Origin of the sequence: Bradyrhizobium sp. Ec3.3, assembly GCF_000472925.1 — a bacterium.
Taxonomy (GTDB): Bacteria; Pseudomonadota; Alphaproteobacteria; order Rhizobiales; family Xanthobacteraceae; genus Bradyrhizobium.
In genome coordinates, this window is record NZ_AXAS01000011.1 from 1 (window position 1) to 57,671 (window position 57,671).

The following is a 57,671-nucleotide window of genomic DNA, read 5'->3' on the forward strand; positions in this document are numbered from 1 at the left end:
CTGACCAAGGATGCCTCCTTGTCTGTGAGTGGCACGGAAGCCGGCGCCGCGATCACCTACTCAATAGACGGCGGCAGCTTTAACGCGAGCTACGATCCGACGAGCCTGGCGGACGGCAACCACACCGTGGACGTCAGGTCGACCGACCAGGCCGGCAACACCGCCGACACCAGCATCAGCTTCACGCTCGACACCACGACGGCGGCGCCGACCGTGGTGCTGGCGCACGACACCGGCACATCGAATGCAGACAAAACGACCAATAATGCCGCTTTGACAGTTGGTGGTACGGAAACAGGAGCTGCGATCACCTATTCGGTGGACGGCGCGGCGTTCGCCTCGAGCTACGATCCGGCCAGCCTGGCGGATGGAAGCCACACCGTGGACGTCAAGTCGACCGACAAGGCGGGCAACACCGCCGACACCAGCCTTGCGTTCCTCATCGACACTACGGCGCCGACGGTGAACAGCGAGGCGATCACCAGCGCGACCGGGATCCAGAACAGTACCCTTAACGCGGGTGACGTGGTCAGCGTGACGGCAACGTTCAGCGAGACCGTGACAGTGACGGGAACGCCGCAGCTCCAGCTCAACATCGGCGGCAGCCTGGTGCAGGCGAACTATGCCTCCGGCAGCGGCAGCAACGCCCTGGTGTTCACCTACACGGTCCAGTCGGGCCAGACCGATACCAACGGCATCAGCCTCAATGCCAATGCCCTCAGCCTGAACAACGGCACCATCACGGATACGGCCGGCAATGCGGCGACGTTAACGGCGGCGTCGGTTGCGGACAACGCCAGCTACAAGGTCGATACCACGGCGCCGACGGTGAGCAGCGAGGCGATCACGAGCGCGACCGGGATCCAGAACAGCACCCTGAACGTGGGTGACGTGGTCAGCGTGACGGCGACGTTCAGCGAGACCGTGACGGTGACGGGAACGCCGCAGCTCCAGCTCAACGTCGGCGGCACCTTGGTCCAGGCGAACTATGCCTCCGGCAGCGGCAGTAATGCTCTGGTGTTCACCTACACGATCCAGTCGGGCCAGACCGACACCAACGGCATCAGCCTCAATGCCAATGCCCTCAGCCTGAACAACGGCACCATCACGGATACGGCCGGCAATGCGGCGACGTTGGCGGCCGCAGCGGTCGCGGACAACGCCAGCTACAAGGTCGACACCACCGCGCCGACGGTGAACGGCGAGGCGATCACCAGTGGGACAGGGATCCAGAACAACACCCTGAACGTCGGTGACATCGTCAGCGTAACCGCGACATTCAGCGAGACCGTGACGGTGACGGGAACACCGCAGCTCCAGCTCAACGTCGGCGGCACCTTGGCGCAGGCGAACTATGCCTCCGGCAGCGGCAGCAACGCCCTGGTGTTCACCTACGCAATCCAGTCGGGCCAGACCGACGCCAACGGTATCAGCCTCAACGCCAATGCCTTGAGCCTGAACAACGGTACGATCACGGATGCGGCCGGCAACGCGGCGACGTTGACGGCGGCGACGGTTGCCGACAATCCAAGCTACCTGGTTGATACGACCGCGCCGACTGTTACGCAGGTTCAGGTATCTGCGGGAAGGACAACCGGCGACCGGACTTCGATCGTAACAGTCACTTTTTCAGAGGCTGTGAACGATCTTACTCCAGCCGATGTCACCTTTGCCGGTTCTCAAATCAAACTCTATACGGGACCAAATCCGGCTTTGAGCGGCGGAAATTTTCAACAGATTTCCTCCACGGTCTGGGAATTCGAAACCGATCAAAATACCAGCGGGTCCAATACCCAAACAGGGACTCTGCAAATCTCTGGCTACCATGATTTAGCCGGCAACTCCGGCATCACGTTCAGCCAATCGAATGTGACGCTCGCACCTGCCGGGACAGCTGGCCAACTCATCGACTTGGCACTGGCCGGCATCGCGCCGCCTAATGCTGACCCCGTTACGATCACTGGAATTCCGACCGGGTGGTCGCTGAACAATGGGGTGATTGGGGAAAATGGAACGTGGACGGTTCAGGCAAGCCAACTGGCCTCCACTTCTATAATTTCGCCCGCCACATTCGCAGGGGCAACGCTTCTGCACATTACCGCGACATGGAGCAACCCTGATGGAAGCATGGGGTCTGCAATTATCAAGGACAATGTCGAGGCTTACGCGTCAGGCTCCCCCATTTTCGCCTGGTCCGGCGACGACACTCTGACCGGCTCGGGCGGGCACAACACGTTCGTGTTCTCGCAGGCGATCGGCCACGACGTCGTGCACAGCTTCGAGGTCTCATCGGACGTGATCGACCTGATCAGCTATGGCTGGCAGAGCTTTGGTGACGTTCAGGCTCACACCGCCGATGATGCCAGCGGTAACGCGGTGATCACGCTGGCCACCGGCCAGACGATCACGCTCGATGGCGTGCATGCCGCCGACCTGACCGCGGCGAACTTCGCATTCGACGCGACGCCGACGACGGAAAATCCGGGTCCGATGACCATCGGCGATGGCGCGATGCTGCCGTTGTCGGGCATCATCGACAACACCGGCGAGATCGACCTTGAGGGCTCGGGCGATGACACGCTGCTGCAGTTGATCCAGACCGGCGTCACGCTGAAGGGCGGCGGCCACGTCAACCTGTCCGACGATGACCACAACATCATCGCCGGCACGGCGCCGGACGTTACGCTCGACAATATCGACAACGTGATCTCCGGCGCAGGTCAGATCGGGCAGGGCAGCCTGACGCTGAGCAACGAAGGCAGCATCATCGCCACTGGCATCCATGCCCTGGTGCTTGATACCGGCTCGCACGTGATCGCCAATGCCGGCACGTTGGAGGCGACCGGCCCCGGCGGGCTGGTGCTCGAAAGCGCAGTGACAAACAACGGGCTGATCTGGGCCAATGGCGGCACAGTGACGGCCCTGGGCGCGGTGACCGGCACCGGCACTGCCTTGATCAGTGGTGCCGGCTCGATTGAGTTCGGTGCCGGCTCGACCGCGAACACCAGCTTTGACGCCAGCGCGACCGGCCATTTGATCCTAGACGACGCCTTCCACTTCACGGGCACGGTGAGCGGTCTCGATGGCAATGACGACATCGACATCAAGGGCATCAGTTTCGGCGCCGGTACGGCCGTGAGCTTCGCCGAAAACCAGGCGGGGACCGGCGGCACCCTGACCGTCTCGGATGGCGCTCACACCGCGAACATCGTCCTACTCGGTCAATACGATCCGGCCGGCTTTGCCGAGAAGGCCGACACAACGAATGGCACGGTGATCACCTATGATCCGCATCACATTGCCTGAGCGGGATGACCGGCTGACGGTTGGGAAACAGGCGAGGGGCACGCGAAGCTCGCCAGATCTGGGTCCAGATATTGGAGGCGTCCGATGATGCCGATGTTTATCGATCAGGAGAGGGACCCAAGCGATGCGCACGACTGTACCCCAATCCCGCTTACAGATCGGCTGAACTCCGGGGACCCCAACGTCGCCATCCGCGGCGGCTTCGATCCTTGGGGGGATGCCGGACTGCACGATAGCTTTACGTTCCCGCCGTCGTCGCCACCGCCTCATGTTGATGCGCACGACATGGACCAGGTTGCGGGGCGCCTGAGTACGGCGCTCCAGGTCGACTCCGGTCATGGCGGTGAGGCCATCGGCATTGGCCATGCGTCCATCGATCTGCTCGGCGTGTCTCTGTTCCCATCTGTTTGGTTGGACTTCCTTCATCATCACTGAGGTCGCGTAAAGTGAGTAGCGTCAGCAAAAGAGCGAGCCAATTTGGGCAGCGGCTTCGCGAGTCCAAAGGCCACTTCGTCACCGCCGCCATCTTTAGTTTGGCGATTAATCTGCTCTACCTGGCCGGCCCGCTTTATATGTTGCAGGTCTACGACCGTGTGATCTCGAGCGCCAGCGAGATCACCCTGCTGATGTTGACGATTGCGCTGTTGTTGGGATTCACCGCGCTCGCAGGTCTTGACGCGGTGCGCGCGCGCGTGCTGACGCGCACCAGCGTTGCCATCGACCAGAAGATCGCCCCCCGGGTGATGACCGCCATCATCGCCCATTCGGCACCGGCTGGCGGCGCGCGCAGCCAGCTTTTGCGCGATTTCGACAGCTTCCGTCAGTTCGTCACCGGGACGGGGATTCACGCCATCTTCGACCTGCCGTGGACGCCGATCTATATCGCCGTGATCTTTGGCTTACATCCCTCACTGGGCGCGTTCGCGCTGGCCTGCTCGCTCATTCTGGTCGCAACCGCCGTTCTCAATGAATGGATCGTCAAGCCGCCGCTTGCGGAGGCCAGTGAGGCCGCCAGCCGCAGCTACAGCTTTACCGAGATGAGCCTGCGCAACACCGAGGTGGTGCGCGCGATGGGGATGACCGCTGGTCTGCTGCAACGCTGGAGCCGGGACCGCAACCGCATGCTCGCGCGCCAGGTCACCGCCAGCGACCGCGCGGCCACGATGCAGAGCCTGATCCGGTTCTTGCGGCTGTCGATGCAATCGCTCATCCTCGGTCTTGGCGCTTATCTCGTGATCGAACGGCTGACGACCGCCGGGGCGATGTTCGCCGCCAGCCTCCTGCTGGGGCGCGCGTTGCAGCCTGTCGAACAGATCGTTGCATCATGGCGCAGCCTGGTGTCCGCGCGCGGTGCTTATTTGCGGGTGCGCGACTTGTTGTCGGTCCATGCCCCGCGCCAGGCTGGCCTGACGCTGCCGCGGCCGGAAGGGCGCGTTTCGGTTGAATCCTTGTCCTTCGCCGCCCCGGGCAGTTCACGGCCCATTCTGCGCGGCGTCTCGTTTCAAATCGAGCCGGGTGAGGTGCTGGGCATCATCGGTCCTTCCGGGGCAGGCAAATCCACGCTGGCGCGTCATCTCGTGGGTGTGCAGGCGCCTTCGGCAGGGGCTGTTCGTCTCGATGGCTCTGATGTCTCGACCTGGATCCACTCATCGCTCGGCCTGCATCTTGGCTATTTGCCGCAGGACATCGAGCTGTTCGCCGATACCGTCGCGGCCAATATCTGCCGCTTCAACGCCGGCAAGGCTCAGGACATCATCCTGGCGGCGCGCATGGCCGGGGTGCACGAGATGATTGTGCGGCTTGCCCGCGGTTATGACACCGACGTCGGCGAGGGCGGGGCGATCCTGTCCGGCGGGTATCGCCAGCGTATTGGCCTCGCCCGCGCCGTTTACGGCCATCCGAGCCTGGTCGTGCTCGATGAGCCAAGCTCCAATCTCGATGCGGAGGGCGACGCGGCGCTGGCCGACTGCATCATGGAGCTAAAGAAACGCGGCACAACGGTGATCATCATTTCGCATCGGCCGGTCACGATCGGCGTGGTCGATAAGGTGCTGGTGTTACGCGACGGCGTGGTTGACCTGTTCGGACCTCGCAGCGAGGTCCTGTCCCGTCTCACCAGGCCCGTGCCGGTTCATGCCGTCCCGGGAGCGGCCGGTTAGGAGTTGTAGATGGCGACGTCGGATATTGCGAGCCGATCGATGCGGCTGACCTCAGTTCCGGATGGCAGGCGTGGCGCGGTCACGGACACAGCGCCGAGTGACTCGATCCGTCACGTCGCTCTGGCGGGGTGGTTGATCATCGGGATTTTCTTCGGCGGCATCGGCAGCTGGGCGATGACCGCGCCACTCAACGGCGCCGTAGTCGCCAACGCGGTCATCAAGATCGATGGCAATCGCAAGAGCGTCCAGCATTTCGACGGCGGCATCGTCAAGGCCTTGCACGTCAGGGAGGGCGAGCGGGTGCTCGCCGGTGACCTCCTGATCGACCTGGACGACACCCAGGCTCGCGCCGAGTACGAGGTGCTGACCCAGCAGTACGTCGTGCTTCGTGCCACGGAGGTTCGACTTCTGACCGAGCTGGATCACGGTTCGGGACTCGTTATGCCATCCGACCTGAAGCCGCGCCGGGAGGATCCCTACTTCAGGAGCGTTTGGAACGGGCAGCTCAGTCAGTTCGACAGCCGCCTGGCTTCCCTGGAAGGGCAGAGAGGCGTGATCCGTGAAAAAATCAACCAGCTTGGATCGCAGATCATTGGCGGGAAGGCGCAGGTCAAATCGTTTACTGATCAGATCACGTCGATCCGCAGCGAAGCAAAAGATATCGCCCCGCTTGTCGAACGCGGTCTGATCGCGCGTCCACGAATTCTGCAGCTGGAGCGGACTGCGTTCGGGCTGGAAGGCCAGATAGCGGACACAAACGCCAATATCGCCAAGGCTCGCCAGGCGATTGCCGAGCAGGAGCAGCAGATAGCTCAGCTCGACAACGATCGGATGACCGAAGTCACCAAGGATTTGCGCGACACGCAAGCCAAACTGCTCGAGGTCATTCCGAAGGCGATGAGCGCCAAAGCGGTTTTGGGGCACATGGAAATCCGGGCGCCCTACACGGGACGGGTGGTAGGACTCAACGTGTTCTCGGTCGGCGGCGTGATTCAGCGCGGCGACAAGATCTTGGACATCGTTCCCGACGAAGATTCCCTCACCATCGAGGCGCAGGTCGCCGTAGACGACATCAGTGATGTGCATCCTGACACGCGCGCCGAGGTCCATCTTACCGCCTACAAGCAACGCATCGTGCCGATCATTCATGGCGATGTCATTCAGGTTTCGGCGGATCGCCTGACTGATCCGAAAACCAACAGCCCGTATTACACGGCTTTCGTCCGCATCGATCAGGCCGAGCTGGCGGCCATGCCCAACATCCGGCTCTATCCCGGGATGCCCGCAACGGTGATGATTCCAACCGTTGAGCGAACGGCGTTCGAATACATCGTTGGGCCGCTCGTGATGTCGTTCAACCAATCGTTCCGGCAGAAATGAGAGCGTGTTGGCGAACCACGCGACGAGTATGTGAGGATTGGACGCTCACGCGCTCACAACGGCTTTCCCTGCTTGACGCGAGCTCAGCTGCGGCTGAAGCGTGTTGACGAGCACTCTGCACTCGATCGTGCGCGGTAGATCTACGCTGCCTTGGCGGTCCTGACTGAGACAGCCTTTGCCGATTTCGCCGCCACAAGAGCGGCATGGTCCCGAATGGTCTGGCTGGCATAAAGCATGGCGAACGATGCAACCGCGTCGTCGAAGACTTCGCTCTTACCCATGTAGCCCGCGATGGCGGCTGGGTCGCCGGATCGCGCATGTGCACGTGACAGTGTCCGGCCGCAGAGTTGAGCGTAACTGGAAAGCGCGTCCTCCTCACTGATTTCGCTTATGCCGCCCAGTCTGCGATTCTTCAATGTTCGAAGATAGAACTGCCGCCCCGTGGTATCGTCCTGGGTATGGCCGAGAAAGATATCGCTGGCGGCTTGCATCATCCGTTGCCCTTCAACGACGCGACGCCCTTGATGCCCTTTATACCTCATCTTGCTGCCGAGCCGCTCCAGCACGGAGTGCTGCGCCTGCTTGAGTTGCAGGAAAAGCGGTTCGTTATCTCCGGTCAGAAAAAGTCCGACGCAGCAAAACGTGCCGACGGAGCCGACGCCGACCGCCTTGAAGACGAGGTCCTTCATCGTGAAGCGGTCGAGTAATCGCAATCGATCTTGCTCAACGCCTTCCCGGTATGCGGCGAACACTCTTTGAAAGCTCAGCCTGTGCCGGGCGTCGGCCTTGGGATTCAGGTGAAAGATCGTTGGTGGTTTATCCACGATCCGCATGTCATCCTCGCCGACAAGATGCGGGAAGTTGTCGTCCTTCGACAGACCTTCGCCGCGCGCCTTGGCGACAACGCCGGCCAGCCTGCGTCTCAAGCTGCCGTGGGCGATCCGATCGATCTCTTTTTCAAGGTCGATTCGACTGTGCCATATCTCCAGGGGAGACAGCTTGGCCAGCGCCGCCATATGCAACCGGTAGGCTGCGACGGTCGCTGCCGCATAGGCCCGGGCTTCCTTCTTAGGTGCCCCCGAACCCAATGCTGCAATCGCGACGCTGGCGGCGAGTCGCTTCACGTCGACGGTGAAATCCACGCCAGGTAGCGTTTCATCAAAATCGTTGACGTCGAAGAGAATGTTGTTTTCAGGGGTCACGAAGGCGCCGAAATTCATCAAATGGCTGTCGCCGCCGGCCTGCACCGGAATCCCGGCGGTCGGTTGACCGGCAAGGTCCGCTGCCATGACTGCGGCGGCTCCGCGCAGGAACGCAAACGGATCAGCGGACATGCGCGAATAGCGCTCCGGGACCAGCTCCGGCACTCGATCCTTGTCGCTTTCGGCAAGGATCGCGACGGCGTTGCGCGACAAATTCCCCTTTAACTCCGCGTGCGTTTCGCGCGGCGTTTCGAGGCGAAGCGCCTTACCCTGTTTGAACCGGTCGGAGCGCGAGCTAGTTGGCATCATATGCTTGCCTCCTTGGCTGACGGTGAACCAGTCAAAATCAAGACGCAGATAGTACAATTTGACGTAGGTTCCCGCCACAGTTGAATGGCCGAGCCGGCCTTTCCCGACGTCGTTCCGCCCCGGATTTTCTCCATCGCAATCGGCCCCAACGGGAATGCCGCGCGCGGACCCATATCTGGTTCTGAGGGCTAAACGGAACTCCGAAGACGCCCCTGCGATGTCGCTCCCTGCTGACGTGAACTACTTCGTTTGGTCCGCACGGGCGTAACGCACTTCACGGTGATCTGAGACTCGTGATGGAGCCTTAGCGCTATACTGGTGCCAGGCAGGGTATCCGTGTTTTGCGGTCAAAGAACGTGTCCGAAAAGCCGAAAAGGGGCATGTTTACCGGAACCGGCCCGTGGATTGCGCTGGCAATCGCCGCGGGGCTGTTGCTCAGCATTGGCGAACCCACCTCGGCACAATTTTTCAATTTCGGCGGGTTTCAGCAGCGGCCGCAGCCGCAACGCAGTGGCGGCTGGTTCGGTGGCGGCTGGTTTGGTAACGACGCGTATGATCCGTTCCAGCAGCGCGCGCCTCGTTGGGATAGACGGCAAACCGCACCGTCCGTGCGCGAGGATTTTTCCAGGGCACCGTCGCCGGCGAAGCGCGACACCGTACCGGAACGCAATGTGCTGGTGCTCGGCGACGCCATGGCCGACTGGCTCGCCTATGGGCTTGAGGACGCCTATTCCGAGCAGCCCGACATGGGCGTGATCCGCAAGCATAAGACGGTCTCAGGCCTCATCAAATACCAGCCCAAGGGGGAGTCGGCTGACTGGGCTTCGGCCGCCAAGAGCATTCTTGCCACCGAGAAGGCAGACGCAATCGTCGTTATGCTCGGCCTCAACGATCGCGTCGCGATCCGCGAGCCCGTCACCGAGAAGAAGGACGACAAGAAGGATGCGAAGAAAGACGCAAAGGACACACGCGCCAAGCGCGAGACCAAACTCGGCAAGGCTGGCGCGCCCGATGGCGCGCCCAAGGCGGACGACAAGCCGATCGATACCGAAGCGTCGCCGGACGACGCCGACAATGGCACGCCACCGGCTGCAGCGCCCGAGAAGAGCGTGCGTTCGGCGAACGGCGTCTATGAATTCCGCGACGCACATTGGATCGAGCTCTACAACAAGAAAATCGAGGAGCTGATCGGCGTCCTGAAGAGCAAGGGTGTGCCGGTGTTGTGGGTCGGGCTACCTGCGATCCGCGGGCAGAAAGGCACCGCGGACATGCTGTTCCTGGATTCGCTCTATCGCGAAGACTCGACCAAGGCCGGCATCACCTATGTCGACGTCTGGGACGGCTTTGTCGACGAGGCCGGCCTCTTCCTGCAGAAGGGCCCGGACTTCGAAGGCCAGATCCGCCAGCTCCGCACCTCTGACGGCGTCTATTTCACCAAGGCCGGCGCGCGCAAGCTCGCGCATTATGTCGAGCGCGAGATCACGCGTCTCCTGGCGGGGCCTTCGGTACCGATCGCGCTGCCGAGCGAGCCGGCAACGCCTGACATCAACGCCGTGCCCGGCCAGCCGGCGCCGCGGCCGCTGGCGGGACCGATCGTGCCACTGGTCGCCGCCTCCATTGCATCAGATCAACTGCTCGGCGGGCCCGGTTCGCGCCCTGCACCGGTCGATGCGCTTGCAGCGCGGGTCTTGGTTAAAGGTGAGCCTTTGACGGCGCCGGCCGGTCGCGCGGACGATTTTACCTGGCCGCGCCGCGAGTTCGGCGGCGAACAGGCCACAGGTGAGACGCCAGTGGCATCGGCATCGCCCGACGGCTTACGCGATGTCCGCGCCCAGGTGAGGGCGCCGACGGCATGGCTAAGGCCGAAAAAGCTTCGCCGTTAGGAGTTAGGACGTCACCCCGTGCGGCCGGACTATTGGCACGCTCAGGTTGCTGTCTGTCGGCTTCTGGTCCCATGAGCCGAAGATTGCCAAGACTGCAACGACTTCCGCGTTTCAGAGGATTGTGTTGCAAAAATCCTCTTCGGCGTTGGGACCAATTTTCTAAGAGCCGGTGGTGTGTTTGGCGTTTGAGGCGTGGGGGATTGAGCTCGCCAACGTAGTGCCAGTAAGAGCAGCAGACTATTGCTAAGCATCCCTTCGTTGACGGGAGCGCAGGGGAGCGCGGCTCTTGCTCGGCCGATGCTATAGGTCGATTGAAGAATAGCTCGCGATTCCCAAAATCACCGCGACGAACTCGATCCACTGTTGCGGAAGCTCGGCCTATCGCCGCCCTGCAATCAGTGACGCCTCTACCGTTGATGCCCCAGCCCGATCCCGAGCAATAATGCCTTCTGTCGCAGCGAACCTTCACTACGCTTCATCAGCTTCGATAGTTTCGACACTGGCGTACGTGCTTTCGAATGCGCCTTCAGTAACTTAATGTCCGCCGCTGTATAGGGCTTTCTGGCTGGCTTAACGGTCTTCGTTTTCTTTGCCACTCGCACTCTCCGTTGATTCGAAGGGCGCTTTAATATCATTAGTCGCTTGCGCCTCAAACCCGGCGGCGAACTCGTACATTTATGCTTCAGGACTGTGCTGGACTCGCAGTTACGAATTCTTCTTTGGCATCATGTCACCTCGACGAAGCGAACCTTCTCGTCGTTACTCCAGCGGCGCCGACGTTCGACGAATACCTTCACCTGTATTCGCCACATCACCTTAAGGCTAAACTTGAGGTCACACCCTCAGGCTGCTCGTCGAACCGAACAAGGCGGTCGCCGCCGGAGGAATACGGAACACCACATAGCTCTTCATCTCCTTAACTGGCCTCACCCGGAGGTTTGGGTGCGATACCGGAAGGAGTGAATATAGGACCAGATTTCCTGGTTACTCTGGCTTGAGCGCGTCGAATTCTTTCAGAAGCCAGTTCAGAGCCTCAGCTGTCACGCCGTCGACGTCGCCGTTGCCCCTGCCCATCGACACCGGCAGCTTTTGCACCTTGTCCTTAAGCGGCGGAGGGAGTTTAGGCAGGTAATCAGGCCAGTTCTTCAGTTGATACTGCCAGATCCCAACAAGTTCCGCGGTCGCATCTCCGAAGTTGTCAGCCTTCACCTCGGGCGCGAGCCGCCGTTGAAGAATCTTGCGGTCGTGGTCGGAAATGCCGGGCTGATGGAGGACAATAAACAGCAAGCCCTGATGCAGATTCGATACTTTGGGTCCGGTTTCGTGCAAATGAACCGGTTGAATCGCTTTCATTTTGTCGCCTCCTCTGAATGCGATGTGATTTCGGCAAAGCCAACGGTAGGAACAAGCAAGGCTTCCGGATAAAAGGGCTGAATGGCGCACCAACCCAAGCAAGCTACTTTGTCGGACGTCTGACCAGTGCTGGAGCGCCTTCGGCTGCGGCTTGCGGGTCCAGGCGCTCGATCACTAGCGTGTCGACGAGGCCCGAACCAACACGTTCCCGTAATGTCCGCCCAGGGGGGGCGTGATCTTGATTGTTGCCCGCTGCTCTATAAAGGGTGACAAGCGGTTTTGCCAAACCCTGCACAATTTTGCGCCCTGAACCTGCCTTTCCCCGTTCTCGTGCATTGGCAAGCTGACGCGCGATCTGCGGCGCCGCAACGCTGGTGCCGTTCATGACGACGACCGACCCGCTGCGTGTTCCCGCCGCGAGAATGCCTTGCGAGACACTCGACTCGTCGCTGCGTGCCAAGACATCTGGCCCCGTCCGTTCCAGGGTATCCGACTGCTCGCGGTTAATTGCTTTCGCAGCACCGCTGGTGGGTGATACCGGGCCGCCGGAGGAATACTCTACAGCTCGATTTTCCTTGTGCAGATAACCACCGGCAACGATGGTGCGAGAACCAGTCGCAATGGCATTTATTGATCCATCACGCTTAATTGGGCTGTTATTGTCGACTTCCACTGCTCTGCCAGAAATCTCGTCAAATCGCTGGTAGCGATCATCGATGAAGTACGATTGCCTACCGTTCTGCGGATAGCCAAGCGGCCGATCATCCCATTGGATCGACGCTTCCACGTCTCCGATCTCTTTGTCGGTCAGATTCTCAAGTCCAATCGTCCAGGTGCCGAAGGGCGCAAGTTGTCGCGCAGACTCGTGCAAAGCCGAGGGCAGTAGGGCGATCATGTACCTGCCCCTGTTCGTGGGGGGGCCGATAAACTCGTAGTACACCTTGCAAAGAACAACATCGTCATTGGGAGCCCACTCGATCGCACGCTTGCCTGCTCCTGCGACCAGAGGCAAACTTCTCTGCCCGCCTGGGGGCTCTAGCGTGAGCGCCACCCAGCCGCCGTCCGGCGAGGGCTCGGGCAGAGCCGGCAACCAGATCTCCAGATAGCTGCAAGTTCTGTCATCCGGTAACACACGGAACTGCAGTTTTTTCTCGCGTCCAGTTTTGCCGTCACTTGGAGGAAGTGCGATCTTCGCGTGCAAGCGGGAAAGACGACTATTGCCTGACGGGAGCACGACATCGGCTGGCGGATTCCGGCCGTCGATCCGAGCGTCGATTGCAAGCTCGATCGGGTGGCTGCCATCGCGTGGCCCAGCCAAAATACCAGAGCTAAAATTAATCACCACCGGTAGCTCACCGCACCGACGCTGTCGGGCGATATCCTGAGCTTTGCGTAGGATGTAATCGACGCCATCAAGAACATAGTATTCGAGGCCGAGGCCTGCTGTATCTGCGACCGTTACCGTCGGCAATTTCACGCAAACAATGGGGCGCTTTCCGTCGCGGGCCGGCGGCGAAGTCGCATCATACCCGCATGCCAAATCCATCACATGCGTGCCATGCCCGACACGCCTTGCTGTAGCCTTATGCGCAGATTGGCCAAAATCGACAACGCCGGTTGCACTGTAGAACAGGTCTTCATCCACCTGTCCTGCGCTCATACACTCGCGAAGTGAGTTGTCGATGTCGGCTTTGGTCAGTTCTCGGCCATAGGGAACGTCGCCTTTGAATCGACCATCTTGAATCCAGGCGTACTCCACGCGAGACTCGTTCGGGCCGCTCCGAAAGCGCTGGTTCGCAAATGCAATGCCTTCGTCAATAATCCCCATCACGACGGGGACCTCTTGGCCCTGTTCGGGTGTCCCGATGCTATGTTGTGTCGCGCGAAGAGGCCGTCTTACCTCGCCACGCTGGTCTTTGTGGGTGGCGTGACGAGGCAATGTGTGTGCGATTGCGATCCGATGAATGGATTGGGCAATCGAGGGATCGTCTTGAAGCAGCTCAAAAACGTCATGGGGCATTACTAACGTAAATTGGGCGTATTCGAGATCAGTGCGGAGGCCCTCACTGTTAAGCTTGCCGCGGTCTCCAAGTTCGCTCAGAAAATCTCTTGCAGTCTTGCTCAGTTTTGTCTTGCCAAGTTTGGCGGACAAGAGCTCGAGAAACTCTCTTTCCGTCTTGCCGGGCTGCAGACTGACGAGAACGGGAACAGAGATTGCTTCATCCTTTGGGTCTAGCAGCCACTTGGCAGCAACTCGTACCCAATCAATGTACGCGTCAATGAGCACCGGCAAGTCATCTCGCCATTGAAGTGCCGCTTTCTCTGCCATCATTCCCTCCCGGGGCAGATGTGAATGTAGCTAGGCTAGCTCGTTTCGGACCACTCGCTCTTTGCTTTTTCCCAGAGCCATTCTAGTGGTTTCGAGGCTGCTGCGGAGAGAGGTCGCGGCTTAACAGTGGCATAGCGCTCCACGACCTGCTTCAATCGAAGCTTTCGCGTCTCGACGTCATAGAAGTCCTGCCAATTGAAATCGGCAGAATTGCCGTGATCGCCGTGACGCGGATACTCCGGTCCATTGAAATCACAATAGTGGCACCCTTCTCGTGCTCCGCTGCAGAGACTTACCAGGTATTCGGCCAGCGTCAGGCCCAACAGGGTGCCGGCGACGCTGTCGACCGGAAAATGCACGCCGGCCACTGTGCGGTTGATCGCAATGCGGGCCGCTTGCCGCATAAGCTGATTCGCCCAAACGCTTTGCGCTCTTTGCTGGCCGTTGGAAAGAATCGCCAACAGATGCGCGAACATAAAGGCTTCAGTCGCATGGCCGCTTGGCAACGTACCGTGCAGCGGACAAGCTATGATGGGCTGAATTTGAGGCGAGTATTCATGTGGCCGGCGGCAGGACAGCGCATGCTTGATGCGCATTTCCACCGTGTAGGCGAACCGCAAAGCGGCGAGGATCAGCTCGATCGTCCATCGTGTTCGCTCCGGGTGCAAAAAGGTGATGGATCCGAAGAAAGCCTGAGGAACACTCAATTGGGACACGATCTCGACTGCACGATCGGGGCGCAGATCAGCGTAGGATGCGACGAGAGTCAGCTGATCCAGAAAGATCGCCGGGTCGGGACGGCGGAAGATGGCAAGGGGGTGATCGGCGCTCACGATGAGTATTTTACGACCGTCGCCCTTGCCATCCACCCGAAATGAGATGCGCGAGTTGAGTTCGAAATCAAAAATGCTCGCCCGCTCGCCGGGTCCCAGTCGTGCGAGGTTCTCCTCGCGGTCGTCCTCGAGTGGAAGTGGGCGAGGCACCGTCGCCGGGGGCGACCATTCCCCGACAATTCCATCGCGATTTGTAATCAGCGCATCGATGTAAGGCGGGTTATATCCCGGTCCACTGAATACAAATCCGCCGATGACGCCGCCCGCGGCGCCGCTGGCGCCGCTCGCTCCACTCGCGCCGCTTGCGCCGCTGGCGCCACTCGCGCCGCTTGCGCCACTCGCCCCGCTTGCGCCACTAAGTCCAACGGTGAAGCTGCTCATACCTGCCTCCTACGCGTGGAATGGAGGATTGCACTGGATGCCGTAGCGCACCGGCGCAACCCGCGGCTAAGGGAGTCATCCTGGAACACCAGCCTGCCGCAGTGCACTAGACCATTCCTGGCCAGTCCTGCATCCTGCGCTAGGGGTGCGCCTGAGATATTCGGTTATCGTCAACCCGGGCTCCAATCTCATCAATTCGGCCACGGTTTGACGTGCCTCCAGGGCGTGTCCAAGTTGCCACTGTGCGATTGCCATCGCTCTCAGCGTCGAGGTGTGACGGCGATTGGCTTTGAGCGAGCGGCGGGCGTATTTGACCGCAAGCTGATATTTGCGAGCGGCAAGATAGGCGGTAGCGGCCAGAGTGTCGTAGTAGTAGCGATGGGGATCGAGAGGTGACAATCTGATCGCTCGCTGCGTGTCAGCGACGGCATGAGCGCCCTCGTCCCTGAAAGCATGCAGTGTCCCCTTGAGCAACCAAGCAAGCGAGTTATTTGCGTTCGCGCGCACCGCCAGCGCGTAGCGGTCGGCAGCAACGTCAAGCTCCCTGGTCATGTGTGTGTGGACCAACCCATCAATTGCGAGAGCAAGAGAGCTGTCCGGATCTGTGTCGAGCGCACGCTTTGTGCAATCGAGGGCACAACGCCGGTCCTTCGTTGAATCCTCGGTCCAGCCTTGCTGGACCCGCAAGACATACCATTGAGCCATCCAGGAATGCGGAACTGCATGACGCGGCGCCCGTTCAATAACGGCCTGCAGCAGGTGTTGCGCTTCCAAAAAGTCGGCGGCGGACATTCGGTGCATCAACGTAATGCCGCTCATCAGGAGCGAGTAACTCTCCAAGGTTGGCAATGGGCTGGAGCGAGCCCGCTGCAATTCGCAACATTGAATTGCGTTCGCCACCATGGAGACGATCTGGCTAATCAGCTCCTGTTGCCCATCCAGAATGCCCGGAATGTTGTGGGCCAATCGGTCGGCCCATACGACTCGTTGAGACCTGACCTCCGCCAATTCTAGGTTTAGCGTCACACGTTGGTCGTCAACACGATAAGATCCGGACAGCACAAAGTTCGCACCGAGGTGCTGACGGATATCTTCGAGGGTAGATTGACGCCATCGAAATGCCGTTGTCGAAAGGCGCGAGAGCACGGCAACGTCCGGGCATCGGGAAAACGCCCTGATGATTTCCTCGGCTAACACCTCGCCAAGAACGTCCTGGTCGATTGCTTGGGGGCGAGGTACGAATGGAATGATCGCAATCGACGGCCGTAACTCACCCAACAACGCTGTGCATTTGACGACAGGCTTGGGGCCGGCTCGGCCGATCCGGTAGGCTCGAACCGGTTGCTGGATATGCTTGACGTAACATTCGCCAAGGTCTTCGATTTCGGCATCTAGCGTTGGGGTTAGCAGGTCCCGAGCCTGCGCCGAGATGACGACCTCATTTGGGCCGGCGAGGGACGCCAATCGAGCTGCCAAGTTGACGCCTTGTCCATAGATATCGTGATGATCGACGATCACATCGCCGACCTCGATGCCCATTCGCAGAAGCATTTGTTCATCAGCAGGCAATCCGGAACTTGCCGTTTCGCTTTCCTGCTGGATTGCAAACGCCGCTGAGGCCGCGAGCCGGACGTCGCCGAATTGCAGCAGCATCCCGTCGCCAAGGCTCTTAACGAGGCGGCCACCACGGGCAGGAAGCACCTGCGTTACCACCCGATCGACAAGGCTCAGCCAGCGACAGACGACACCTTCCTCGTCTTGTCCTATCAAGCGCACCGATTCGACCATATCCACGACTAAAATCGCCGCAGCTTCCCTCGTCATGATTGGAACGCCCTGGAGCGTTGCACAAATCTGGGATCTCGAACGCATGATTCACCCTCCAGATTGAATCACCGAGCGGCATGGTCTTGGTCGAGCTTGATCCTTACTTTCGATGGCTTACCGAAGCACTGGTATGGTTCATGACAATTTTCGTACTCTTGCCGAAGAGCTGAGCGTTCGCCGTTTCATTTCAGGACTGCGCGCCACATCGACTGCAATGTGTCTATCGAGACCGAAGCCTTGAGGCGGTTATCGTCGACGGATGCACCGCGACGCGGTGTCTTGCCAAACTCGCCACCCGCTACTACAGGATGGATTCCTTGCCCATGTCTACCAAGTGTGATCTTAGATCCGGTTTGCCAGACCGAATGTGAATAGGATCACAATTCGCAAGCGACGCGTTTTTGCTGGAAGGTATCGAGGTCCGCGGCGCTGCGTGCTGGTCGCACTCATCCGCAGCGCCGCGGCCCGGTGTCAAAGCGGAGCAACAACAAGCGGCATTGAATTCCACGCCGCAGCTCATGCGGCTGCTGGCCGAATGAAGGCGCGTCGCATCCTTTCGTCGATCTCCGCGGACGATGCAGATAAGGCTGCCTCGCCAATGCCCGGACGATGCCGCTGCTGTTAGCCCCGTCACCGCCGGCCATCACGTGTGACCTGCTGACGTCTCCCAGCTGACGATTGTCAGGCGCGGCGGGAAGACGGCGATATTCTACGCGCTAGTCAGGGAGATGATCAGCAAATGCAAGCCGGGGTGTTGGACGGCAACAAGGACAATGCCGATGTGCTGTCTCGCTTCCGCCGCGTGCGGTCGCACTGGCGCAATAGCAGCCTGACAGGTGTGCTGCTCACGGCGCGCAGCTTAAACGCAGCGCTGAGCAGCGCCGCGAGCTATCAGCGGACGATCCGTGGGGTAGGGCAAGCCGACTATTTGCGGCACGGATGCGGGACGAGGACGAGCTGCCGCGCGCCAAATGAAACCAGCGGATCGCGGACGTCGCGACGACCGCGGTGGAGCTGATCGGTCGGTTGGATGGGCGCTACTTGGAGACGCTGGTCGACCTGAGTTTCGCTCATAATGGATTAAACCGCGGCTGGCGCAAGCGGATATCGAGTCTGTCGCCCGCAGTCACCTCGGCCAATCGGCCAAGCAGCCCGTGAGCCTGGGCCAGGTGATTGAGATCTGGCGCCGATGCCACTTAGTCGTGGAGCTGACGTGCGCAGATCTGAGCCTGCGCAAAGTCACCAATCGACTAGTTCGGCCGCTCTTGGCGTGGGCTTGATCCGTCCGCTAAAGTCCGCCTTGCCAGGTAAGGCGCGATATTGGGAGCTGGAGAGCTTACAGGTGCGCGCGGTTGCGGCGACGGCGTGGCGACGGTCGTCACGCTCGTTGCTGCCGCGATGGCGACGGTCGTTCCGCTCCGAGCGGGAGGATCCACCGAACGACCAATTGGAGTCCTAGCGGTGAGGCTGGCCCGGAGCTCAGCGGCGCGTGGGTCGACCCAAAACCGGACGTCTAGTCTAACGCCGACGACGCGCTCGCAACGGGCTTCCCTGCTCGGCGCGCGCCCGTTCCCTGTTCGCGCGCAAAATTTCCCTGTTCCGATGCTGACGCAGCGGGCCGTGGATGCGCAGGATTCGCAGTACCTCTTGTGTGTTTCGCGCTTGCCTCGCCGAGGGCCCCCTGCGGTGGGCACATTCTTCCCTGTAGAATTCCCTGTTACCAGGGAATTGGCTGAACCCAAACTTCGTGGCGCGGCTATGCGCGCGCTGCGCCGGCCGAGCAAGCCGCTTTGGCCGTGCCGGATCGCCTCACTGATCCGAAAACCAACTGCCCCTATTACACGGCTTTCGTCCGCATCGATCAGGCCGAGCTGGCGGCCATGCCCAACATCCGGCTCTATCCCGGGATGCCGGCAACGGTGATGATTCCAACCGTTCAGCGAACGGCGTTCGAACACATCGTTGGGCCGCTCGTAATGTCCGTTCAACCAATCGTTCCGGCAGAAGTGAGAGCAGCCGGGGCGCTCTGACGGCTCTTGGCGATGCTGTCCTTCCAGCTGCGAGGCGGGATAAGTCACTGACTTAGGCTGTGATCAAGGGTGTGACTGACTGTGACGCTGTGGTCGGCGCGCGACCGCGACCGCGCACTGTGAATATTCCATGTCTCTGCTTAGGGTTTCGCCGGATGGTGTGATGCAGGCGAGACGCTACGCTCCCTTGCCGCCATGGAGAGACGGATGCTGAAAAAACCTCTTTCGTTAGCCATATGCACCCTGGCGCTCATCTTTGCCACGCCGGCACTGGCGCAAAGACAGCCGGTTCGCGTGGGTGGACTTACTTGCGATACTGGGCCGAGGGTCGGATTGCTCATCGGCTCGAAGCAACGGATGAGTTGCGTCTTCAGCTCGAACACTGGCGAGCAATACCACTACAGGGGCAGGATTACTCGCCTTGGTTTGGATGTCGGCGTCACGGGAGGAGGAAGGTTGTTCTGGGGGGTCTTTGCGCCGACGAGCCATATCGGGCCCGGCGCGCTGCGGGGGACCTTCGTAGGTGCAAGCGGCAACGCCTCGCTGGGTCTGGGACTCGGCGCCAATGTGCTCGTAGGAGGATCCCACCGTACGATCTCGCTGCAACCGTTGTCGGTCGAGGGGCAATTTGGTGTCAATCTGGCGTTGGGGGTAGCGGGCCTGAGGCTCTACTAGCCGGCAGGCTCGCTACGTCCGAGAGCATCGACCGCATGGGCGACGAGAATGCCAATGCTGAGTACGATCAGGCAAGCAATCGCGGCTTGAAATAACATCGGGGTGGTTTCTGTGGAGCCGAGGGGGTGCCGCTTATAAGTCGTCACATTTCGCCAGCATTTGGCAAGAGCGGGCGGCGGCTTGGTGTTCGCGTCGTTACAAGTTTTGCAAGGTTAAAGTGCCAGCCGTGATGCCGGCCTAGTTCTTCCGGTTCAGCAACCGTATGATGTCAATGCGCGCAAGCATCGTTGGCCCGCTTGCTCGACCAATAGGATCAGTGCTTCCGTCGCCGCTTGTCTTTCCGGCGCGTCGTGCACGGCCTTGGGAAGCCAGCAGCGTACTTGCCGGCATCGCGCAGCCTCATCGGACTCATCAGACTTTTGCAACCATGTCTATTCCCGCTGCCTGGCAGGCGTGAGGGTAATCGTATCCGGGCACAAGGTAAGGTGCGGAAGTCAGCTCTTCGCACGCGCTTCCGGGAGCTGTATGTTGGCAGCTTGACCGTGCCGTCATGGCATCGACGTCCACGCCCTGTTTCCGGACCGGTGACCACGCGGTTGCGAGGGAGGGAAAAATGCGCCTGTTCTTGGTGGCGTTCTTTGCATTATCAACGGGTCTAACCCACGCTCATGCAGAAGAGAAGACCAAACAGCCTGTGTCGTCGTGCAGCTATACTCTACGCAGCGGGGATTCATACGTCGTACCCGCTGGTGAGGCTCTTTGCTGGCGCGTGCCTGCGCCTTCTTACAAGGAATACACGCTGCTAAATTGTGAATCGCCGCCGGCGTTGCAGGAGATTGTCCGGGTGAAACTAGGCGATCCTCGCTGCAAGAAATACGAGGAACGGCAATAGGTCCCGATACCGGCGAGCGAGCTCGACCAACTTGAGTATTGCGGTTTTCGGATTGGCGAAGGGACGTTCGACGTGAGTTTCATCGGTATCCCATAGCCGGCACCACAGGCTTAACGTCATTCTCGAGCGCGTACAGCTCCGTCGGCTAACCGTGCCGCGAAGGCAGAGAGCTCATCGCTTCCAGTTGCGTCGCCAGCACAGCGAGCAAGCTCTTGTGCAGGCGATCGTCAGGTTCGAAATTGTGCGCGAGCCTTCGGGCGGTTTCGACAGATCGAATGCGATACGTCGCTGCCCTGTCGGCGTCTCCGTACTTTGCAAAGATCTCTGCGGGCGTGCGGTACACCCGCCACGAAGCGATCGGGAAGTCGGCATTGTCCACGATCTCCAGCGCGCGGGATAAGTGCGGCAGGCCTCCACTGAATCGGCCAAGCCAACCGCGATACGCGCGAGCAGGCCGTGGGCCTGGGCCAGGTGATTGAGATCTGGCGCCGATGCCACATAGTCGTGGAGCTGACGTGCACAGATCCTGCGCAGGGTCACCAATCGGCCAGTTCGGCCGCTCTTGGCGCAAAGCGGGGAGCACGAGTGGATCACCGCTCTTCCGAACTAATCGCCTTGCGGCCGCCGAAAGCCGTTCCGTATTTCGAGTTGAACAGCGATCACTTCTGCCAGCTACGGTTTGGCTCGATCCGTTCGGCACCGCTGCGATGGGGCACCTCTTTCCTGTAAATTTCCTTGTAAGCAGGGATTGCTGTTTGGCGGGGTGCTTGCTCCGACAAGCCAGGGCTCGCGAGCACGAGGGCGCGTTCGATCATATCTTCGCGATCGAAACGCGAGGAACCAGTATCTTGGAACTTTTCATTTTTTGCAGGTGTAAGGAACCGAACCACATCGATCCGTGTTCGAACGTGCGATCCTCTGGCTTCAGGTGCGGCGCCCTTAGCGCACGAACCCGGAACCGTTCTGTCGCTACATTGTTCCGCCGCTACATGAAGTGTGAAATTTCTACCTACGTCCGAGCGCTTGATGCGTCGCTGCAACAAGTGCCGCGTTTTAAAATCTTGGGACACGGATTCTGACATGACATCGCGCGTGAGTACGCTGAAAAAGCGCGCCTCGCCAACTGATGCAAGCGCTGATTGTCCACTAGACGTCGTCGCGCGAGATCAACTGTTGTGAGCAATCAACAAACGTGTCGATGCAGAATGCGGCGCATCGCATATCAAATGTTAACGTCGACGCAACATTTTCAAAAATCTACCTCTGCAATTCGGAGATCGCAGGCAGCGCTGCATCGCAAAGATTTTGCGTGCGGCGCCACAATATCGCTGCGATCAGCCAACAACCTCCGCGTCGAAAGTCGCAAGTATTCGCGATCGCGACGAGTGTCGCGCGCTCCAGGGATCAAGTCTGCTCTCGGAAGCAATCCTATCGACACGCAGACCTATCGACATGCAGAGGTTTGAATGGCTGTAGCAACATACGGTTCGGATGATGTTGAGACGGTCTCGTCAGCGCACGGAGCCGTTCTGCAGCGTCCCTTTCAGGTCTTCGTTATCGCAGCCGACTTCTTGTTGATCTTGCTTTGTTATGCCGCCGCGTCCCTGTTCTACAGCGGCATAGTCGCTTACAGTGCTGACGGGGCTTCGCTCGGCGCAGGACTACTCGTAGGCGCAGTGTTCGTTGCGATCGCTTATTTCAAAGGCGTGTACGCGACGCATCGATTGCTGAACCTTGTCTGGCAGTTGCGCAAAGCTCTCATCATTTGGCTCGCGTCACTGACGATTCTTGCCGTCGCGGCATTTCTGCTGAAGTCGACGGACAATCTTTCCCGCGGCACCGTCATCGTATTTGCTGCAGTCGGCGGCATCGGATTGTTCAGTCTTCGCTTCGCATGGCAGTTTGCGCTCGGCACGAGCTTTGCGAAAGGCCGGCTGGTCGATCGCAAGGTCGTGCTGCTCAGTCTCAAGCCGCTTGATTTCACGGCAAATCGCTTCAAGGACCTGCGACGGAACGGGTTCGACGTCGTACGCCATTTCGTACTTGGCAACGATGGCGGCGATGGCGCGTGGGAGACCCAGATTCGCGATATCATCCGGCAGTCGCGCGCGGCTGATGTCGATGAGTATCTCCTTGCTGTCGACTGGAATGAGCTGCCGTTGTTGCAGAAGCTCGGGCAACATCTGCGCGTGGTGCCGCAGCCGATACGCGTTCTTCCGGATAATTCGATCGCCGATCTCGTATCGCGCCCGTTCTTGCCAGTCAGCGGCACCGTGGCGATCGAGATACAGCGACCTCCGCTGACCGTGTTCGAGCGCCTGCAGAAGCGCTGCCTTGATGTGGGCATCGCGGCCTTCGCTCTTGTCACCTTGGCGCCGCTGCTCGTGATGGCCGCCATTCTCGTCAAGCTGGAATCACCTGGTGCCGCCATCTTCCGGCAATCGCGCCGGGGCTTCAACGGCAAGCCCTTTGAAATCTGGAAGTTTCGCAGTATGACGGTCTGCGAAAACGGTGAGACAATCACCCAGGCGACGAAGCATGACGCGCGAGTGACGCGGATCGGGCGGCTCCTCCGCATGACGAGCATCGATGAATTGCCTCAGCTCTGGAACGTGCTGCGCGGCGACATGTCATTGGTCGGGCCGCGCCCGCATGCCCTTGCGCACGACAATTATTATGACGAGATTATTAGCAACTACGTCTACCGCCACCATATGAAGCCAGGACTGACGGGCTGGGCCCAGGTCAATGGCTTCCGTGGCGAAACACCAACCATCGACCTGATGGAGAAGCGGGTGGAATATGACGTCTGGTACGTCAGCAACTGGAGTATTTGGCTCGACCTCAAGATCATGGCGCGCACGGCGGCTGCCGTATTGTTCCAGGAGGCCTACTAGCGCCAACGAGAAGCTCAAGGAGAAGCAAAACACAAGGTCATAGGTGGGCTTTGCATTAATCTCGTCAGCGTCGTTGTCCTGGATCCTGCATACTCTTCCAGAGTCGCACGATCGCAACGCGTACTGCTATCAGCGGGGAGGCGAGGATGAAAATGGTTCCCAATGCACGTGAGATGAAGGCATGGCGAAGCGAAACTGGTTCGCCGTCATCAAGCTGACCTTGATGCTTGTCGATTGGCGCAGGCGCAAAGCTTGTTCCCGGCGCGTCGGGCCGTGAACTCGACTTCCGGGGAGGGACCACAATCAGAACGAACAGAACGTTGAGCAGCAGCCAGATGCTCAATATGACAAGTATCGTCAACATCCGGTCTTTCCAAAAATACAGGATCAAGTATGGGGTCAAAGAGCACTCTCGGAACCCCTCCGGATCATCTTTACCAACTCGGGCAAAAGTCGGCTACGACAATGATCGTCGTTGCGACCGGGACGACTACGGTCTGCGATCGACACCTGGATCGTTCGGCATCGGCGCGGAGCACAACATGCCCGAACTAGCTGCGGCTGACGCCGGGGTTCCGCTGCTCAACGAAGAGTTCGAGATGAGATGTCAAGCCCGCGCAACCGAGCGCGTTGACGCGGCGCCACAATATCGCTGTGTTTGGTAAGCAGCTTGCGCTTTGCAACGCGCGCGATTCCAGTCTTAATGGGCAACAGTTGCAGCCCCGCATTGTTCTCATTCTTTCTCCAAAACTTTTTGTGTTTGTTGGTCTTTGGTGCATGCGGTCGTTGCCGCTGAGCGGAGGGACGCGAGATGTCTGCAGAGATGTCTGCAAGCGCGTATCGCTCCGATGATCTCCGCGTATTGGTGCCGAGCTGCGGCACCTCTCTGCAGAGACCGCTGATTCCGCAGCCGGGTCGCGATTTCCAGATCGCCGATCCGGGCGTGCGGCCGGTTCAGCCAGTCAGCGAAACCGTCGCTGTTGAGGTTCAGAGCTCGTCGCTGTCGGTGCTCGAACGGCTTCAGAAGCGCTGTCTCGATATCGGATGTGCGTCCTTCGCTCTTCTCGCGCTGGCGCCACTCATCATCACGACGGCGATCCTGATCAAGCTGGAAACGCCGGGCCAGATCATTCTTCGCCAGTCGCGCCGTGGTCTCAACGGCAAGCCGTTCGAGATCTGGAGGTTCCGCAGCATAGGCGTGGCCGAGAACGGTTCCCCGATCTCGCAAGCCGAAGCTGGCCGGATGACCCGAGTCGGAGAGTTCTTGCGCAAGACCAGCATTGAAGAGCTGCCCCAGCTCTGGAACGTGCTGCGGGGTGAGATGTCCTTGGTCGGATTGCCCCCGAACGCTGGTCTATGACCCTTCAATCAGCAAATACGTCCGGTGCTACCAAATGAAGCCTGGCCTGATCGGTTGGGCCCAGCTCAACGGCTTCGGCGGCGAGACGCCCACCATCGCCTGATTGAGCAGCGCGTCGAGTGCGACGCCTGGTACGTGAGCAACTGGAGCGTCTGGCTCGACATCCGGATCATTTTCCGGGCCGCAGTCGCGCTGATGTATCAGGAAGCCGATTGAGGGTCGAAGAGCAAGGGCGGGAACTGTGGTCAGACGGGAGCGCGCGGCGATTTCGGATTGTCATCAAAGTGAAGTTGGCCAAAATGGATCAGTGAACCCGTGCGCGTTGTACGTAGGCTGCCGATCGCATCACAATCAGCCGCGCAGCGTCGCAAGGAATGACGGATCGACCGATTCAACTGCGCCTTCCAGGAAAGCCTTTCCGAGATCTGATGCCCGCCGATAAGCGGACACGAGTGCCGACTTCGATTCGGGCCGTCGGGTCAAAATCAGCTGAACATCGTTGCGTACGAGGTCCTTGACGTCCGGAATGGCCAGCGCATCGGAGCGGCTCGCTATGTCGATCCTCACCGGGATCAATCGCCCGTCGTTTGGCGCGATATAATATGCCATCCTCAGCGCCTCGACCACGACGGGATCGTGCGGGTCGCGCTGGGCCTGAAGCAGCGCCAGCGCCAACCACAGTTCAGAATTGTAAGGCGAGGTTGAGAGCGTCCGCCTGACCCTGCCGACGGCGTCGTCATGCTTTAACGATCGCACGGACGCCGAATTTTGCTGGCCTGATTGGATCGCCTGCAGCGCGGAGATCAGGGCATGATTGCTCTCCAGCTCCGATCCGAAGGGAGAGAGCGTTGCCGGCGAGGAGGGCACGTCTCCAGTCCATCGCGGGCTGATCTTGGTTGGATCGGCAGGAAGTGTCGTGCGCTCCAGCGCCATCATCTCTGCTATAGCCGAGACCATCGCATAGGATCCGATGATCAGCGCCAACGCAGTCAGAAGAATGCGAAATTTGCCTGAGGAGGTCATTTTCGGTGGACTAGTTCGAGGTACGGCAATCTCATGGCGCAGCCTAACGCTCGCCTAGCGGCTGGCGCACGCCGGTCCGGCCCACCGATTGTGCAAGGCCAAGTCCGACCATCACCGCCACGATGATCCGGATCGTCGGGCTTGAGAGGCTAGAATCAAGGAAACTCTCAGAGAGTACAACCAGAACGCCGGCGGCCGCAGCGGCCGCGAAAAAGAAATCGCGTCCTCGCCGAACGGCGCCGCGAAAGCTAACCAGGAAGATCAGGGCGGCGAAGCTTGCCAGGACTACAATCGCCAATCGTCCCGACTCGATAGCGATCAAGACGGCGGTGGAAGGAGGTGTCGCCAGCGCCCCAGCGCCAAACTCCTGATAGGTTATCGAAGTCAGCCCAAATGTTCCGATGCCATTTCCCAACATCGATGCATCAGCGAGCAGGTGTCTTGCTGGTGCGACCGCTTCCGGAGTGAGGTTGACGAAACCAAGGAGGCCCAAACCGCCGGCTTGAGAGTGTGACACCGCCATGACGCCGGTCATTGCTGCAACGATCGAAAACAAAATCGCCGACGGCCAGGAGCGGAATCCCAAGCGGCGGACGGCGGCAATGAAAACGAGGACAGCCAATCCACAACCGGTGACCGCCAGCAACGTGCCTCGTTCGAGGGTCGCCATTGCGGCGAACGCCACAGCGATTCCGAACAGACCGGAAAGAACTCCGACCCACAGCCGGGGCGAGGCCAGATTGTGGATGTCCTGTTGGTGCAGGTGTTGTTCGAGTGCCCTGACAACGAGCGCACCATTTGCCAACATTGCGAGCGCAGCTGCCGCCGGGAATGGGCTCGTAGCGGCGCCCGTCTCCGAGATCATGCCGGCGAACAAGCCGAGTCGGCCGAGCAGGACTTCGACCGACATGAAAGTCGTTACCGCGCACAATACGAACAGGATCGTTTCGGCTCTGTGGCGATCCTTGGTGATGATGACGGTCGACACCACTAGCGACACATCAACCAGATAGCGAAACAGGCTTTGCAACGTTGCGCTGGGGTCGACGCTGATGCGGCCCGGTAGCGATGGCTGGTTCAATGCGATCGAAGTCGCCGACCAGATCGGGTTTGCAAGCGAAACAGCGGGCACCGGAAAAATTTGCAACGCCATCCAGACGACCGGAAGCAGGAACACGGGCAAAAATTGCTTCAGCAACTGCGCAGCAGATGCGAGTTCGGCCTCTGGCCCCCTTGCCGCCATGGCCACAGTCATGGCAGCAACGAACGCAACCATATTCTGTGCGAAGGCGCCGTTTGCGATCGCCAAGATCGGAGTCGCGGCCAGCAATGCGAATAGAAGCCAATGAGCAATCGACAAACCGTGAGACTTTGAAGCGGGAGTGGAGTTCGCCGTGACAAAGGGCTGACCTTGGTGCCTATCCCATCGGCGAACATGCGACTCTAAGGCGGTCTTGCTCATGGTGCTGATCGTTGACAGTGCGACTCATCACCGGTCCGTGGCGCGCCACCGGTCCGAATGGAGTCGATTTACGGGATTGACGGGCATGGCTGAATTATCGGGCATGGCAGTTTTGCAGCAAGTAACGTAGGGCCGTAGCCAGTCCGGCGATCGGCACCGCTCCGCGGATGGTAGTCGGCTTGGTCCCGATTTCGACCGCAAGCTCGTTTGCTTTCTGCCAGTCGCTGGCTGCAAGCTTCGAGGCATCGGCCGGCAGGAGCAGCGCCACGCCACCCTGGATCACAGTTGCTTGGTACTCTGCCTGCCTTTCTCCTGCTACCAGCGTCACCTTCGGTTGCGTCGAGCGGGACAGTGGTTCGAGAACGATGAGCACAATTTCGATGCCGTCCTTCCCGCATTGCAGGTTTAACCCCGCAAGGCGCGCATCCGATTTGACACTATCGACGACGTGCATCACTGAAATGGCGTCGGCGCCGCCGTCAGGATTTCTGCTCTTGACCAATCGCCATCCGCCCTCAAGCTGTGTCGACTGGCTGCCGGCCTCGACCTGCCTGAAAGCCTCTTCGTCGCAACGTCGACGCTGCTCGGCGTCGACGCCAGACGCGCAGTTCAGAATGCCCGGAGGCGGCGGCTCGGCTCGGCTGGAGCCATCGATCAACACCAAGAGAGCAGCGCTCAGCAGGAGTGGACGAACTATCATAAGCGCAGACGTAACCTCCGCTGGAACCAAATGCTTCATGTCGTACTCAACGGCCCTGTCACAACATGATCCATTGCGCCGCATAACTCTGTGGTCGTTAGGGCGATAGCGCCAACCAAACTTGGACGTCAATCGACGTAACCGTACCTCTTGTAGTATCGATTGCGATAGTAGGCTGCGCCGTATGTATCGTAGCGGCTCATCACCGACACGTTCACCTTGTTCAGAACAGCACCGAGCAGACGCTCGCGCACAATCGGCGTTTCACTTAGCACGCGCTCGACGATATCCACCTTCGACTTCGCCCATTCGATGACAAGAATATAGGAGTTAGCCAGCCCTCTGGTCGCCCGAACGTCGACGACCGGCGCCAGCGGACTAAGATCGAGCACGATGCGATCATAGTGCTGGCGAAGCAATTGGAATAGGCTTTCCATCTCCTGGGAGGCTAGCAGGTCGCTCGAATTCGAGAAGCGCGATGTGACCGCACAAGGAAGAAAATGCAGACTTGTCTGGGGGTCGATCCAGACCACTTGCTTCCAGTCGACCTGACCGACGACGACGTGGATCAAGCCAGCCTGTGCAGTCGGCGTAAGCCTTGCGGTGAGGCTTGGGTTGCGAATGTCGCCGTCGATCAGCAGGGTACGGCAGCCGCTTTGGGCCAACGTCTGTGCCAGGGCTTCGCTGATGGTTGATTTGCCCTCGTTCGGAAGGGCGGAGGTAATTCCCAGAACCTTGTTGGAGGCCGAACCGAAATTTGCAAGATCGCTGGCCAGCTTGATGGACCGAAATCCTTCTGCGAAGCGCGAAAACGGGGCGTTGATCACGTACCGCCCGACGCTCTCCTCGGTCGAAAGCAGACGTTCGCGATGCGGCTCCGGATGGCTGGGACCCGGCGCCGATTCCCGGAGTGGCAACGTCGTGCCGGATCCGCTGTATCCCGGCGGTGCCTGCTGCGGTTTGGGCTTGGTGCGTTTACCGAACCGCCAGCCCGCCTTGCCGGGTTTCGCCGGAAGGGCGTTGACCACACCTTGCTCTATGACCGGAATTGAGGCCAGACAGCTGGTCTGCACAAATTGCTCAACTTGGGAAACAGTTCGGAAGACGCGATCCATCATGTCGAGCAAGATCGCGATGATACTCGCGAGAATTGATCCGCCCACGATTGCTGCAAGCAGGATAAGCGTCGTTTTTGGCGACGTCTTGTTGGGAAGGGTCGACGCGGCCTGGGTGATCACCCTCGCTTCGGTAATGGGAAACGACTGCTGCTGAACCGAGACCATGTACAGCTGCAGGAAGTTGTCAGACAGCGCGCGGGCGCTCTGCGCGTTGCTTTCGAGATCCCTCAGGACGATTTGGGCCTGGCTGGTATTGTTCGACACCGCGATCGTATCGTTTAAGCTCTTCTGGCTGGACTCTTCTCGTGCCTTGGCGATTTCAAGGTCGCTCTTGTAAACCTCGGCCGTTCGTCGCAGTTCATCAATAATCGAGCGCCGGATTTCGCGCATCTGGTTGCGCAAATTGACGACGGCCAGATGGGTCGATCCATATCGGTTCGACCAATCCGCCTGCTTGGCGTTGTACTCGAGATAGGTTTGGCGCAATTTTGTGATGACCGGGTTGGCCATCGTCTCGCTCACGGTCGCAAGGTCGTTCAGGATGACCGTCGAATCCTCGGTGTCCGCATTCAATATGGTGGTGATGCGTTCGAGCTTGGCTTGTGCCTCGGCCCGCTGGCTACGGGCCGTTGTCAGCGAAGTGTTGATTTCGGCGAGCTGCTGTTCGGTCAGTAGTCTCCCGCCTGCGTCGACGATGTTGTTCTTGGCCTTGAAGTCGGCGACGGCGCGTTCGGCGGTGGATGCCTGCGACCGCAATTCCTTTAATCGGTCCTGCAGCCAGACCGCCGCCCGCCTGGATGCCTGATATTTCGACTCCAGCGAGTCCACGATATAGCCGTCGGCAACCGCGTTGGCGATCTGCGCGGCCTGCTCCTGCGACAACGCCTGAAAGGCGATCTCGATTACATAGCTCGTGCCGACGCGTTTGATGCTGAGGCCGTTAGCAAAGCGAGCGAGAGCTACGCGCAGCAGTTGATCTTCCGTGGGCGGCTTCGACTCCGAAAAAAGTCGGTAAATCTGATCGCTAATGCTACTGAGCACTCCGCCGCCGTCGCTCATAAACTCTGGCGACTCGACAAGCTTCAGGTCCTTGATGACCTTGGAAGCGATCGCTTCGGACTTGAGGAGTTCGACCTGACTGTCGACCATCGCCGAGTCGATCGGATTGTCGCCGCCGCTGGTCGTAGCTTGCGTCTGCAGGCCCTGCATCTTGCGGCTGTCGATCATCAGGATGGCTGTGCCGGTATATCGTTTCGTTGCCGTGAACACGTAGACGCCGGCAAGAAAGATGCACAGGAGCAGCGTGAAAATGATTACGGGATACTGCCGGCTGCTCAGCGCAAGCGCAGATGAGATTGTCTGCTCCAGCGATGGGGCTTCGGGCGCAGTGGACTCGATCTGGTGAGACGTGATTTTTGTTTGAAGCATCCGGCTCGCCTACGTGAACCTATTGTGGTTAGCGATCTGTGGCATCAAGGGCTGTACCGCCGCGCGGAATCTGTGAGCGTGTAACGCGCCGGGGCGAATTGGCTGACCGTCAGCAAGAGCTCGACACAGCAGATACGGTGGTCGAGATCGCCGCGCTCGTGAATTGACCGGTGCCGCCGACAACATCGGTGGAATAGCTAGTCGGATTGTTTGACAAGTTGTTGGCCAAGGAAGTTCCGTCAACGCTGCGGGCGCGATTGTCGGTTCCGCTCGCCGCAAAGTCGTCATAATGCGCATCTCCGCCAACCCCACCCTGGACCACGACTTTCAGGATGGTCTGCACGCTTTGAAGATCATTGGTCCGCTGATCTGGTGGATCGACATCGAGCAGGTCCCATGCCGACCACGAGCAGGTCCCATGCCGACCAGATGAAACAGCACCGACGAACCTGCAAATTCTGCGATGCAATATCGGCCTGAGTGTGACCGACGGAGAAACCGCAATGGGCAAAAGGAGTTCCTGTCTCGACGTCGCGATCGAGTACGAACGGCCCGAGCCAAGTTTGGGAGTATCCGCTACGGTGGGGAGCGTCTGTTCCGAAGTTCCACCGCTGGATTGGTCGTGAACAGTCAAGCCGTCGGGATCTCAATCAAAATCCTTGAAGGAGGATTCCCGCTTCCATTCCGCAAGCGAGCTTGCCAGGTCGTATTCGAATTTGAATCCGCTTGCGACCAGGCGCTTCGGCATAATGTTCGTAGAGAACCACAACTTCCTGATTCGGTCGCGATTGATGCCGGTCTTGATGCCGACAGCGTGCAGCATCTCGAATGGAAGCACGGCGAGATTCATCAGCCATACCGGAATCGTTATCGTTGGCCTGGCGTATTTGGCAGCTTGGGAGAATGCCGAACAAATCTCGCTGATCGTGTAGCGGTGCTCGTAGCAGAAATTGTAAATCGACAGGCTGTCGTTACGGGACGCCATGAAGAACATCGACGAGACCAGGTCCTTCACATAGCCGCACGACTTGATCGTGTCGGTCCTGCCGGGATAGATGAAGGCTCGTCTTTCGAGAAGCCGAGACAATCGCGTGAAATTGCCCCGCTCGTAGTGCCCGTAAATAACAGCGGGACGAACGATAGTGAGCCGCCTGTCCGGGGCCTCCGACTGCCACAGACGATGGATCGCTTCGGCCGAGAGTTTGGAGCGTCCATAGGCGCTGACCGGCGCCGGCGTTGCATCCTCGTCAAGCGGCGCTTCGGTCGGGCCGTAGACCGATATGGAGCTGGTGAAGATGATATTCCGGTTACCCGTCTCGTTGGCAAATCGGCAAACATTCACCGCACCCAGCACGTTTGTATAGTAGTAGTCGCCCTCCGGATGACCTGGAGTGACATGGATTGCAGCCAAATTGAAAATATCGGCAGGCATTCCGCCTCCGAGCGTTGGATCGACCCGCTCCCGAACGTCATGATGGACATATTCGACGCCATCGACGCGCGCCCTTGGCGTGCCGATGTCGACCGAGACGATCCGGTCGTAGCTCCTGGAGGCGACTAATCGCATCATCAGATGGGTGCCGATGAAGCCTGCGCCGCCGAACACGATAGCTTGGGTAGGATTGGACATGTGCTTAGGGGGTCAACGTGCGTGAAGGTGCCGGATCAAGTGCGACGAATTTCCGGTCATAGCGTGTAAGTGACCGAGGACTCGAGGCACGCCAAAGCCGCATAGAATTCGGGCTGTGCGACTGGGGTAATGGGGCGGAGATCGTCGGTCATTCGTCTGCCAGAACCCTTTCGATCGGATGGTCAGACTGGGGCGCCGGTCTCCAGCATCTCGATGAGGCCAAAGCCGGCAACATGGTGAAACGACACTTTCCGGCCTCCAAACAAGACCGCCGGAGCAGGGGAACCCACGGGAACGATCTCGATTCCGGACGCCGCCAACGACTCGAGCGCCAGTTCGGCATTTGGGCACGCGTAGCACAAATGATAGATCATGGAACCGGTTCGCTGGACGAGGTTGTCGATCGGAGAGGGGCCGTCACTCGGCCAGATAACCTCGACATCCGGCATCACGGGATGATGCCGCATGGCGAGGTTGACCCTTTGTATCGGATCAAAGGCCGAGTTTCCCGCGGTGTAGCCGATCGAAGCCAAGTACTTAAACGCGGCTTCCGGGGATGCGACCGCGAGTCCCAGATGATGGAAGGCCAGTTCAGCTAGTGCAGGAACGACACAGCCCACTTTTATGCTCTCATGCTTTCTTCTCGATTAGAGTGGCGAACTCTCCGACATTCTTGAGGTTTCCGATTTCTGAAGCGGAGAACTTCACGCCGAATGCCTTCGAGACCGCGAGGACCAAGCGGATGTGGGACAGGCTGTCCCAGCCATCGACGTCGTCCGCTGTGGTCTGCGGCGTGACACTCAATTCGTCCTCGTCAAACACCTCCCGAAAAATGGCAGTGAGCTTACCGTAGACCTGTGCCTTTTCCATTTGTTTTATCCTTCGTGATGGTGCCGGCCGTTCGGCTCGCGGATCGCGTCTCAATTAGATTTCGGGACAGCCGATAGGCGTTCAGAAGACTGGAGGGTTGCAACCGGTGGTTTTGTATCGTCCTTCTCCTGGCAGACGAATGAGTTCAGCACCATGGCGAGCCTGGTAGACCATACTTGAGCCAGGTGCCGCTTGGCGTGGACCTCGTCGGAGTAGTCCAGGTTCTCGTCGAGATCATCCATGCTCAGCGAGACAAAGTTCGGGCGGCGGCCAAATTGCTGAACTATGTCCTTCAGGGCCTCTTGGTAACCTCGTTGGTAAGGGCTGGCATCCCGATGCCAGGCAGGGATCGGCAGATCCACAAGCACGACCTTCTCATCGGAGCCCAGCAGCGCCTCGATGGCATCCTTCAGCACGTCGACCTGCGCACGGGAAATTTCATCCTTGCCTCCCATGCTCACTTTCCAATACTCCAGAGCCTCCTGCTGCTCTCGCTTTGACATAACTACGCTCTCGCGCTCGTCATCGGTGCGCTGCACGGAGGTCCGTCCGGTAAGGACCAAATTGACGCCGGCTCTGGCCTGGCGTGCGAGCTTTTCGAAGAGCAGGAACGGACGCAGCGCTGTCACGCCCCAGTCCAGCCATTTCGGCGGCAGCACCGCGACGGCTCCATCCGGCGTGCGGCGGTAGAAGCCATATCGGTATCGCTCGATATCGATGTCCGTTTCCCCGCGACGGCGGTCGGCGTCGGCGTATCTCACATCTGAATCGACAAACATGCCGAACCACGTGCCAATGACGAAGGTGTTGAGCCGGCGAACCTGCTCGTTCTGCACCTCATGCACCAGATCGATCACTTGCTTGACTTCGGAAATGTTGGCGCCGCCCATCCCGAGATTGCTTACGCCGGCACAGCTGAGATTCGCCTGCACCATCGCCTGTCGGAAGCCGACGCCGGTGTTTGACGCTCCGACGAGAATGACTTTCCTGTCAGAGTTGTCCAAAACGCTGCGGCCGAGGACAACATATTTGGGGACCGTCATGTAGAGGGTTCGTTCCGCGGCCTGGAAATCCCTCGGACCGCCCCCTGAAGGCTCTAGGAACACGAGGAACGACGCGCCGCCGAGCAGCGCGTAAAGAAAGGCGAATGACAACAAGGTCAGCGCGGTCTGCCGAAGGATGTGTTTCAAGTCAAAATGCCTTGTAAACGAAGTCCGGAGCCTTGTGCAGCAGGGTAGCGACGGCAACGATTGCCATCATCTTGCTTGCCAGGGTTAAGTTCCTGACGATCTCCCCATTCTGGATCGCCGACAGAGAAAGTGGGATGTGTACACGTTCCCGGATTAGGTCGAGGGCCAGAGCAGCCATTGCGAAAGTCGCAATCAGTACGACGAACGTGCCTAATACGCCGGCGACACCGAGGCGCACCAGCAGGTCGGTGAATTGAGGCAACTCCGTGACCCACAGGCAGGTGAGAGCGAGTGCGAAGTAGCCGACCGTCAGGCCTCTGGCAAAGTAGATGTAGGCGGTGGATCCGCTAAGCGCCCGATAGCGCTTTTTGCCCAGTCGCTTGATGCAGGCCTCCTGCCAGAGCTTGTTGATGCTCGCGCCTGCGCCCATCAGGAAGCCGTAGATGACGAATACCGCCGTGGTGCCGTGCCATACGCCCATGACCAGGAACGTGATGAAGAATGCGAGGACGCCCAGGTAAGCGGTCAGTGCAGGAGAGGGCAGCCATGCCATCAGAAACATCAGAAGCGGGTTGAACAGGTAGAACTTGAACCACTGTGACAGCGTCATGTGCCACCGCTGCCAGAATTCGAGGAAGCTGCTTGCCGTGAACGGTTTGTCGAAGTTCTCGGGCAATGACTGTCCGAGGAGGCCTCCGATACCGATAACGATGTCCATGTATCCAGAGAAATTGAAATAGAGATAGACCGTGTAGAGCGAGGCGGCCGTAGCGTAGATCGCACATAGCTTGAAGAAGGGCACAGGTGCCGCCTGTAACAATTGCGGGCTGAGAAACGTGAAGGCGTAGTCGGCGGTGGCGGCGATAATGACGAATTTCACGTAGCCGGTGACAATTCTGGAAAACGCGCCGTAAACATTGGATGTGTCAGGCTTTACCGCAGCCTTTCCGTCCGTCTCGCTGAAATCTTGATAGCGCTGGATGGGACCGGAAACGAAACACAGAAAATTGCAAACATAGCGAAAAAACGCGAACGGGCCAATTCGCTCGACCAGATCTCCCGACCGGACATCCACCATAATGTGCAATATCCGGAACAGGATGTAGGACAAGCCGATGGTCACGTAGGGGAACGGCAGGTGTCCAAGATCGTCGAAGAAAGAGAAGCGTTTCAGGTGAATATAAGAGCAGAGTACGGCGGCGACGCCGAGTGCCAACACGACAGACGCTCGGCGGACATAAAGCGTGCACACGCAAGCGTAGCCGAGCGCAAGGAAGGCGAACAGCGGCAACACTTGTGTGAAATCGGTCAGATAGCTGGCGATGAATATGGCATTTGCGGCCGCAAGGACCACTCGCCGATACGGAACTGACTCACTGATGTGGAAAGCGACGATTGTCGCGGCGACGAAAGCGAAGAATATGGGCGATATAAGACTCATCGATGGAAAGCCCGGAGCTGTCTGAAATTGTATTGCAAGATTGATTCCAATCACGTCAGCTCAAGCTGCGACTCGTCCCGTTCGACCGTCATCGGCAGCTCTTCCAATTCGACGTCCGTATCCAGCTCCCAACGACTGCTCACATCAGAGCCATCGTCCATGCGCATAAACCCCAACTTTCCGTAGTGATCACGGACCATCTCGTTGCGATCGGTTGGGACGTAGAGGCCTTCGAGGGTTTCGATGCCTGCGGCCCGCGCACGACGTACGATCTCTGACAGCACCGCCTGCTCCACGCCACGACCTAACACGCGGCAGCTCATCAGCCAGCTATCAATCGTCCATCGTGCGAAGCCGGTTGCCCGGCAAATGACGACACAAATGAGACCGTTATCGCCGAATTTGTCGATTAGCCTCGCGTGCAGCGTCATTACGGCTGGATCCGTTTCGAGTTGCTCGACCTGGGATTCGGTGTACCGCCGCGTCGTCAGGTTGAATTGATTGCTCTTGTTGATGAGCTGGGTGAGGCGGGCGCGTGTCGTGCGATTGAAAGAGCCAAAGACGATACGCATTTCCAGCGATCGAAGATAAGACTCGAGGTCGGTGTTTTGACCCTGCAAGCTGAGCCGGCGCGCATTAGCCTGATACATTTCGGCGCGCGCGCGGTCTTCTTCGGAGAAGTTGATCGCTTCAAAATACCCGGCTGCAGCCAACGTGCGCGCGTAGGTGGCCGGGTCACTCTCAAGTTCGGGGACGGCAACCTCCGGAAGCTCTTGCCGGATAAGATCGCGTTCGACCGGATTGTCATCGAGGAAAACAAAGGAATCTAGCCCGAGCGCGAGTTCTTTCGCGATTGCGCGAATGTTGGTCGCCTTATCGTTCCAATTGGCCTGGAATACCGCGATATGCTCTTCCTTCAGGAGCATGTCCGGGTGTTCCTTGAACGGCCTTCTGGCGACGCAGTCGGTATTCTTTGAGCTTACGGCTAGAACGATGCCGCGCGCACGTAGAGCGAGCGCGAGCTGCTGCACGGAAAGATGGGCTTCACCGGTCGCGTCGCCTTGGGCAATCTGAATGCCCTCCATTCCGTCGTCTCCGATAACGCCGCCCCAGATAGTGTTATCGAGGTCGAGTACGAGACAACGGCGGCTCCTGCCGCGCATCGCCCCCATAATTCGCCCCACGTGTTCGGCGTAAAGCGGGACAAAGGCGTCAGCGAACGGCAATTTCGCGAGATTCCACAAGGCAGGGGAATGCCAATCCGCCAGCCCTACGGTCTCAGCCATGCCTGCAACATCAAGTAGCATGTCGGTCGACTGCAGTATTGAATGGCAGATCTTCTGATTGACACGATCGACCAGATTGCGGGCTGTTCCCGTCAGCGCGCGGTCAAAGGACCCGAACAACCCCTCGGGAGGCGGCGCCAACGTCTGGACGATGCACGGCGCGCCACCGTTGCGCGATATGCCGGCCCGGATCGAATCGAGAAGTCCAATCGCGGCATCCATTGATTCGTTTGCAAGCTGCTCGTTGCCCGGAGAAGGTCGCAGCGCGAGTCCGCGATGATCGAGGGCGACGAGGACCGCATCGGGGCGCGCCTGGTTCACGGTTGACTCCGCCGTCAATGCATCCTGCAAAAACTGATCATACGCTCCCGTGATGCATTCGAGCGCGAAGCCGTGACGCGCGGCCGTTGCGACCAGGACCGGAGCGATAAGATCGAGCGTGCCGTTACCGATCAGGCCGAGGCGAAATGGAACCAGCGGAGCGAGCGATTGTCCGTTTTGTTGCGCCGACCTAATAGTGCGACCCAAGCGAGACAATTGGTGTTCATCCAGCGCGTGTGTCGCCAACCATCTGATTTGCTTTCCCAAGTCACCAGAATTGTTTGCAAATTCTCTGCAACGTGAAGCAAAATCAGGGGGTGGTTTTGGAAGCCACGCCAATTGTCGATAGAGTTCCACGGACACGGTCGCCCCACTTGTTTTTGGCATTAATTCTCGAAGGCTTCTTACGACCTCAGACGCAAGCGCTAAGCCTGCGAGGGCTGATCGCTGGACATTTACGCGTCGCACGGTACCGAAAGGTTCCAGCACTCATCATTTAGATTTGGCCGAAAAATCGGGGCAGGAGTTGGTTGGATATCCAATGATCGTACTGCGATAACAGGATCGTTACCTGCCAGTGCGCGCGACGACCTTCGGTTCCATCCGGCTCCAATCGGCAATGTAAGGCGGACGCTCGCGCATTCGTCGCGAGAACGATTGCATTCTCTCATGATGAGGTGGTGCGAGGGACAAATCAATCGCGGCTGCTCGGCTGCGTTGGCTTCCTCAATAAAGCTCGCGATATTCGAATTGAAAGTTCGTTGCCCCGGCCGCGATTCCCAGCGTTCTCTGTAGCTTCTGGTAGCCTGCGAGCGGAACGACGATGCAATCGGTGCTGCCGGCATAGCAAACCTGAACCCGGATAGCGTCACCGCAAATATTTTGAACCAAGACAATCTGGTCGACGATCTTGGAATTGTTTGCTTGTGGATGCGTCAACGGATGGACCGATATGCAAAGCTTTCCGTCCACTGTCTTGTGATTTGGAGCGTAAGTTCCTTCCATGGGCCGAATCGAGCTCGAGGGTCGAGTGGAAATGCCTGAGCCGCCATACATCGGTTGAGATGTGCGGCCGAAGCCGGAAATTTGAGCGTCGGCCGTCGTTACGAGTAGCGATGAAACGAACACTACGCGTATCGCCACGTAACGATCTGTGCGCATTGATCGGTTATCAGGCATCCTCACTGCTCGTTCTGCATAGATATCAGTCAGGACGAACCACATCCGACGTGCGATCGCATTTAACATATGATGATAGGCTGGCTCGACGGGATGCCGCGCTTGTCGGCGGCAGGATAGGGTTGCAGTTACGGCAACAGAATGACGAACAGATTGTTCCCAAAATCGCAGCGACCGAATTCTGCCGTTTCCTTATTGAAAGCGGTGATAGAGACGGCACTCCTCAATGTCTGGTCACCGAACATCTGTCGACTGTGATACTCTGCCGGTCATCATATCCGGCCATCATATGATGAGTATCCACAACGCGAGCATTATCGACGTCCAATGCTGAAGGAGATACCAGGACACACTGCGTTGCGGGACGCCGAACTGGCGACCGTACCGAGTCTTTCGGTGGTCATTCCGAACCACAACTACGCGGCTTACGTGGGATCCGCGATCCGCAGCGCACTAGACATACGATGGCCGAAGGTCGAGGTGATCGTTGTCGACGACGGTTCGACGGACAATTCGCTTGCGGTCATCAACGAATTTTCCGACGAGATCACAGTCATCAGCCAGTCGAACGCAGGTCAGATGCTGTCCTGTGTGAACGGCCTTCGCAAGTCATCCGGCGACGTGATCATATTTCTCGACTCCGATGATACCTTGCATCCCGATGTGATGATCGAGATTTCATCCGTCTGGTCGAAACTCGCGAGTAAATATCAGTTCCAGATGCGCGTGATCGACGCAAAGGGGCAGCCGACGGGAAATGTCCTGCCGCAGTACTTCTCCTGTCCGGCCTCAGAGGACATCCGCAGGTGGATGATAACGACCGGCGCCTATCCGACCCCGCCGGGGTCGGGAAATGCCTACCCGAGATGGTTTGTCGAGCGTGTTTTCGGTTTTGAATCCGACTTTGTCGACCGCGCGCCGGATAGTTATCTCTTGGCGGCAGCGCCCGCGTGTGGCGATATCGTGACGATCACCAAGCCCCTGGCAGATTATCGCGTGCATGGCCTCAATCACGGGGCCTTCCTTCGATTGGACGATACCCGCTTTGCGAGAGAGATCGACCTCACGCGGCGGCGCTACGAATTTTTTTTGGAGGTGGCGCGGACGATGAACCTGCCCGTGACGAAGCACGCTCTGAACAGGAACCTGACATACCTGGGCTTGCGGACGGCTTCATACCGGTTGCGGCCTGACATTCATCCCATCGCGCGAGACGCTTCGCGCTCCATTCTGGCTGATGGACTGGGGGCATTCTTCTACCCGCAGGGCTTTTCGACCTCACAAAGCATTTCGTTGCTGCTGTGGATCGTTTGCGTGCTAGTCAGCCCATCGCGTCTCGGGCGTAAGCTCGTAGGCTGGCGATATGTACCCGCAGAACGGCCAAAATGGATAAAGTCAATGCTGAGGCGACTTCGCGTCCTCCGATAAGGGCGCGAAACGGATTCTATTCGGGACGAACATACACAATATTCTCGCCATCCAGTATCATGTCGAAATCCCTTCGACCCATGGCCTTCTGAAGCGTTCGGCTTGTTCGCCTGCCAGGCATAAGCCAGTCATGCGGCTCTATGATGATCATTGTTGTGCGATCAATCCACTCGGTGTTTTCCGAGAAGAGCTCCTGTTCAAAGCCTTCAATGTCGATTTTGACAATGAGCAAGACGCCGTTCGGTACCATGGCCAGCGCGTCATCAACGGTGAGTACGCGTACTCCCGTGTTGGAGCGGCTTGTCCGTGCGCCCCAGGATAGCTGCGAATTTGTGACCGTGACGAAGCCGGGGGCTACGCCGATTGCAGCCTGGACGACCAAGGTATTGGGGCGATCGCCGATATTTTTTCGGAGGATTTTGACGTTATTCTCCTCAGGCTCAATGGCAACGATGGAGGCCTCGGGTAAGGCCTTCCGAAACCAAAGTGACGCCGCTCCGATATTGGCGCCGGCGTCAACGACTACGGGCTTGGCGCCGCGCTGCAGGATTGCTGAATACGAAGCCTCGAGTCTGGCTCTCACTGCCGGATAGCAATAGGCCGCATATTTCGGCGAACCAAAGATGTCCCGAAACGTCGACACGTCGCTTTCGCGAGGACGAAGGTAGACGCTGCCGATCGAAGGGAGGAACACGCGCGATGCATTCGCGCCGGTTATCCGTGCGACGTGGCGTAAAAGAATTCGAGGACCGAAAATTCTTACATCCTCGATATTGAGGCCAACGTGGTACCAAAAGCTCATCGGTCGTGATCTCTCATCAGTCTCCGCTGAAGTGGTGCGACTATGCCATCTCCATCGGTTCCATTTCCCCGCGATGCCAGGGGAAGTTGGTTGCGGTTACCGGCCTCGCAACGCCGGAGCGTCGAAGTTGCTTCGGCACCAGCGTCAACAACCAGACGATCACCGCAAATTCAGGCTTCAAGAGCTGCCCGCTAACAAGCCAGGTGAACACAAAGTAGTTGCAGGCCTCGACCCGCAGATCGCTCGAATGCAGCCGAAGTACAAAAACTGACAAAACCAGCGCAAATCCAAGCAACCCGTACTCGTAGATGAGTTTCGCCCACGTCGGATCATTCACCTCATACTTGACTTTGAGTAGGCCGATTTCCCGCAGGTAGCTGCCGGCCCCGTTGCCAAACCACGTCGAAAAGAATCCGTCGTCGAAGCTGTGCGCGATCATGTCGAGCGGTGCTACAAAGCGGGCATAGCCACTCGTATTCGGCATCGTAAATTCGTCGAGCCGGTTTAGCCAGACATTCAGATATGGAATGTCGGCGCTGTAAAGTGTGAACAGCACCACGACCACGCCGACCAGACATGCAACGAAGACCGGAACGCGGGCTAGCGACCGTGGAAGCAGAAGCCCGGCCATGATTCCGATGACACCCGAACCGGAGAACGAACTGACCAACCCGCCGGCAAGAATACCGAGAACGAGCCACCTGGCCCTCGTGCAATATTCGAGAATGATGGCGAGAGCCATCACCAAAGACAGAGTCGATGATTCGCGAAGGAAGAAGCCGTTTGCCTTTATCAAGCCTGCGTCTTCGCGGCTATAGGTATAAGCCCCCTCGCTCCGTATCGCCTCGGGGAGCACAAAGTGAATATTCGTGATGAAGGGACTCTTAACTGCATTTACCGCGACGATCTGAACAATGGAAATCACGGCGATCACAGTCGCCGCAGTCACGAACGTGCGCTGGATGTAATCCTGCACCGGCCGCGGATCGCTCACGCCTCTCAAGCGGAAGCAGAAGGGCGCGTACAGGGCGGATAGAAGCAGGAGCGACGTCCACGTCCCCGAGGTGTCGGAAAACGACATGCGGAAAGCCGCCAAGGCGATCGCGCTGATGAATAGCAGCAGTGACAAAATGCTCAGCGATACGTAGCCGGAGACGAGGAGATAGGATGTAAATAATGCGTAAGAGATGAGATCCGCCGAGATCGGAAAGGTGCCCAGGTTGTAAGCAATTTGCGACAAGAAGAGAGGAGATATCACCGAGATCCAGACTACAGCTTTTCCCGCTCTGTCCAGTTCCATCTCTATATGAGCGGCCGATGTTTGGCCGGCAGGAGACAGCTCATTCATCGGGATATCAAAAGTCACTTATACTGCCCTTTTGGAAAGTCGTGCTGCATGCCGGCATGCGCGGGCCATCTACTCAAATGCCTTTAATTCCTGCAGGCGGGAACTGATGCTGGTGGCCACTATCGTTTCTCGAAGCGTGAGAAACGTAGTCGGCAATCAATGCCATGTCGACGCAAAAGTGTCGCAATATTCGCATGTAGTTCCGGTCGGAGACGTCATTCGAACGCGGACCGGAGACATCAGCGATGATTGCCGACTGGCGCAAACAAATCTTGAGCGTTGTTCTGATCGTTCTGATGGTCACGTCGGCTGGACCTGCGCGCAGCGCCGGCTGGGAGTTGGTGTTTTCGGATGAGTTCAACGGTGACAAGCTTGATCGGACAAAATGGGCGACCCGATACATCTACAACAACGAGACGATGGACCACTTCAACGACGAAAAGCAACGCTATCGCGACAACCACGTGGTGTCCGGAGGCGTACTGAGTCTGACCGCAAAGAAGAACGAAGCCGCGGACACGTTCGATTCCGCGATGATCCGAAGCCACCAGACATTCTACTACGGCTACTATGAAGCGCGCGTCTTTCTTCCGAATGCGCGCGGATCGTGGCCGGCGTTCTGGCTCGAAGCCGATTACGACATCGATGGGAAGTTCTGGCATCCGCCGGAGATCGACATTTTCGAGTACGTCATCAACGGCGCGGAAGACAAGCCGAACATGCTGCACTCCAATGCCATGAGCCAAGACAAGTGGACGCCGCAGTCCTACACGTATGTGAACAGCTCATTCGTGCTCAAGTTTCAGGACATGGTCAGCAAGGAGGACCTCAACAAGGATTGGCATATTGCCGGGTTCGTTTGGGCGCCTGACCGCATTTCCTTCTTCTGGGACGGCCGCCTCGTCTACACGCGCATGTACCAGTGGCTCAGGAAGGACGGCCAACTGGGGCCGCCGGCACACGTCGATCTCAACTTCGCCGTCGGCGGAGCCGGCTGGGCGGGCCGGCATGGAATCGATGACGCGGCGTTCCCGCAGACGTTCAGGGTCGACTACATTCGCGTCTGCCAGTTCACGTCCTCCGAGCGTGGAGGCCGGAAATGCGGTCCGAGCGAGGTGACGCCGGATCCGAATGATTTTGGATACACGGCAGCGCTTAACGACATGCCCAAGCCGACATTCCTCAACGTGACGAAGGTGGTGCCGGACAAGAAGCCGAATGCAGGCGTATTGTCGCTGAGCACAACCGATCCGCTCAAGATCGAAGTTCCGATCAAGATTCCGGACGATTATCCGACAAATCGGGCACTTCAAGTGTACGTCTTCGACGAAACAACCGGCGCCATGGTCGCATCGGCAAAGAAGCCATTGCAACAAGTCTCCCGTAAGGAGGGGGAAGATGGCGCTAGCGTGATGGAATTTGCTCTGCCGGCCGTACCGCGTGAAGGGAACTATTTTCTGGGTAGCAAACTCACGGCTGAAGTCGCTGGCGAGGTCGGCCCCAAAGAAGTTCCCGTTGCTTGCGACACCACGGTGATCCAACCAAAAAAAGCCAGATCTTGCCGCCTATTGTCGCTGCATGTGCGTCACTGATCGGTAAGGGATCAACAGCGTGAGCATAAGTCGGTGTGACGCGAGACCAGCCGACTAGCGCTGGTTCCAATCGGTGTGCTCTTCGAAGGTCGGTCTGAATTGTGCTTTTGGCTGTGGTGAGCCGTGTCATACGAGCTCGCCTGTCACGGGCGGTATCTTGCAATGGTAGTCGTCCATGAACTCTAAGGTTCGCGCCGTCAGGCAAATTCTCCGTGGTGCATTGCGCGGCAGCCCTAATCGGCTTTGCGATCATCGCACTTGGCGAAGTGAACATCCGCACACCTGGCTGACGGCCGTCGAAGAAGAGGTGCTGAGGCGAAAGGCGCCGCTTCAATTCGGCAGCCGTAACGCGGGATTAAGTGAAAGCGTTGACAACAGAATGCCTGAGCTCGGCGTACTCAGCCTGAACAATGCCCGCGTCCTCGGTCCCGACGGCTGGCTCGTGACGGAGGATGGATCGCTGCTCTACGAGAGCACCTGGTACGGTTCTTCCTTCTCGCGCCATCCGCGATCGGTTGCTTACGGGACGCCGCTGCCGCTAAGCGGCACCTGTCTCTCGCTGGCGAGTGATTTCGCGGGAGGGAACTATGGGCACTTCCTGCTCGATTGCCTGGGACGGCTGGCGCTCTTTCAGAAAAGTGGCCTGTCGCTCGATGATGTCGATTATGTCTATTTGCCCAAGCCTACGTCCGGAACAGCAGCCCAACTTGTCCGGCGCCTTGGAATTCCATTGCACAAGTGCGTGTGGGCAGGCGAGGGCGATATCCGGGCCGATCTCGTGATCGGCACTTCGTTTCCGGGCTTACGACGGAACTATGCACCATGGCTTACGGATTTCTTTCGCTCGCAGGTAGCCGAGTTGCCGCTTCGTCGCGACAGGCGCGTATACGTTCCGCGAAAAGGCCAGAGAAAGGTCGCCAACGAAGAAGAACTGATGCCTGTGCTGAAAAAGTTCGGCTTCCAGATCTACGACTTTGATCGTGTTGAGGATGAAGCGGCGTTTTTCTCGGAATGCGCGATTGTCGTTGGCCCACATGGTGCAGGTCTGACCAATCTCGTCTTCTGCTCGTCCGGAACGAAGGTCCTGGAGCTGATTCCCTCCGACCACGTGCATCCCTACTACTACACGATCGCAACATCCGCTGGCGCGGAGTATTCCTACATCGTCGGGCCCAGCATTGGAACGCGTCCGCAGGGGGCGTTCGGGCCCAGCCCATTCGATTTCAAGGTTGCGCCTGATATCTTCGAGCTCGCACTGGAAACCATATGTCAATGAACGAGCATTTCGCTGTTGGTGCGAAAGCGGTGCTTCCGTTGTCGAAAAAGTCGATCGCGATCGGAGCTGCCTGGATCGGTGTGAGCCGGCTGGTGGTCGCCAGTCTCGGCTTCCTGAACACGGTGATATTGGCGAGAATGCTTACGCCGGAGGATTTTGGCCTGGTTGCCGTCGCGACGGCTGTCATTGCCATCTTGACGTCGATGACCGAGCTGTCCCTGACATCGGCGCTCATTCACCACAAGGATCCAACTGAAGATCAATTCCACGCCGCCTGGACGTTGAGCCTGGCTCGCGCCTGCTTGCTCGCGCTCCTGCTATCGTTGCTCGCTTATCCGGTGTCACGATCCTACGGCGACAGTCGTTTGATTCCGATCCTGCTGGTCCTGAGCTGTTCCATCGTGATAACCGGCCTTCGAAATCCGATGCTTGCGATGATGCAGCGTCAACTCGTCTTCTGGCAGGAATTCGTGACGAGCAGCAGCCGGGCGCTCGCAACCATCCTTGTCTCCTCCGGGATCGCCATTTGCTTCAGGAGCTACTGGGCGCTGATCGCCGGGGCCGTCGTCGCCAACCTGGTGGATGTCGTTGCCTCCTATCTGATCCAGCCGTTTCGACCAAAATTCCGGATCAAGGGCAGCCGCTCCCTATGGTCATTCTCTCTGTGGCTATCGCTCGGACAGGCCGTCAGTACGCTGAACTGGCGTTTCGACCAGATCATCATCGGATATTTTCTCGGAAAATCCACGCTGGGTGGATATGTGCTGGGCAGCGACCTGGCCGCCACACCGACGAGAGAAGCGACAAACCCGCTCGCAGGAACGCTGTTTCCGGCGTTCGTGAGGCTGAGGGACGATAAAGCCGCCCTTCAGCGAGCTTATCTGTCGGCGCAATCAATGCTGTGTGGGATTGCCTTTCCGGCGGGGTTCGGCTTCGCGTTGATCGCCGATCAATTCGTTCCGCTAGTGCTGGGTGACGCCTGGGCAGGCGCGACAATCGTGATCCAGCTCCTCGGTGGTGCAATTGCGTTGCATACGCTCAGCGCTACCGTCCAGCCCCTTGGTCTGGCCCTTGGGCAGACGCGCAGGTTATTTCATCGCGACGTTGCGGTCTTGATCGTGAGACTGCCTGTCATCGTCGCGGGTCTGTGGGTAGGAGGGTTGCTTGGCCTGCTTGTCGCTCGAGTGGCGGTTACGCTCGGCGGTGTCGTCTACAACATGGTCTTGGTCCGCGAATTGATCGGCACTTCTGTGTCCCGGCAATTTCTCGTGAATCTGAGGACTGCTTTGTCCACCTGCATGATCATCATCGTCGGCCTTCTGACCAATTGGGCTTTCATCACGTTGTTCGGCCATGAGTCTCACGTCTATGCTCGGTTGACCGCTGTTGTTCTGGTGAGCGCTCTCGCTTATGTCGGGGCAGCGTTTGGATTCTGGCGAGTAGCCGGTTCGCCGGCCGGGCCCGAGCGTGAGATCCTGCGGATCCTTGGCGTGATCGCCAACAGATTTGGGAAACTGGGGAGATCGTCGATGATAACCGCGCAGTCGGGTGAGTAATATGAATGAAAGGTCGAAGCGCCGCGTCGCGCTGATTACGGGTGTCACCGGTCAGGACGGTGGCTATCTCGCCGAGTATTTGCTCGGCCTGGGCTGCACCGTGCACGGCATCAAGCGGCGCTCCTCTTCGTTCAACACCGCCCGTGTCGACTGGAAACCCACGACGCCGTTCGCGCAACTGGTCAAGGAAATGGTGGCGGGCGATTTACTCGAGGCCAGGCGGGAGGTTGCCAATGGCAAGCACTCCGTTTGAACTGGCCGGCAAGACCGTCTTCGTCGCCGGCCATCGCGGCATGGTTGGCTCCGCGCTCGTGCGGCGGCTTGCCGAGGAAGATGTCGAACTGCTGACGGTGTCGCGGAGCGAGGTCGACCTGCGTGTCCAAGCCGCCGTCGACAGATGGTTCGCGGCAAAGCGCCCGCAGGCAGTGTTCCTTGCCGCTGCCAAGGTCGGCGGCATTGTCGCCAACAACACGCTGCGCGCCGAGTTCCTCTACGAGAATCTGGCGATCGCGAGCAACGTCATCCACGCCGCGCATGTCAATCGATGCGAGAAGCTGATGTTCTTCGGCTCTTCCTGCATCTACCCCAAACTTGCAGCCCAGCCGCTGCGCGAAGAGTCGATGCTGACCGGCCCGCTGGAGCCGACCAACGAACCCTATGCGATCGCCAAGATCGCTGGCATCAAGATGGTCGAGGCCTATCGTAGCCAGTACGGCTCGAACTTCATCAGCGTGATGCCGACAAACCTTTACGGTCGCGGCGACAATTATCATCCCGAATACAGCCACGTCGTCGCTGCGTTGATTCGCCGTTTCCACGAGGCCAAGATGTCGGGGGCGAAGAACGTCGTGGTGTGGGGCACCGGCACGCCGCGGCGCGAATTCCTCTTTGTCGATGATCTGGCGGACGCCTGCGTCCACCTCATGAAGACCTATTCGAGTGGTGAGCTCGTCAACATCGGCACCGGCGTTGACATCACGATCGCCGAGTTCGCGCGCATGGTCGCAGCGACCATCGGCTATTTCGGCGAGATCAGCTATGACACCTCGCGCCCCGACGGCACTCCGCGCAAATTACTCGACGTCAGCCGGTTGATGAAACTGGGTTGGCGGGCCAAGACTTCGCTCGAGGATGGGCTCAAGCTGGCCTATCAGGCATATCTCAGCGAAAACCGGCAGGCAGCGGAGTAGGGAGCTCGACGGTCATTGCGAGCTGACGGTCGCGCATCCGCATCCCGTCGTTCGCGGCTGGGGCGGTTGCATCAGTGTGACCACGGGGGCGATCACTCCGGGGCGAACCAGCAGTTCGGCAGCATGACGTCATCCCGGTCTGCGACGTTTCTCCTGTCGAGGTCGTGAGGAAACGTTCGCGCAGGCGTCCGGCGAGAAACGCGATCCTTGCGCAGGAACGAGAATTCCATGATCGGCGGGACCTTGAAGTCCCTGTATTCGATGGGTTTGAAGTAATTATTTGGATGGATGTGTACGACGTCGAAGTGCTTGGTGAGCTTCTTAAAAACCGCGCCGATCAGCTTGAGACCGATGGGATTGAGAATCCTGTCGAGGGAATGGAACTCGATGATAATGATCCTGAAGCGCTTCAGGCACTCCCAGCTCGTGTCAACGAGAACATCGTATTCGCCGCCTTCAATGTCCATCTGGAGGATGAGGTCGCCGGTCTGAGGGCCCTTTCTCGACATCCAGTTCTCTAAAGTCATGAACGTGGCGTTGTCTTCGTTTCCGAGAAATTTCTTTTCAAAATCCAGCAGGTCATTCCGGATCGCGGGTGCATCCACCGAGAAGTCGGCGAGGAAACACGGGATGCCACGTTCGGCAAGCCCGAGCTCGAAATCGGAGACATTGTAGACGCCCGGCGAAAAGCAACCGACGCATCCATCCAGGTCGTCGGGAACCAGGTAGCCGCCATCGGCTGATCCGCCCAGACGAATCAATTTCTTGTCCGTCACGACAGGGAAGAGGTCACGGAAGAACTTCCTGAGCTCTTCCTCCTTTGAAGTGCCGGATATCATAAAGTCGTTATCGAGCAGGCGTGCCTTCACGTAGTCCTTCAACAAACCAATCATGCGGTTGACTCCGAGCTCGCTGACGCGTCCGCGTGCGGCTTGCTGCAAGAAGCGGCATTCCCGGTAGGCTCGTCGTCTGTGCTCGTTGCGACGAACACATTTGCCTGCCTTAAGACTTCAATAGATTCGATTTTTGTCATGAATATGTGCGGTGTTGTCGCTAATCGGCAGCATTGCCGAGACTTGCCTTTGGTTGTTGAGCCGATCTAGTCCGTACCTTGGAACTCGGTCAGCTTCCGCATCGGCGAGGGGGACACTAGAGCGTGATAGACGCAGAAGCCGGCTGAGGGCGAAAGATCGAACTGATGCGTGACGCGGGAAGCGCGGCAGCGCAAACTGTCCGGCGTTCTCGCTGGCAGCACGCAGATGCGTCGTTTACGCAACCGTAGCGAGTACGGCGCGCAATAGCAGAGGTAGGTTTGTCGAATGCGAATTGTTGGCGATGCATCGGAAGCCGTTCGATGCTCTGATGCGAGCTGCGGCACCGAAGAGTTCAGGACGATGTCCGAAAGTCCCATAAAGGATTCTCGTACACTCATTGCAGAGTTGCAGAGTGAGATCGACAAGGTCATCGGGCCTCATCTGGAGGGGGTCGAGGACTTCGCGCTAGTGGACTTTCCTAACCATCCAAATGTGGGAGACAGCGCCATTTGGTTGGGTGAGGAGACCTATCTGCAGCAGAAGCTGGGCAGAGCGCCGTCCTACGTGTGCACCTATGACACCTGGTCAAAGAGAGATTTCGAAAGAGCCGTTCCTGTCGGACCTATCCTTATCCATGGTGGCGGCAATTTCGGCGACCTGTGGCCCAATCATCAGGAGTTTCGGCTCAGGCTTCTGTCGGAGTTTCCGGATCGCCAGATCATCCAGTTGCCGCAAACCATACACTTCTCCTCGAAGGCAAGCCTCAAGCGCGCCGCCGAGATCATCAACTCCCACAAAAAGTTCCGGATTCTGGTCCGCGACACCAAAAGCTTGGACGTCGCGAGAAAGGAATTCACGGCGGCCGTCGATCTCTGTCCGGACATGGCATTCTGCCTGGGCGCGCAGAGTTCGCGAGCCGCCATAGCGAGGAAGTTGTTGCTGCTACTCCGAACCGATCACGAGAAGGTGGAGCAGGGACGTTCTCGTCCGCTCCCGAGCTTTGCAGTCGTCGAGGACTGGCTTATGGAACAGCGCGGTCTGGGAAAGTGGTTGTTGCTCCAGGCGCTGCTTGAAATGTCCCCTCGCGTGTTCAAGGGCAGGATGCCGTCCGAACTCGACGTGCGCATTCGATGGTTTCACCTTTTGGCGTCGAACCGTGTAGCCCGCGGAATGAAGCAGGTTGGATCGTCGGCCTATGTGATCACGGATCGCCTTCACACGCACATCTTTTGCGTATTGTTGAATGTGCCGCATTCGGTCCTTGACAACAATTATGGAAAGATCAGCACGTTCGTCGATGCCTGGAGCAAGCCCTTCGAAAAGCTGGCCCGGCCCTTAAGCACGAGTGTGGACGAGGCCGTCGCAACCTTTCTGGACATCTGCAAAGGCAGTCCGACGCCGATGGACCGGGGATGACGGTCGAGCATCATCTTCCCTCGGGGCGGCTTGCCGTATCGTGCGCATCGACGTTCAATGTGGTCATCCTCGTTATTGTCTGGCCCGCATTGTTTGTGCAGGCGATTGTCAGGTTGCTAACCCCTATTGCTGTTGGTGCGCCGGTGATGAGTCTGGTGGAACGCTCAAAGGAGAGACCCTGGGGCAGTCCTTTGACGGACAGAATCTTCGGCGTCATGACGCCGACGTCGCACTCCCGATAGATATCGTGGCGGTAGCTGTTGCCCGCGGCGGCTGAAAGGGGGCCGGTTGTCACCCGTGGGCCGCGATTGATGGAGAATCGCAGAGGCTCCATTGTCGAGCCGTCGGGCTTGAAGCCATAGACGACGACGTGAGACCGCCCGGCATTGCCGGTGCCGTCGGTGAAGTCTGCCTTGATCGTGCGCGATGTCGCCTCGTACGAAATGCCTTCCGGGAATTGCGTAAATGTCGTCTGCTCCGTCATGCCCGCTTCGGAGCTGTCATAGGGTATGACCTGGACGAATTCCGTAACACTCGCATCACCCCAGAGGGCCTTGGCACTCGGCAGCACAACCTTGCCGTTGCCATCATAGTCGACATTAAGGTCTGCGACCGAAACCAGCGGCTTCCAATGCTTGACGCCTGCCGTCCGCCAGCCGCGTATCCAATCGACATCGAGATAGGCGCCAGTCGCCGAGCCGGCCCACGCCTCGGCCTTATACGCCTCGCCCGCGAACGTATTGTTGAATATGTGTGACGTCAGAAGAACAAATGAAGGCATGCTTTTGGTATTGGAGTCCACGCCGACAAACTGGGCTCGAAGGGCACCGTCGACATAAAGCTGGGTGTTCCCACCGTTTCGAAAGATAAAGCTGAAGACGTGGAACGTGTCGTCCATGTAGTCGAATGGTCCGGCGCTGTTGTCGGTCGAGATTGCCCCCGACGTGTGGACGATATTGCTGAAATGCATGCCTTGGGAGTTGCACTCCAGATCCCACTCGTTGCCGGTTGGATTGAGCACGGGGGTGACGGAATAGGTCCAGAATGACGGATGAAAGCCGGCTGGATTTGCAAGCTTTGAACTGAACCGGGCACGCATCTCGATGATGACGGCGTTGGTGGTCGGGTAGTATGCAAATGCCCCGGCTGTATGGATCATCGCGGAGAGCTGTGGGCGGGCGCCTCCGTTGATGGAGCGGTCGGTCGGCGTAAGGAATGCCTGCTCGCGCGCTGTTGCCTTGCGTGCTCCGAGCCGTAGCACCGAGTGGGAAACCGACATGTTGTCGAGACCAACCGCGACGCCGCGGTTGCCGTCTCTGTAGCCCGTCGTCAGCGGGTCGGCATCGAATGCTGTCCCTAGCGACGTGGTATTGCCGCGGATGCCCGGATGATAGGCGCCAGTCGGGAAGAACCTGCCGCGAGGATTTGCCGGACCAACGATATCCAGAGTATCAAAGTCATCACCCCAGGACAGTGTATAGCCCGCATACAACCCACTGCCATTCTGGCCGACGACGGCGCCACCGACGACCTGACTGCTTCGCCTGAAGGGCGGTATGGATTGCAGCCATTGTCGTAGACCTTCGCTGCTCAAGCCAAAATAAAGTGCCGAGCCGGCGACAACCAACGATGCGACGAACAGTGTTGCCATGGTGCCATTGGTTCGACGCTTTGATGGCATCCGCACCTCTCTTGGCTTGAGCCCCCACGATTCTCGCCTCGTACCTATTCACTCGCACGTGAGGAACCTAAGGTCCGCTCCAGGCCGCCGTGAATGCAGGCCGCTTTAGTGTGTAGCCGCGAGCTTGGTCGTGCTGACGGAATAGGAATGTGAAAACATGGCCGACAGCATGGCGGCCCCCAGAAGCGTGACGCGTCCTTGTCAGCACAGACAAGTTCGCGCTAATCGTTTCGAGGGTCATGTGAAAAGCGGTTCCAAGTCGACAGCGCCGGACTGGTCAATCAATGGGCAGCAATCTCAGAATTGTCGCGATTAGTTTGGCAGGTTCCCCGCGCCGCGAGCGCGCGAGCGCAAACCTGGAAGCGCTTGATGTTCCGTGGACCTTCTTTGATGCCTTGCGAGTGCCGTCCACAGGACTGCCACAATATGACGAAGCGCTGGCCATTCGCTTTTGGGGCAGGGGTCTTTCCCGCGCCGAGATCGGCTGCGCAGCAAGCCATATGAGCATCATGGCGCAATTGGCGGCGTCAGAGGCCGATACATGGGCACTCGTGATGGAAGACGACGTCGTTCTCGACACGGGCTTCAGCTTTCAATCGCTTCCCGATATCTGCAAGGCTGCCGAGATCGGTTATCTCCGGCTGTACGGACGGCATATGGCGCCGTGCAAACATGTGGCCTGGCTGGATCAGCGGGAGTTGGTGCGGTTTGAGCGCGCGCCAATGGGAACCCAAGCCTATCTGATCTCCAGTCGAGCCGCGCGTCGATTCATGGACAGCGTGACGACGATCCATCGGCCAGTCGACTGGGAGATGGACCGGTTCTGGGCAAACGGCCTCTACAATTACGCCTTGTTTCCGTTCCCCTGCCTTGAACTGACGATGCCGTCGTCGATTGCAAAGGCTGCAGAGTCGGTTCGCGAGCCGACCGCGATCGATAGGGCGGCATGGTTTGCGTGGAAATCAAAGGAATATGTTCTGCGCTTGTCAGAAAATATTCGTCTTCGCCAATCCGACAAGCGGATTTGCGCTCGCCTTGCCGGCTTAGCCAGTCTTCACGGGCCATTGCCCGAGACGATCCGCACGATCGAAAGCGCGTGATTGACGCCTGGAGAGGCGTGCGACGAGATCTGTCGAGGCGATTGCTTTTGCGCCGCTCCGCATTCAGGCGTGCTTGCGCCGGATGACGCTGCCGATCCTGACGAGCGGCCTGAGGAGTTCTGCCCTGTTGAACCGGAGCATGATCAGCCGGTACGCAAGCCAGGAAGGGCTCAAGAACAACGCAGAGAACCAGACGATATGGGAGGCGGCAGTGCGCCATTGTGTCGTCTTGGTCAGGGCAAGCCATATCCCACGGCGCACGAGTGAATTCGACGAGTCCGCGTCCTGCCCAACATACCTCAGTCCCAATTTACGCGACGCGAGGCGATAGTTGATAAAGACGATCTCGTTATCGATCGGCCTTGCGGCCTGCACGCGCATTGATTTCCTGTCGCAATGCGCCTTCAGGATGTCGAACTCGGCGACGCGGAACCCGATCTGCCTGGGGAAATCGGGAAAGCGTTGTGCGCGGCCCTTCGCGTCATTCCGGCTGATATTTCTGCCGTGAAGCCGATACTGCCCGAGAGTTTCCTGCACCGTGACCACGTTCCCGTAGAGAGGCGCGATCGTGTTCAGGGCGCCATCGTACCCGACCGGTGGACTGAGAGGGATGACCTGACGAAGAAACTCTCGGGAGTACGCATTTCCCGACATGACCGGCCAGATATACGTTCCCGACCGGATAAATTCTGCGTGCACATCGTCCGGCGCGTAGGACTTGGGAAACGCGCAAAACGAGCGTCCAAGTCGCTTGCCAGCGCCGTCGATGATTTCCAGATTGAATTGAACTTTCGACACACCCTCGCGCCAGCGTGCAGCGACGTGTTCCACCGCCGTCGGCAGCAGGATATCATCCGCATCGAGGAAGAGCAGCACATCGCCTGTTGCCTCGCGATACCCAACCTCGAATGCTGCGATGTTGCCTTGGTTTGCCTGAAATATGGCTCGAATCTTGTCGCCATAGCCGGCGATAATTTGGCGGGAACCGTCGATCGAGCCGTCGTCGACGACAACGATTTCATCCGCCGGACGCGTCTGGTTCAACGCGCTGTCGATTGCCAGTCTGACATACCGTTCATAGTTGTAGACCGTTATGACGATGCTGATCTTCAACGTGTGTCGCTCACGAAATTCGCAGATGTCACGAGAGGCTATCAATCCATGCCTTGATGAGCCAGAAGTAATTTCAGGTCCGCAAAGCATGGTTGGTGAGGCTATCGCATGAAAATCGCTCTGATCGATCCGTCACTGTTTACTTGGCCGTATGATCTCAAATTAGCCAAAGGATTGACCGATATTGGGCATGCAGCCAGCATTGTCGGACGCCAGCTTGGGCTGACGCCGTCTGTCGACGAAGACCTGTTTCTAGACCGGCATTTTTATCCAGGATTGCAGTCGCGCTTTTTCAAGAAACTTCCGCGCAACGTGCAACTGGGACTGAAGGGCCTCAGTCACGCCGAATCAATGATGCGGTTGATCAGGCGCTTCAGGAGAGCGCCACCTGACGTGATCCATTTCCAGTGGGCGCCGCTGGCGATCGTTGACAGCCAGTTCATTCCCAAGTTCAGGAGGGTCGCGCCAACGGTTCTGACCGTTCACGACTCGAATCCGTTCAATAACAATCCGAGCTCGCGAATACAGCGAATCGGCGCGTTCGGGATTCTGCGTTGCTTCGACCATCTCATCGTTCATACGACCGTTGCACGCGATCGACTGCTGCGCGCTGGTATCCCGGACGAGAAGATTTCCGTGATCGCGCACGGATTGCTGACGGATCATATCGCCCGGCCGGCTGACGAGCCTCCGGCCGCGGACCGGCGCGTTCAAATACTCCTGTTCGGCAAGATAAAGCCCTACAAGGGCGTCGATGTCATGCTTCGTGCGCTTGCGCTGCTTCCCCGAGAGGTCAGGGCGCATTGTGTGGTGAAGGTCGTAGGCTGGCCGGAAATGCCGATGGAGCCGCTGCTTGCGATGGTGAAGGATCTGCAGCTCGAGGACCATGTCGAATTCGACCTGCGTTTCATTCCGGAAGATGAAGTGACCTCGCTGGTCGCGCGCGCTGACATCCTGGCCTTTCCGTACCGGGATATTGACGCATCGGGTGTGCTAATGCTGGCGATCGCGGCGGGACGTCCGATTGTGGCATCGAACCTTGGAACGTTTTCGGAATGGCTGAGCGATGAGGCGGAGGGAACGCTCGTTCCTCCAGATGATCCCGCCGCATTGTCCCGGTCGCTCGAGCGCTTGATCAGCGATCCCAGCTATCGAAACGCCAAGAGCAAAGCGATGCTGGATCTGCGCAACTTAGTTCCGACATGGACCTCGATTGCACGCTTGACCGAAGCCGCTTACGCGAAGGCGGGCCAGCGTGTGAGCGCACCGGCCAGCGCCGACGTTCTGGAAGCCTTACGAAACTGAAGGGGTCATCTGCCAGGTGGTCTGTCGGATCGACAGGATGCCCCAGAAGAAGCCAAGTGCCCACGCGAAGTGCATCACGACGGCGGCCGGCAGCGCAAGCAGCCCGCAAATCGAGCGACGCTTGACTGCAATCATCATTGCGGTCAGCGCCAGTATAGCGAGATAAGCCACCGGCAATGTCAACAGCACGGGCGCCACCGGAGACAGCACGATGGCGCAAATCGTCAGTGCAACGTGAGTGGGCACTAGGAACTGGCGCAGTCGCAACGATCCGGGATGCCGTCTCACGGTTCTCGATCGACCGCGACCGTAGTTGAAGTATTGCTTCGCCAGACTCAGAAAACTCGACCGCGGTCGATATGAAAGGCGGATGTCCGAATCCAGAAATATCCGGCCGCCGATTGCACGCAGTCTGCAGTCAAACTCTGCATCTTCATTATGAGTGAAGGTTTCATCGTAACCACCGGCCCTGCGGAACGCATCGATGGTCATCGCCGCATGATGTCCGTGGTCGACAAAGCCGCTTTGCTTTCCGCCGCGATGTGCCGATCCACCCGAACCGACTTTTGTGTCCGAGACCCAGGCGACGGCCTTCTGCAGGCAGCCGTCACCGCGCGAGTCCATGGGGACCACGACCGAGTCGGCTTTGCACTCGTCCAAGGTCTCGATGAGACGCGAAATATAAGCCGCCGGATATCCGCAATGGGCGTCACACCGCACCAGCACCTGCGCCGCAGCACCATAAAGCCGTACGGCCAGATTGACGCCGGCACTCTGCAGCCGCTGGGGATTGCGCAACAGATGGACGCCGTCAATCTCCTTGGCGAGCAAGCGGACGATGTCAGGCGTCCCATCGGTGCTGCCGCCATCTGCAACCACTATTGTACGATCTTCGCTGAGACCGTCCTGGGCCAGGTTACGGACAACGGTCTCGATGTGGGAAGCCTCGTTCAAAACGGGTATGACGATCAGGATTTCTCTGGACACGATTTCAGCTGCCACTTGCCGTTGTTTACGCATTCCGCCGGCGGGTGCGGGAATGTTCCTTGATGCACGCCAAAGCCGAGTCGACGGTCAGCCAGAAGAATGGCCAACTCGTGACCTCCTCTCTTGATGCATCGGTCAGCAAGAGTGCTTACTGATGGCGCCTTAAAGTGGGCGATCTATTCTGCGTGAATAGTGTGTGACCGATCGCAGTGAACCTGACCGGAGCGATATGTGAGAATTGTTGTAATTGCCGTCTTCGCATTGTTGCTCGCCGAGTGTCATCCTGCATCGGCGGATCCGATGACGTTGGACTTTTCATGGCGCGGGGCACACGGCTGTATCACGCTCTTCCCGAACCCCGAGATCCGTCTGCGCAATGTTCCAGCAGGTGCCACGTCGCTGTCGCTCACACTTGCGCAGGGCGCTCGCGAATTGGGAGGCCAAGACGTTCCGGTTCCCGCTAATGGCGTTGTGCCGCCTGGGACGATTCGGACGTTTGGTCCTTGCAAGCCTGGTCTGTATGAATGGACCGCCCTCGTGAAATCATCGACGGGGCAGGTTCTGTCGGAAGCGCATCAAGCACGATTCTATCCCGCGGACGAAACCGCAGCGGGACAGTAGTTTCATAACAAAGTCGCCGGCCGAGGGAACCGCTCGCTGCATCCGACACCAGCGCCCGCGGGAGCGGATTCGCTGGTTTGTTCAGACAGTTGCTGCGACGTAAATCCGATGTGGCACGACGAAAGTGGTTGGGGCCTTGCAACTGCGCGTTCCGAGTTCCGGCGCAACATTGCGCCCGCGCCGCGACGCATCGCACCAACTCAGGCCACAATCGCTCTAGATAAGGATCGGCCGGAACTGGGTAAGGTGGAGAGTTGAGAACAAGAACTTGTAACGAGGAGTCAAACCTTGTTGGCGCGAAGGAAGCGAATCCTCGTAACGGGTGGCGCCGGCTTTTTGGGTTCGCACCTCTGCGAACGGCTGGTGAGCGCCGGAAACGAAGTTCTGTGTGTCGACAATTTCTACACCGGTGCAAGGGATAATCTGGCTGGATTGCTTTCCAATCAACAGTTTGAGGTGATCCGGCACGACATCACATTTCCTCTCTATGTGGAAGTCGACGAGATATTTAACCTCGCGTGCCCGGCCAGTCCCATTCATTACCAGTACGATCCCGTTCAGACGACCAAGACAAGCGTGCATGGGTCCATCAACATGCTTGGACTGGCCAAGAGGATACGCGCAAAAATTCTGCAGGCGTCGACTTCGGAAGTTTACGGCGATCCCGAGATTCATCCGCAAGACGAAACCTATTGGGGCAGGGTCAATCCGATCGGGCCGCGCTCGTGCTACGACGAGGGCAAGCGATGCGCCGAAAC

Annotated in this window: 44 protein-coding genes and 2 pseudogenes (1 of these 46 running past the window's edge); 20 read left to right on the forward strand and 26 right to left on the reverse strand. The window is 58.6% G+C overall.

Annotation, left to right across the window (positions count from 1 at the left end):
- Positions 1 to 213 precede the first annotated feature (213 nt).
- The 4 genes from YUU_RS55050 (at position 214) to YUU_RS0112595 (ending at position 6,845) form a co-directional block, all read left to right on the forward strand.
- Complete coding sequence (locus YUU_RS55050) at positions 214 to 3,306, forward strand: Ig-like domain-containing protein (RefSeq protein WP_198031744.1); 3,093 nt, start codon at positions 214 to 216, stop codon at positions 3,304 to 3,306.
- Between the two features lie 84 nt (positions 3,307 to 3,390).
- Positions 3,391 to 3,741 carry a hypothetical protein gene (locus YUU_RS0112585; protein WP_027522685.1) on the forward strand — a complete coding sequence of 117 codons (351 nt, stop codon included), beginning with the start codon at positions 3,391 to 3,393 and terminating at the stop codon, positions 3,739 to 3,741.
- Positions 3,742 to 3,752: 11 nt separating this feature from the next.
- Positions 3,753 to 5,465, forward strand: a complete 1,713-nt coding sequence (locus tag YUU_RS0112590; protein WP_027522686.1) for a type I secretion system permease/ATPase — start codon at positions 3,753 to 3,755, stop codon at positions 5,463 to 5,465.
- A gap of 9 nt (positions 5,466 to 5,474) precedes the next feature.
- Positions 5,475 to 6,845: an HlyD family type I secretion periplasmic adaptor subunit gene (locus YUU_RS0112595; RefSeq protein ID WP_027522687.1), complete on the forward strand. Its 1,371-nt coding sequence runs from the start codon at positions 5,475 to 5,477 to the stop codon at positions 6,843 to 6,845.
- 140 nt (positions 6,846 to 6,985) lie between these two features.
- Here YUU_RS0112595 and YUU_RS0112600 read toward each other — a convergent pair whose 3' ends face one another.
- Complete coding sequence (locus YUU_RS0112600; protein WP_245288002.1) at positions 6,986 to 8,413, reverse strand: DUF2252 domain-containing protein; 1,428 nt, start codon at positions 8,411 to 8,413, stop codon at positions 6,986 to 6,988.
- 323 nt (positions 8,414 to 8,736) lie between these two features.
- Between YUU_RS0112600 and YUU_RS50770 the strand changes: the two genes are divergently transcribed.
- Entirely contained in the window at positions 8,737 to 10,239 is a 1,503-nt protein-coding gene (locus tag YUU_RS50770) for an SGNH family hydrolase (protein ID WP_156944252.1), read from the forward strand.
- A 407-nt stretch (positions 10,240 to 10,646) separates the two neighbouring features.
- Here the strand turns inward: YUU_RS50770 and YUU_RS61150 are convergent, their stop codons facing one another.
- The 5 genes from YUU_RS61150 to YUU_RS0112630 form a co-directional block, all read right to left on the reverse strand.
- On the reverse strand, positions 10,647 to 10,874 hold the full coding sequence (locus tag YUU_RS61150; RefSeq protein WP_084801418.1) for a hypothetical protein: 228 nt from the start codon (positions 10,872 to 10,874) through the stop codon (positions 10,647 to 10,649).
- A gap of 349 nt (positions 10,875 to 11,223) precedes the next feature.
- Positions 11,224 to 11,592: a hypothetical protein gene (locus tag YUU_RS0112615; protein ID WP_027522689.1), complete on the reverse strand. Its 369-nt coding sequence runs from the start codon at positions 11,590 to 11,592 to the stop codon at positions 11,224 to 11,226.
- Positions 11,593 to 11,695: 103 nt separating this feature from the next.
- The gene (locus tag YUU_RS0112620) at positions 11,696 to 13,921 is read right to left on the reverse strand and encodes a S8 family serine peptidase (RefSeq protein ID WP_198031745.1); all 2,226 of its coding nucleotides are present in this window, start codon (positions 13,919 to 13,921) and stop codon (positions 11,696 to 11,698) included.
- Positions 13,922 to 13,956: 35 nt separating this feature from the next.
- Positions 13,957 to 15,135, reverse strand: coding sequence for a phosphatase PAP2 family protein (locus tag YUU_RS50775; protein WP_051389712.1), 1,179 nt, complete (start codon positions 15,133 to 15,135; stop codon positions 13,957 to 13,959).
- A 75-nt stretch (positions 15,136 to 15,210) separates the two neighbouring features.
- Entirely contained in the window at positions 15,211 to 17,007 is a 1,797-nt protein-coding gene (locus YUU_RS0112630) for an adenylate/guanylate cyclase domain-containing protein (protein WP_198031746.1), read from the reverse strand.
- A 1,745-nt stretch (positions 17,008 to 18,752) separates the two neighbouring features.
- On the opposite strand from YUU_RS0112630, the gene YUU_RS0112640 reads away from it, so the two are divergent.
- The 3 genes from YUU_RS0112640 to YUU_RS58600 all read left to right on the forward strand — a co-directional run bounded on the left by YUU_RS0112640 (position 18,753) and on the right by YUU_RS58600 (position 20,559).
- On the forward strand, positions 18,753 to 18,992 hold the full coding sequence (locus tag YUU_RS0112640) for a hypothetical protein (RefSeq protein WP_027522692.1): 240 nt from the start codon (positions 18,753 to 18,755) through the stop codon (positions 18,990 to 18,992).
- Between the two features lie 207 nt (positions 18,993 to 19,199).
- A complete protein-coding gene (locus tag YUU_RS0112645) occupies positions 19,200 to 19,667 on the forward strand; it encodes a DUF992 domain-containing protein (RefSeq protein WP_084801433.1) in 468 nt (155 codons plus the stop codon).
- Between the two features lie 613 nt (positions 19,668 to 20,280).
- Entirely contained in the window at positions 20,281 to 20,559 is a 279-nt protein-coding gene (locus tag YUU_RS58600) for a hypothetical protein (protein ID WP_156944254.1), read from the forward strand.
- A gap of 145 nt (positions 20,560 to 20,704) precedes the next feature.
- Here the strand turns inward: YUU_RS58600 and YUU_RS0112650 are convergent, their stop codons facing one another.
- Positions 20,705 to 20,938, reverse strand: a complete 234-nt coding sequence (locus tag YUU_RS0112650) for a hypothetical protein (protein ID WP_156944255.1) — start codon at positions 20,936 to 20,938, stop codon at positions 20,705 to 20,707.
- A 1,087-nt stretch (positions 20,939 to 22,025) separates the two neighbouring features.
- Here YUU_RS0112650 and YUU_RS0112655 point away from each other — a divergent pair.
- Entirely contained in the window at positions 22,026 to 23,456 is a 1,431-nt protein-coding gene (locus YUU_RS0112655; RefSeq protein WP_027522695.1) for an undecaprenyl-phosphate glucose phosphotransferase, read from the forward strand.
- Between the two features lie 64 nt (positions 23,457 to 23,520).
- Here YUU_RS0112655 and YUU_RS56330 read toward each other — a convergent pair whose 3' ends face one another.
- Positions 23,521 to 23,820 (reverse strand): hypothetical protein, encoded by a 300-nt coding sequence (locus tag YUU_RS56330; protein WP_084801434.1) that lies wholly within the window; start codon positions 23,818 to 23,820, stop codon positions 23,521 to 23,523.
- 459 nt (positions 23,821 to 24,279) lie between these two features.
- Here YUU_RS56330 and YUU_RS55055 point away from each other — a divergent pair.
- Positions 24,280 to 25,032, forward strand: a pseudogene (locus YUU_RS55055) (sugar transferase).
- A gap of 135 nt (positions 25,033 to 25,167) precedes the next feature.
- Here the strand turns inward: YUU_RS55055 and YUU_RS0112670 are convergent.
- The 12 genes from YUU_RS0112670 to YUU_RS0112725 all read right to left on the reverse strand — a co-directional run bounded on the left by YUU_RS0112670 (position 25,168) and on the right by YUU_RS0112725 (position 38,290).
- Positions 25,168 to 25,839 (reverse strand): hypothetical protein, encoded by a 672-nt coding sequence (locus YUU_RS0112670; RefSeq protein ID WP_027522696.1) that lies wholly within the window; start codon positions 25,837 to 25,839, stop codon positions 25,168 to 25,170.
- Positions 25,840 to 25,882: 43 nt separating this feature from the next.
- The gene (locus tag YUU_RS0112675) at positions 25,883 to 27,301 is read right to left on the reverse strand and encodes a hypothetical protein (RefSeq protein WP_156944256.1); all 1,419 of its coding nucleotides are present in this window, start codon (positions 27,299 to 27,301) and stop codon (positions 25,883 to 25,885) included.
- A 94-nt stretch (positions 27,302 to 27,395) separates the two neighbouring features.
- On the reverse strand, positions 27,396 to 28,040 hold the full coding sequence (locus tag YUU_RS0112680; protein WP_156944257.1) for a hypothetical protein: 645 nt from the start codon (positions 28,038 to 28,040) through the stop codon (positions 27,396 to 27,398).
- A gap of 89 nt (positions 28,041 to 28,129) precedes the next feature.
- Positions 28,130 to 30,547: a polysaccharide biosynthesis tyrosine autokinase gene (locus YUU_RS0112685; RefSeq protein ID WP_027522699.1), complete on the reverse strand. Its 2,418-nt coding sequence runs from the start codon at positions 30,545 to 30,547 to the stop codon at positions 28,130 to 28,132.
- 109 nt (positions 30,548 to 30,656) lie between these two features.
- Complete coding sequence (locus YUU_RS58605) at positions 30,657 to 31,181, reverse strand: hypothetical protein (protein WP_156944258.1); 525 nt, start codon at positions 31,179 to 31,181, stop codon at positions 30,657 to 30,659.
- A gap of 12 nt (positions 31,182 to 31,193) precedes the next feature.
- Complete coding sequence (locus YUU_RS0112695) at positions 31,194 to 32,177, reverse strand: NAD(P)-dependent oxidoreductase (RefSeq protein WP_027522701.1); 984 nt, start codon at positions 32,175 to 32,177, stop codon at positions 31,194 to 31,196.
- Between the two features lie 182 nt (positions 32,178 to 32,359).
- The gene (locus YUU_RS0112700) at positions 32,360 to 32,797 is read right to left on the reverse strand and encodes a VOC family protein (RefSeq protein ID WP_198031747.1); all 438 of its coding nucleotides are present in this window, start codon (positions 32,795 to 32,797) and stop codon (positions 32,360 to 32,362) included.
- 10 nt (positions 32,798 to 32,807) lie between these two features.
- Positions 32,808 to 33,047: an acyl carrier protein gene (locus YUU_RS0112705; protein ID WP_027522703.1), complete on the reverse strand. Its 240-nt coding sequence runs from the start codon at positions 33,045 to 33,047 to the stop codon at positions 32,808 to 32,810.
- A 50-nt stretch (positions 33,048 to 33,097) separates the two neighbouring features.
- On the reverse strand, positions 33,098 to 34,237 hold the full coding sequence (locus YUU_RS0112710) for a hypothetical protein (RefSeq protein WP_027522704.1): 1,140 nt from the start codon (positions 34,235 to 34,237) through the stop codon (positions 33,098 to 33,100).
- Between the two features lies 1 nt (position 34,238).
- On the reverse strand, positions 34,239 to 35,732 hold the full coding sequence (locus YUU_RS0112715; protein ID WP_156944259.1) for an MBOAT family O-acyltransferase: 1,494 nt from the start codon (positions 35,730 to 35,732) through the stop codon (positions 34,239 to 34,241).
- Entirely contained in the window at positions 35,729 to 37,642 is a 1,914-nt protein-coding gene (locus YUU_RS0112720) for an HAD family hydrolase (protein ID WP_035662250.1), read from the reverse strand. The genes YUU_RS0112715 and YUU_RS0112720 overlap by 4 nt, the downstream gene beginning before the upstream one ends.
- A gap of 369 nt (positions 37,643 to 38,011) precedes the next feature.
- Positions 38,012 to 38,290, reverse strand: coding sequence for a hypothetical protein (locus YUU_RS0112725; RefSeq protein ID WP_027522707.1), 279 nt, complete (start codon positions 38,288 to 38,290; stop codon positions 38,012 to 38,014).
- Between the two features lie 501 nt (positions 38,291 to 38,791).
- Between YUU_RS0112725 and YUU_RS50785 the strand changes: the two genes are divergently transcribed.
- Positions 38,792 to 39,892 (forward strand): glycosyltransferase family A protein, encoded by a 1,101-nt coding sequence (locus YUU_RS50785; RefSeq protein ID WP_051389715.1) that lies wholly within the window; start codon positions 38,792 to 38,794, stop codon positions 39,890 to 39,892.
- A gap of 16 nt (positions 39,893 to 39,908) precedes the next feature.
- Here YUU_RS50785 and YUU_RS0112735 read toward each other — a convergent pair whose 3' ends face one another.
- Both YUU_RS0112735 and YUU_RS0112740 read right to left on the reverse strand, forming a co-directional pair.
- Complete coding sequence (locus YUU_RS0112735) at positions 39,909 to 40,694, reverse strand: FkbM family methyltransferase (protein ID WP_084801421.1); 786 nt, start codon at positions 40,692 to 40,694, stop codon at positions 39,909 to 39,911.
- 40 nt (positions 40,695 to 40,734) lie between these two features.
- Positions 40,735 to 42,042, reverse strand: a complete 1,308-nt coding sequence (locus YUU_RS0112740; protein ID WP_035662202.1) for a hypothetical protein — start codon at positions 42,040 to 42,042, stop codon at positions 40,735 to 40,737.
- 245 nt (positions 42,043 to 42,287) lie between these two features.
- Here YUU_RS0112740 and YUU_RS0112745 point away from each other — a divergent pair, with 245 nt between their 5' ends.
- From YUU_RS0112745 to YUU_RS0112765, 5 genes and pseudogenes are all read left to right on the forward strand, one after another.
- Positions 42,288 to 43,634: a family 16 glycosylhydrolase gene (locus YUU_RS0112745; protein WP_027522710.1), complete on the forward strand. Its 1,347-nt coding sequence runs from the start codon at positions 42,288 to 42,290 to the stop codon at positions 43,632 to 43,634.
- Positions 43,635 to 43,809: 175 nt separating this feature from the next.
- Positions 43,810 to 44,910: a DUF563 domain-containing protein gene (locus YUU_RS0112750; RefSeq protein ID WP_084801422.1), complete on the forward strand. Its 1,101-nt coding sequence runs from the start codon at positions 43,810 to 43,812 to the stop codon at positions 44,908 to 44,910.
- On the forward strand, positions 44,907 to 46,466 hold the full coding sequence (locus YUU_RS0112755; RefSeq protein ID WP_051389716.1) for a lipopolysaccharide biosynthesis protein: 1,560 nt from the start codon (positions 44,907 to 44,909) through the stop codon (positions 46,464 to 46,466). Before YUU_RS0112750 ends, YUU_RS0112755 begins: the two co-directional genes overlap by 4 nt.
- 1 nt (position 46,467) lies before the next feature.
- Positions 46,468 to 46,641, forward strand: a pseudogene (locus YUU_RS60200) (GDP-mannose 4,6-dehydratase); the annotation flags it as partial.
- 58 nt (positions 46,642 to 46,699) lie between these two features.
- Positions 46,700 to 47,656 carry a GDP-L-fucose synthase gene (locus YUU_RS0112765; protein ID WP_027522714.1) on the forward strand — a complete coding sequence of 319 codons (957 nt, stop codon included), beginning with the start codon at positions 46,700 to 46,702 and terminating at the stop codon, positions 47,654 to 47,656.
- A gap of 92 nt (positions 47,657 to 47,748) precedes the next feature.
- Here the strand turns inward: YUU_RS0112765 and YUU_RS0112770 are convergent, their stop codons facing one another.
- Positions 47,749 to 48,597: an FkbM family methyltransferase gene (locus YUU_RS0112770; protein ID WP_245288003.1), complete on the reverse strand. Its 849-nt coding sequence runs from the start codon at positions 48,595 to 48,597 to the stop codon at positions 47,749 to 47,751.
- A gap of 378 nt (positions 48,598 to 48,975) precedes the next feature.
- Between YUU_RS0112770 and YUU_RS50790 the strand changes: the two genes are divergently transcribed.
- The gene (locus YUU_RS50790) at positions 48,976 to 50,106 is read left to right on the forward strand and encodes a polysaccharide pyruvyl transferase family protein (protein ID WP_084801424.1); all 1,131 of its coding nucleotides are present in this window, start codon (positions 48,976 to 48,978) and stop codon (positions 50,104 to 50,106) included.
- A gap of 10 nt (positions 50,107 to 50,116) precedes the next feature.
- Here the strand turns inward: YUU_RS50790 and YUU_RS0112780 are convergent, their stop codons facing one another.
- Entirely contained in the window at positions 50,117 to 51,757 is a 1,641-nt protein-coding gene (locus tag YUU_RS0112780) for a putative Ig domain-containing protein (RefSeq protein ID WP_027522716.1), read from the reverse strand.
- Positions 51,758 to 52,071: 314 nt separating this feature from the next.
- Here YUU_RS0112780 and YUU_RS0112785 point away from each other — a divergent pair, with 314 nt between their 5' ends.
- A complete protein-coding gene (locus YUU_RS0112785; RefSeq protein WP_084801426.1) occupies positions 52,072 to 52,887 on the forward strand; it encodes a glycosyltransferase family 25 protein in 816 nt (271 codons plus the stop codon).
- 63 nt (positions 52,888 to 52,950) lie between these two features.
- On the opposite strand, the gene YUU_RS55060 is transcribed toward YUU_RS0112785, so the two are convergent.
- Positions 52,951 to 54,000 (reverse strand): glycosyltransferase, encoded by a 1,050-nt coding sequence (locus YUU_RS55060; protein ID WP_051389718.1) that lies wholly within the window; start codon positions 53,998 to 54,000, stop codon positions 52,951 to 52,953.
- 108 nt (positions 54,001 to 54,108) lie between these two features.
- On the opposite strand from YUU_RS55060, the gene YUU_RS0112795 reads away from it, so the two are divergent.
- The gene (locus YUU_RS0112795) at positions 54,109 to 55,305 is read left to right on the forward strand and encodes a glycosyltransferase (RefSeq protein ID WP_027522718.1); all 1,197 of its coding nucleotides are present in this window, start codon (positions 54,109 to 54,111) and stop codon (positions 55,303 to 55,305) included.
- Here YUU_RS0112795 and YUU_RS0112800 read toward each other — a convergent pair.
- Positions 55,294 to 56,307, reverse strand: coding sequence for a glycosyltransferase family 2 protein (locus YUU_RS0112800; RefSeq protein ID WP_245288004.1), 1,014 nt, complete (start codon positions 56,305 to 56,307; stop codon positions 55,294 to 55,296). The two genes, YUU_RS0112795 and YUU_RS0112800, sit on opposite strands and share 12 nt — an antisense overlap.
- Positions 56,308 to 57,201: 894 nt before the next feature.
- On the opposite strand from YUU_RS0112800, the gene YUU_RS0112805 reads away from it, so the two are divergent.
- Positions 57,202 to 57,671, forward strand: the start of a protein-coding gene (locus YUU_RS0112805; RefSeq protein WP_035662205.1) for a UDP-glucuronic acid decarboxylase family protein. The gene runs 502 nt beyond the window's last position; 470 of the gene's 972 nt are visible here — the first part of the coding sequence; the start codon lies at positions 57,202 to 57,204; its stop codon lies off the right edge, out of view.

Coding starts and splice junctions, on each gene's coding strand:
- YUU_RS0112585 (WP_027522685.1), top strand. CDS start 3,391: ATGATGCCGATGTTTATCGATCAGGAGAGGGACCCAAGCGATGCGCAC.
- YUU_RS0112595 (WP_027522687.1), top strand. CDS start 5,475: ATGGCGACGTCGGATATTGCGAGCCGATCGATGCGGCTGACCTCAGTT.
- YUU_RS50770 (WP_156944252.1), top strand. CDS start 8,737: ATGTTTACCGGAACCGGCCCGTGGATTGCGCTGGCAATCGCCGCGGGG.
- YUU_RS61150 (WP_084801418.1), bottom strand. CDS start 10,874: ATGATATTAAAGCGCCCTTCGAATCAACGGAGAGTGCGAGTGGCAAAG.
- YUU_RS0112615 (WP_027522689.1), bottom strand. CDS start 11,592: ATGAAAGCGATTCAACCGGTTCATTTGCACGAAACCGGACCCAAAGTA.
- YUU_RS0112620 (WP_198031745.1), bottom strand. CDS start 13,921: ATGGCAGAGAAAGCGGCACTTCAATGGCGAGATGACTTGCCGGTGCTC.
- YUU_RS50775 (WP_051389712.1), bottom strand. CDS start 15,135: ATGAGCAGCTTCACCGTTGGACTTAGTGGCGCAAGCGGGGCGAGTGGC.
- YUU_RS0112630 (WP_198031746.1), bottom strand. CDS start 17,007: ATGCGTTCGAGATCCCAGATTTGTGCAACGCTCCAGGGCGTTCCAATC.
- YUU_RS0112645 (WP_084801433.1), top strand. CDS start 19,200: ATGCTGAAAAAACCTCTTTCGTTAGCCATATGCACCCTGGCGCTCATC.
- YUU_RS58600 (WP_156944254.1), top strand. CDS start 20,281: ATGCGCCTGTTCTTGGTGGCGTTCTTTGCATTATCAACGGGTCTAACC.
- YUU_RS0112655 (WP_027522695.1), top strand. CDS start 22,026: ATGGCTGTAGCAACATACGGTTCGGATGATGTTGAGACGGTCTCGTCA.
- YUU_RS56330 (WP_084801434.1), bottom strand. CDS start 23,820: ATGTTGACGATACTTGTCATATTGAGCATCTGGCTGCTGCTCAACGTT.
- YUU_RS0112670 (WP_027522696.1), bottom strand. CDS start 25,839: ATGACCTCCTCAGGCAAATTTCGCATTCTTCTGACTGCGTTGGCGCTG.
- YUU_RS0112675 (WP_156944256.1), bottom strand. CDS start 27,301: ATGAGCAAGACCGCCTTAGAGTCGCATGTTCGCCGATGGGATAGGCAC.
- YUU_RS0112680 (WP_156944257.1), bottom strand. CDS start 28,040: ATGAAGCATTTGGTTCCAGCGGAGGTTACGTCTGCGCTTATGATAGTT.
- YUU_RS0112685 (WP_027522699.1), bottom strand. CDS start 30,547: ATGCTTCAAACAAAAATCACGTCTCACCAGATCGAGTCCACTGCGCCC.
- YUU_RS0112695 (WP_027522701.1), bottom strand. CDS start 32,177: ATGTCCAATCCTACCCAAGCTATCGTGTTCGGCGGCGCAGGCTTCATC.
- YUU_RS0112705 (WP_027522703.1), bottom strand. CDS start 33,047: ATGGAAAAGGCACAGGTCTACGGTAAGCTCACTGCCATTTTTCGGGAG.
- YUU_RS0112725 (WP_027522707.1), bottom strand. CDS start 38,290: ATGGAAGGAACTTACGCTCCAAATCACAAGACAGTGGACGGAAAGCTT.
- YUU_RS50785 (WP_051389715.1), top strand. CDS start 38,792: ATGCTGAAGGAGATACCAGGACACACTGCGTTGCGGGACGCCGAACTG.
- YUU_RS0112735 (WP_084801421.1), bottom strand. CDS start 40,694: ATGAGCTTTTGGTACCACGTTGGCCTCAATATCGAGGATGTAAGAATT.
- YUU_RS0112740 (WP_035662202.1), bottom strand. CDS start 42,042: ATGAATGAGCTGTCTCCTGCCGGCCAAACATCGGCCGCTCATATAGAG.
- YUU_RS0112745 (WP_027522710.1), top strand. CDS start 42,288: ATGATTGCCGACTGGCGCAAACAAATCTTGAGCGTTGTTCTGATCGTT.
- YUU_RS0112750 (WP_084801422.1), top strand. CDS start 43,810: ATGAACTCTAAGGTTCGCGCCGTCAGGCAAATTCTCCGTGGTGCATTG.
- YUU_RS0112755 (WP_051389716.1), top strand. CDS start 44,907: ATGAACGAGCATTTCGCTGTTGGTGCGAAAGCGGTGCTTCCGTTGTCG.
- YUU_RS0112765 (WP_027522714.1), top strand. CDS start 46,700: ATGGCAAGCACTCCGTTTGAACTGGCCGGCAAGACCGTCTTCGTCGCC.
- YUU_RS50790 (WP_084801424.1), top strand. CDS start 48,976: ATGCGAATTGTTGGCGATGCATCGGAAGCCGTTCGATGCTCTGATGCG.
- YUU_RS0112780 (WP_027522716.1), bottom strand. CDS start 51,757: ATGGCAACACTGTTCGTCGCATCGTTGGTTGTCGCCGGCTCGGCACTT.
- YUU_RS0112785 (WP_084801426.1), top strand. CDS start 52,072: ATGGGCAGCAATCTCAGAATTGTCGCGATTAGTTTGGCAGGTTCCCCG.
- YUU_RS0112795 (WP_027522718.1), top strand. CDS start 54,109: ATGAAAATCGCTCTGATCGATCCGTCACTGTTTACTTGGCCGTATGAT.